55 protein-coding genes and 3 tRNA genes (2 of these 58 cut by a window edge) are annotated in these 56,213 nt (G+C 61.0%); 20 read left to right on the top strand and 38 right to left on the bottom strand.

Going from position 1 to position 56,213, the window contains the following annotated elements; genetic code table 11:
• The 10 genes from BN32_RS04395 to BN32_RS27540 form a co-directional block, all read right to left on the bottom strand.
• Positions 1-639 carry the 5' portion of an NADH-quinone oxidoreductase subunit D gene (locus BN32_RS04395; protein WP_019196897.1) on the bottom strand. 570 nt of this gene lie to the left of the window's left edge, so only the first 639 of its 1,209 coding nucleotides appear in the window; the start codon lies at positions 637-639; its stop codon lies off the left edge, out of view.
• Entirely contained in the window at positions 639-1,259 is a 621-nt protein-coding gene (locus BN32_RS04390) for an NADH-quinone oxidoreductase subunit C (RefSeq protein ID WP_019196896.1), read from the bottom strand. The genes BN32_RS04395 and BN32_RS04390 overlap by 1 nt, the downstream gene beginning before the upstream one ends.
• A 6-nt stretch (positions 1,260-1,265) precedes the next feature.
• A complete protein-coding gene (locus tag BN32_RS04385) occupies positions 1,266-1,856 on the bottom strand; it encodes a NuoB/complex I 20 kDa subunit family protein (protein WP_173405774.1) in 591 nt (196 codons plus the stop codon).
• The gene (locus tag BN32_RS04380) at positions 1,853-2,218 is read right to left on the bottom strand and encodes an NADH-quinone oxidoreductase subunit A (protein WP_019196894.1); all 366 of its coding nucleotides are present in this window, start codon (positions 2,216-2,218) and stop codon (positions 1,853-1,855) included. The genes BN32_RS04385 and BN32_RS04380 overlap by 4 nt, the downstream gene beginning before the upstream one ends.
• 260 nt (positions 2,219-2,478) lie before the next feature.
• Positions 2,479-3,570 (bottom strand): tartrate dehydrogenase, encoded by a 1,092-nt coding sequence (locus BN32_RS04375; protein WP_019196893.1) that lies wholly within the window; start codon positions 3,568-3,570, stop codon positions 2,479-2,481.
• A 293-nt stretch (positions 3,571-3,863) separates the two neighbouring features.
• Entirely contained in the window at positions 3,864-4,469 is a 606-nt protein-coding gene (locus tag BN32_RS04370; protein WP_019196892.1) for a hypothetical protein, read from the bottom strand.
• A gap of 152 nt (positions 4,470-4,621) precedes the next feature.
• Positions 4,622-4,828, bottom strand: coding sequence for a hypothetical protein (locus tag BN32_RS04365; RefSeq protein ID WP_051488435.1), 207 nt, complete (start codon positions 4,826-4,828; stop codon positions 4,622-4,624).
• A gap of 276 nt (positions 4,829-5,104) precedes the next feature.
• Positions 5,105-5,689, bottom strand: a complete 585-nt coding sequence (locus BN32_RS04360; RefSeq protein WP_019196890.1) for a protein-S-isoprenylcysteine O-methyltransferase — start codon at positions 5,687-5,689, stop codon at positions 5,105-5,107.
• Complete coding sequence (locus BN32_RS04355; RefSeq protein ID WP_019196889.1) at positions 5,686-6,924, bottom strand: hypothetical protein; 1,239 nt, start codon at positions 6,922-6,924, stop codon at positions 5,686-5,688. Before BN32_RS04355 ends, BN32_RS04360 begins: the two co-directional genes overlap by 4 nt.
• Positions 6,925-7,036: 112 nt before the next feature.
• Positions 7,037-7,273, bottom strand: coding sequence for a hypothetical protein (locus BN32_RS27540; protein WP_244438089.1), 237 nt, complete (start codon positions 7,271-7,273; stop codon positions 7,037-7,039).
• Between BN32_RS27540 and BN32_RS04350 the strand changes: the two genes are divergently transcribed.
• The gene (locus tag BN32_RS04350; protein ID WP_488225989.1) at positions 7,167-7,832 is read left to right on the top strand and encodes an SGNH/GDSL hydrolase family protein; all 666 of its coding nucleotides are present in this window, start codon (positions 7,167-7,169) and stop codon (positions 7,830-7,832) included. The genes BN32_RS27540 and BN32_RS04350 overlap by 107 nt on opposite strands.
• 265 nt (positions 7,833-8,097) lie before the next feature.
• On the opposite strand, the gene BN32_RS04345 is transcribed toward BN32_RS04350, so the two are convergent.
• Positions 8,098-8,174, bottom strand: a tRNA-Asp gene (locus BN32_RS04345).
• A gap of 219 nt (positions 8,175-8,393) precedes the next feature.
• Here BN32_RS04345 and BN32_RS04340 point away from each other — a divergent pair.
• The 3 genes from BN32_RS04340 (at position 8,394) to BN32_RS04330 (ending at position 10,731) form a co-directional block, all read left to right on the top strand.
• The gene (locus BN32_RS04340) at positions 8,394-8,693 is read left to right on the top strand and encodes an HU family DNA-binding protein (RefSeq protein WP_019196887.1); all 300 of its coding nucleotides are present in this window, start codon (positions 8,394-8,396) and stop codon (positions 8,691-8,693) included.
• Between the two features lie 230 nt (positions 8,694-8,923).
• The gene (gene pepT / locus BN32_RS04335) at positions 8,924-10,153 is read left to right on the top strand and encodes a peptidase T (RefSeq protein WP_173405773.1); all 1,230 of its coding nucleotides are present in this window, start codon (positions 8,924-8,926) and stop codon (positions 10,151-10,153) included.
• Positions 10,150-10,731, top strand: a complete 582-nt coding sequence (locus BN32_RS04330) for a hypothetical protein (protein ID WP_019196884.1) — start codon at positions 10,150-10,152, stop codon at positions 10,729-10,731. Before pepT ends, BN32_RS04330 begins: the two co-directional genes overlap by 4 nt.
• A 54-nt stretch (positions 10,732-10,785) precedes the next feature.
• Here BN32_RS04330 and BN32_RS04325 read toward each other — a convergent pair whose 3' ends face one another.
• Complete coding sequence (locus tag BN32_RS04325) at positions 10,786-11,094, bottom strand: YciI family protein (protein ID WP_019196883.1); 309 nt, start codon at positions 11,092-11,094, stop codon at positions 10,786-10,788.
• Between the two features lie 150 nt (positions 11,095-11,244).
• Between BN32_RS04325 and BN32_RS04320 the strand changes: the two genes are divergently transcribed.
• Positions 11,245-11,321, top strand: a tRNA-Val gene (locus tag BN32_RS04320).
• 169 nt (positions 11,322-11,490) lie between these two features.
• On the opposite strand, the gene lon is transcribed toward BN32_RS04320, so the two are convergent.
• From lon to BN32_RS04295, 5 genes are all read right to left on the bottom strand, one after another.
• Positions 11,491-13,917 carry an endopeptidase La gene (gene lon / locus BN32_RS04315; protein ID WP_019196882.1) on the bottom strand — a complete coding sequence of 809 codons (2,427 nt, stop codon included), beginning with the start codon at positions 13,915-13,917 and terminating at the stop codon, positions 11,491-11,493.
• A 332-nt stretch (positions 13,918-14,249) separates the two neighbouring features.
• Positions 14,250-15,524: an ATP-dependent Clp protease ATP-binding subunit ClpX gene (gene clpX / locus BN32_RS04310; protein ID WP_019196881.1), complete on the bottom strand. Its 1,275-nt coding sequence runs from the start codon at positions 15,522-15,524 to the stop codon at positions 14,250-14,252.
• A 338-nt stretch (positions 15,525-15,862) separates the two neighbouring features.
• Positions 15,863-16,630, bottom strand: a complete 768-nt coding sequence (locus BN32_RS04305) for a hypothetical protein (RefSeq protein WP_019196880.1) — start codon at positions 16,628-16,630, stop codon at positions 15,863-15,865.
• 45 nt (positions 16,631-16,675) lie between these two features.
• Positions 16,676-16,840, bottom strand: coding sequence for a hypothetical protein (locus BN32_RS04300; RefSeq protein ID WP_244438087.1), 165 nt, complete (start codon positions 16,838-16,840; stop codon positions 16,676-16,678).
• Positions 16,841-16,896: 56 nt separating this feature from the next.
• Entirely contained in the window at positions 16,897-17,349 is a 453-nt protein-coding gene (locus tag BN32_RS04295; protein WP_019196878.1) for a hypothetical protein, read from the bottom strand.
• A gap of 173 nt (positions 17,350-17,522) precedes the next feature.
• On the opposite strand from BN32_RS04295, the gene BN32_RS04290 reads away from it, so the two are divergent.
• Positions 17,523-18,044, top strand: coding sequence for a hypothetical protein (locus tag BN32_RS04290; protein ID WP_019196877.1), 522 nt, complete (start codon positions 17,523-17,525; stop codon positions 18,042-18,044).
• Between the two features lie 50 nt (positions 18,045-18,094).
• Here the strand turns inward: BN32_RS04290 and BN32_RS04285 are convergent, their stop codons facing one another.
• On the bottom strand, positions 18,095-21,463 hold the full coding sequence (locus BN32_RS04285) for a CHAT domain-containing protein (RefSeq protein ID WP_019196876.1): 3,369 nt from the start codon (positions 21,461-21,463) through the stop codon (positions 18,095-18,097).
• A 268-nt stretch (positions 21,464-21,731) separates the two neighbouring features.
• A complete protein-coding gene (locus BN32_RS04280; protein ID WP_019196875.1) occupies positions 21,732-22,364 on the bottom strand; it encodes an ATP-dependent Clp protease proteolytic subunit in 633 nt (210 codons plus the stop codon).
• Between the two features lie 316 nt (positions 22,365-22,680).
• Here BN32_RS04280 and BN32_RS04275 point away from each other — a divergent pair, with 316 nt between their 5' ends.
• Positions 22,681-23,127, top strand: coding sequence for a MaoC/PaaZ C-terminal domain-containing protein (locus BN32_RS04275; protein WP_019196874.1), 447 nt, complete (start codon positions 22,681-22,683; stop codon positions 23,125-23,127).
• Positions 23,128-23,162: 35 nt separating this feature from the next.
• On the opposite strand, the gene tig is transcribed toward BN32_RS04275, so the two are convergent.
• Together tig and BN32_RS04265 are read right to left on the bottom strand one after the other, a co-directional pair.
• A complete protein-coding gene (tig, locus tag BN32_RS04270) occupies positions 23,163-24,521 on the bottom strand; it encodes a trigger factor (RefSeq protein WP_019196873.1) in 1,359 nt (452 codons plus the stop codon).
• Positions 24,522-24,687: 166 nt separating this feature from the next.
• Positions 24,688-24,772, bottom strand: a tRNA-Leu gene (locus tag BN32_RS04265).
• A gap of 151 nt (positions 24,773-24,923) precedes the next feature.
• Between BN32_RS04265 and BN32_RS04260 the strand changes: the two genes are divergently transcribed.
• Complete coding sequence (locus BN32_RS04260) at positions 24,924-26,249, top strand: multicopper oxidase family protein (protein WP_019196871.1); 1,326 nt, start codon at positions 24,924-24,926, stop codon at positions 26,247-26,249.
• A gap of 151 nt (positions 26,250-26,400) precedes the next feature.
• Here the strand turns inward: BN32_RS04260 and BN32_RS04255 are convergent, their stop codons facing one another.
• Positions 26,401-27,900, bottom strand: coding sequence for a bifunctional ADP-dependent NAD(P)H-hydrate dehydratase/NAD(P)H-hydrate epimerase (locus BN32_RS04255; protein ID WP_040425438.1), 1,500 nt, complete (start codon positions 27,898-27,900; stop codon positions 26,401-26,403).
• 376 nt (positions 27,901-28,276) lie between these two features.
• On the opposite strand from BN32_RS04255, the gene BN32_RS04250 reads away from it, so the two are divergent.
• Both BN32_RS04250 and glnA read left to right on the top strand, forming a co-directional pair.
• The gene (locus BN32_RS04250) at positions 28,277-28,615 is read left to right on the top strand and encodes a P-II family nitrogen regulator (protein ID WP_019196869.1); all 339 of its coding nucleotides are present in this window, start codon (positions 28,277-28,279) and stop codon (positions 28,613-28,615) included.
• Positions 28,616-28,767: 152 nt separating this feature from the next.
• Positions 28,768-30,177, top strand: coding sequence for a type I glutamate--ammonia ligase (glnA, locus tag BN32_RS04245; protein WP_019196868.1), 1,410 nt, complete (start codon positions 28,768-28,770; stop codon positions 30,175-30,177).
• Between the two features lie 94 nt (positions 30,178-30,271).
• Here glnA and BN32_RS04240 read toward each other — a convergent pair whose 3' ends face one another.
• The 5 genes from BN32_RS04240 to BN32_RS04220 all read right to left on the bottom strand — a co-directional run bounded on the left by BN32_RS04240 (position 30,272) and on the right by BN32_RS04220 (position 34,152).
• Positions 30,272-32,047: a B12-binding domain-containing radical SAM protein gene (locus BN32_RS04240; RefSeq protein WP_019196867.1), complete on the bottom strand. Its 1,776-nt coding sequence runs from the start codon at positions 32,045-32,047 to the stop codon at positions 30,272-30,274.
• 257 nt (positions 32,048-32,304) lie between these two features.
• A complete protein-coding gene (locus BN32_RS04235; RefSeq protein WP_082757641.1) occupies positions 32,305-32,814 on the bottom strand; it encodes a DUF1801 domain-containing protein in 510 nt (169 codons plus the stop codon).
• 8 nt (positions 32,815-32,822) lie between these two features.
• Entirely contained in the window at positions 32,823-33,344 is a 522-nt protein-coding gene (locus BN32_RS04230) for a DUF1801 domain-containing protein (protein ID WP_019196865.1), read from the bottom strand.
• A 56-nt stretch (positions 33,345-33,400) separates the two neighbouring features.
• Entirely contained in the window at positions 33,401-33,832 is a 432-nt protein-coding gene (locus tag BN32_RS04225) for an SRPBCC family protein (RefSeq protein ID WP_019196864.1), read from the bottom strand.
• A complete protein-coding gene (locus tag BN32_RS04220) occupies positions 33,829-34,152 on the bottom strand; it encodes an ArsR/SmtB family transcription factor (protein ID WP_019196863.1) in 324 nt (107 codons plus the stop codon). Before BN32_RS04220 ends, BN32_RS04225 begins: the two co-directional genes overlap by 4 nt.
• 198 nt (positions 34,153-34,350) lie before the next feature.
• On the opposite strand from BN32_RS04220, the gene BN32_RS04215 reads away from it, so the two are divergent.
• Entirely contained in the window at positions 34,351-37,002 is a 2,652-nt protein-coding gene (locus BN32_RS04215; protein WP_152343713.1) for a DUF3772 domain-containing protein, read from the top strand.
• A gap of 865 nt (positions 37,003-37,867) precedes the next feature.
• Here BN32_RS04215 and BN32_RS26690 read toward each other — a convergent pair.
• Positions 37,868-38,173: a hypothetical protein gene (locus tag BN32_RS26690; RefSeq protein ID WP_152343905.1), complete on the bottom strand. Its 306-nt coding sequence runs from the start codon at positions 38,171-38,173 to the stop codon at positions 37,868-37,870.
• A gap of 70 nt (positions 38,174-38,243) precedes the next feature.
• Here BN32_RS26690 and BN32_RS04205 point away from each other — a divergent pair, with 70 nt between their 5' ends.
• Positions 38,244-39,395: an AI-2E family transporter gene (locus BN32_RS04205; RefSeq protein ID WP_019196860.1), complete on the top strand. Its 1,152-nt coding sequence runs from the start codon at positions 38,244-38,246 to the stop codon at positions 39,393-39,395.
• 102 nt (positions 39,396-39,497) lie between these two features.
• Here the strand turns inward: BN32_RS04205 and BN32_RS04200 are convergent, their stop codons facing one another.
• The 6 genes from BN32_RS04200 to BN32_RS04175 form a co-directional block, all read right to left on the bottom strand.
• On the bottom strand, positions 39,498-39,794 hold the full coding sequence (locus BN32_RS04200) for an antibiotic biosynthesis monooxygenase family protein (protein WP_019196859.1): 297 nt from the start codon (positions 39,792-39,794) through the stop codon (positions 39,498-39,500).
• A 111-nt stretch (positions 39,795-39,905) separates the two neighbouring features.
• Positions 39,906-40,139 carry a hypothetical protein gene (locus BN32_RS04195; protein WP_019196858.1) on the bottom strand — a complete coding sequence of 78 codons (234 nt, stop codon included), beginning with the start codon at positions 40,137-40,139 and terminating at the stop codon, positions 39,906-39,908.
• A 43-nt stretch (positions 40,140-40,182) separates the two neighbouring features.
• Positions 40,183-41,442: a GGDEF domain-containing protein gene (locus BN32_RS04190; protein WP_040425436.1), complete on the bottom strand. Its 1,260-nt coding sequence runs from the start codon at positions 41,440-41,442 to the stop codon at positions 40,183-40,185.
• A 204-nt stretch (positions 41,443-41,646) separates the two neighbouring features.
• A complete protein-coding gene (gene rpsI / locus BN32_RS04185) occupies positions 41,647-42,123 on the bottom strand; it encodes a 30S ribosomal protein S9 (protein WP_019196856.1) in 477 nt (158 codons plus the stop codon).
• Positions 42,123-42,587 carry a 50S ribosomal protein L13 gene (rplM, locus tag BN32_RS04180; protein WP_019196855.1) on the bottom strand — a complete coding sequence of 155 codons (465 nt, stop codon included), beginning with the start codon at positions 42,585-42,587 and terminating at the stop codon, positions 42,123-42,125. The genes rpsI and rplM overlap by 1 nt, the downstream gene beginning before the upstream one ends.
• A gap of 148 nt (positions 42,588-42,735) precedes the next feature.
• On the bottom strand, positions 42,736-43,167 hold the full coding sequence (locus tag BN32_RS04175) for a PaaI family thioesterase (RefSeq protein ID WP_019196854.1): 432 nt from the start codon (positions 43,165-43,167) through the stop codon (positions 42,736-42,738).
• A gap of 113 nt (positions 43,168-43,280) precedes the next feature.
• Here BN32_RS04175 and BN32_RS04170 point away from each other — a divergent pair, with 113 nt between their 5' ends.
• From BN32_RS04170 to BN32_RS04160, 3 genes are all read left to right on the top strand, one after another.
• Positions 43,281-44,105: an enoyl-CoA hydratase gene (locus BN32_RS04170; RefSeq protein WP_040425435.1), complete on the top strand. Its 825-nt coding sequence runs from the start codon at positions 43,281-43,283 to the stop codon at positions 44,103-44,105.
• Positions 44,106-44,136: 31 nt separating this feature from the next.
• Positions 44,137-44,721, top strand: coding sequence for a CoA-binding protein (locus BN32_RS04165; protein ID WP_019196852.1), 585 nt, complete (start codon positions 44,137-44,139; stop codon positions 44,719-44,721).
• A 157-nt stretch (positions 44,722-44,878) separates the two neighbouring features.
• Positions 44,879-46,159: an O-acetylhomoserine aminocarboxypropyltransferase gene (locus BN32_RS04160; RefSeq protein ID WP_019196851.1), complete on the top strand. Its 1,281-nt coding sequence runs from the start codon at positions 44,879-44,881 to the stop codon at positions 46,157-46,159.
• Between the two features lie 93 nt (positions 46,160-46,252).
• Here the strand turns inward: BN32_RS04160 and BN32_RS04155 are convergent, their stop codons facing one another.
• Both BN32_RS04155 and BN32_RS04150 read right to left on the bottom strand, forming a co-directional pair.
• A complete protein-coding gene (locus tag BN32_RS04155; protein WP_283805248.1) occupies positions 46,253-47,191 on the bottom strand; it encodes an FTR1 family iron permease in 939 nt (312 codons plus the stop codon).
• Positions 47,192-47,232: 41 nt separating this feature from the next.
• Positions 47,233-48,291, bottom strand: coding sequence for a COX15/CtaA family protein (locus BN32_RS04150; protein ID WP_019196849.1), 1,059 nt, complete (start codon positions 48,289-48,291; stop codon positions 47,233-47,235).
• A gap of 141 nt (positions 48,292-48,432) precedes the next feature.
• On the opposite strand from BN32_RS04150, the gene BN32_RS04145 reads away from it, so the two are divergent.
• On the top strand, positions 48,433-48,645 hold the full coding sequence (locus tag BN32_RS04145) for a DUF2842 domain-containing protein (protein WP_019196848.1): 213 nt from the start codon (positions 48,433-48,435) through the stop codon (positions 48,643-48,645).
• Here the strand turns inward: BN32_RS04145 and BN32_RS04140 are convergent.
• Positions 48,636-49,700: a polysaccharide deacetylase family protein gene (locus BN32_RS04140; protein WP_040425432.1), complete on the bottom strand. Its 1,065-nt coding sequence runs from the start codon at positions 49,698-49,700 to the stop codon at positions 48,636-48,638. The genes BN32_RS04145 and BN32_RS04140 overlap by 10 nt on opposite strands.
• Before the next feature lie 123 nt (positions 49,701-49,823).
• Between BN32_RS04140 and BN32_RS04135 the strand changes: the two genes are divergently transcribed.
• Positions 49,824-51,020 carry a GNAT family N-acetyltransferase gene (locus BN32_RS04135; protein ID WP_019196846.1) on the top strand — a complete coding sequence of 399 codons (1,197 nt, stop codon included), beginning with the start codon at positions 49,824-49,826 and terminating at the stop codon, positions 51,018-51,020.
• Between the two features lie 21 nt (positions 51,021-51,041).
• On the opposite strand, the gene BN32_RS04130 is transcribed toward BN32_RS04135, so the two are convergent.
• Positions 51,042-53,204, bottom strand: coding sequence for a GumC family protein (locus BN32_RS04130; protein ID WP_019196845.1), 2,163 nt, complete (start codon positions 53,202-53,204; stop codon positions 51,042-51,044).
• 196 nt (positions 53,205-53,400) lie between these two features.
• On the opposite strand from BN32_RS04130, the gene BN32_RS04125 reads away from it, so the two are divergent.
• The 3 genes from BN32_RS04125 to BN32_RS04115 all read left to right on the top strand — a co-directional run.
• On the top strand, positions 53,401-54,057 hold the full coding sequence (locus BN32_RS04125; RefSeq protein WP_019196844.1) for a polysaccharide biosynthesis/export family protein: 657 nt from the start codon (positions 53,401-53,403) through the stop codon (positions 54,055-54,057).
• A gap of 2 nt (positions 54,058-54,059) precedes the next feature.
• The gene (locus BN32_RS04120) at positions 54,060-55,193 is read left to right on the top strand and encodes a glycosyltransferase family 4 protein (RefSeq protein ID WP_019196843.1); all 1,134 of its coding nucleotides are present in this window, start codon (positions 54,060-54,062) and stop codon (positions 55,191-55,193) included.
• 113 nt (positions 55,194-55,306) lie between these two features.
• On the top strand, positions 55,307-56,213 hold the 5' portion of the coding sequence (locus BN32_RS04115; protein WP_019196842.1) for an undecaprenyl-phosphate glucose phosphotransferase. It continues 644 nt past the right edge of the window; the window shows 907 of its 1,551 coding nt (coding positions 1-907); its start codon is at positions 55,307-55,309; its stop codon lies beyond the right edge, outside the window.

The raw sequence follows: 56,213 nt of genomic DNA, 5'->3' as shown, positions 1-56,213 counted from the left end.
CACGACGCCGATGTCGACGTTGCGTTGCTTGAAAATGCGGTTGTCGGTCAGCAGCGTTTCGAGGTCGTCGCAGACTTTCAGGAACGGATCGCACCAGGCATCGATATCGTCGATCAGCTTCGGCGGCAGGTCCTGATGCACGCCGCCGACGCGGAAGAACGCCGCGTGCATGCGCGAGCCCGATGCGCGCTCATAGAACACCATGAGCTTTTCGCGCTCTTCGAAACCCCAGAGCGGCGGCGTCAGCGCACCGACGTCCATCGCCTGCGTGGTGACGTTGAGAAGATGCGACAGAATGCGGCCGATTTCGCTGTACAGCACGCGGATCAACTGTCCACGGCGCGGCACGGTAATGCCGAGCAGCTTTTCCGCCGCAAGGCAGAAGGCATGCTCCTGATTCATCGGCGCGACGTAATCGAGCCGGTCGAAGTACGGAATCGCCTGCAGATAGGTCTTCTGTTCGATCAGCTTTTCAGTGCCGCGATGAAGCAGACCAATGTGCGGATCGACGCGCTCGACCACCTCGCCGTCAAGCTCCAGCACGAGGCGCAACACGCCGTGCGCCGCCGGATGCTGCGGTCCGAAGTTGATGGTGAAATTGCGCATGCCAGGCGTTTCGGTGCCAAGTGCTTCGGTCATCAGCCACCTGCCTTCGGCGCGTCGGCCTTCTCATCGCCCGGCAGCGGATAGTCCGCGCCTTCCCACGGCGAGAGGAAGTCGAACTTGCGGAATTCCTGATTGAGCCGCACCGGCTCATAGACGACGCGCTTCTCGGCGTCGTCGTAACGAACCTCGACGAAGCCGGTCAGCGGGAAATCCTTGCGCAGCGGATGACCGTCGAAGCCGTAGTCGGTCAGCAGGCGGCGCATGTCCGGATGCCCGACGAAGATTACGCCGTAGAGGTCGTAGGTTTCGCGCTCGAACCAGTCCGCGCCCGGAAACACGGAGATGATTGACGGCACCTGCGTGGTCTCGTTCGCCTCGCCGCGCAGGCGGATGCGCGCATTCAGCACCGGAGACATGAAGTGATAGATCACGTCGAAGCGGTTTTCGCGGCCCGGATAATCCACCGCCGTGACGTCGGTGAAATTCACGAAGCGAAAGCGAGGATCGGTCTTCAGCACACGGACAACGTCCACGATCTTCGCCAGATCGACAGAGATCGTGAGCTGATTGAATGCAATCGAATGGCCAAGCGCCGCGCCCGGGAGCGCGGCCACGATCGTCTGGCCAAGAGCGTCTAGTTTCGCATCATCCATGTGCGATTACCGTTCAATCGTTCCGGTGCGCCGGATCTTCTTCTGCAACAGCAGCACGCCGTACAGCAGCGCCTCCGCCGTCGGCGGGCAGCCCGGAACATAAATATCGACGGGCACGATGCGGTCGCAGCCGCGCACCACCGAGTACGAGTAGTGATAGTAGCCGCCGCCGTTGGCGCATGATCCCATCGAGATCACGTAGCGCGGCTCCGGCATCTGGTCGTAGACCTTGCGCAGCGCAGGCGCCATCTTGTTGGTCAGCGTGCCGGCGACGATCATGACGTCCGACTGGCGCGGCGACGCGCGCGGCGCGAAGCCGAAACGCTCGACGTCGTAACGCGGCATCGACACCTGCATCATCTCGACCGCGCAGCATGCGAGACCGAAGGTCATCCACATCAGCGAGCCGGTGCGCGCCCAGGTGATCAGGTCGTCGGTCGCAGCAACGAAGAAGCCCTTGTCGGACAGTTCGCTGTTGATTTCAAGGAAATACCTGTCGTCCGCGCCGATCGGCTGACCGGTGCGCGGATCGAGAATACCCGTCGCCGCCTGCGAGACCGCCGGCTGCATGATCGAGGGCGCCGTGTTCGGGCTCAATCCCATTCCAGCGCTCCTTTCTTCCACTCGTAGGCAAAACCGATCGTCAGCACGCCGAGGAACACCATCATCGACCAGAACCCTGCGAGGCCGAGTTTGCCGAACGCCACCGCCCACGGAAACAGGAAGGCGACTTCCAGATCGAAGATGATGAAAAGAATGGCAACGAGATAAAACCGGACGTCGAATTTCATGCGAGCATCATCGAAGGCATTGAAGCCGCATTCGTAGGCCGAAAGCTTTTCCGGATCGGGCTGCTGATAGGCAACGATGAAGGGCGCAACCAGCAGTGCGAGACCGATCACGGTCGCGACTCCGATAAACACCACAAGAGGCAGATAGTTTTGCAGAATTCCGCCCATCGGCGACCCTTATTTTGTCGACTTTGTTCCGGAGATTCGCGGAACATTGGAATGGTTCTGAGGGATAGCGCAGCGCAACACGCAGGGCAAGACAAGCTATTTTTATTGCTCAGGTTCTTCGCCATTTGAGCATGGCGCCATGCAACGGGCGCGCAGGAAGCGCGCCCGTCTTGTTCGCAGTGAGGACTCTGGAACTAAAGGATAAGGCGAGCAGCCCGATCCGATAAATCAGCGGAAAACTGGACCGGACGCGCGCGCGGTCAGGACAGGACCCGCGCGATTTCCTTGCCGCATGCAACCGTATCGGCCTTGCCGCCGAGGTCCCTTGTCCGCAGTTTTTCATCGGCCAGAATGGTTTCGATGGCCGTCACAATGGCCTTGCCGGCTTCCGGCTCACCAAGGTGATCCAGCATCATCGCCGCCGACCAGATCTGGCCGACGGGATTGGCAATGCCCTGCCCGGCGATGTCCGGCGCGGACCCGTGCACCGGCTCGAACAGCGAGGGAAACTTGCGTTCCGGATTGAGGCTGCCCGAGGGAGCGATGCCGATGGTGCCGGTGCAAGCCGGACCGAGGTCGGACAGGATGTCTCCGAACAGGTTCGAGCCGACCACGACATCAAACCAGTCAGGGTGCAGCACGAAGTTCGCGGCCAGAATATCGATGTGATACTTGTCCCACTTCAGGCCGGGGTAATTCTTGGCCATTTCCTCGACCCGCTCGTCCCAATAGGGCATCGTGATCGAGATACCGTTCGACTTGGTCGCGGACGTCAGGTGCTTCTTCGGACGGCTCTGCGCGAGATCAAAGGCGAACTTCAGAATCCGGTCGACGCCGGTGCGTGACATGACGGTTTCCTGAAGCACCACCTCGCGGTCAGTGTTCGGAAACATCCGCCCGCCGATCGACGAATATTCGCCCTCGGTGTTCTCGCGCACGACGAAGAAGTCGATGTCGCCGGGCTTCCGCCCCGCCAGCGGGGACTTCACGCCGGGCATCAGACGCACCGGCCGCAGGTTCACGTACTGGTCGAACTCCCGGCGAAACTGGATCAGCGATCCCCACAGCGAAATGTGGTCCGGAAGAATCGCAGGCATCCCCACTGCGCCGAAGAAAATCGCGTCGTGGCTGCCGATCTGGGTCTTCCAGTCGTCGGGCATCATCTTGCCGTGCTTCTGGTAGTAGTCGCAGGAGGCAAAGTCGAAGCTGTCGAGCGTCAGTTCGAAATTGAACTTCTTTGCCGCGGCTTCCAGCACCCGCAGGCCTTCGGGGACCACTTCCTTGCCGATGCCGTCGCCGGGAATCACGGCCAGTCTGTACCTCCTGTTGGTCCCGGAGCTGGTGGTCGGCATGCTGAGATTCCTCGCCTCGCGCAGGTGTTGACGAACATTCTTGGCGTCCGGAGCGGGCGCGCCATAGCCATACAGGAGAGCGCGGGCCTGCCAAAATACTCAATCGCAGCTGGCCGCAATGCCGGCAGCGCGGCGCAGGCTTGGGCACGAGCCGCTAGTGCCCGGCGAAAGCCGTCGCCGGCGACTCTAAGCGGTTGAGTGTGTTGATGGATCTAAAGGCTGTCACGACGACACGAGCCGGTCGTCGTGCCCGCTCTACGGTAAGCGTCGGAACCGCAATTCGGCGAACTGGATTATTGTTCGCGCTCAGGCGCCAACTGCACCGACTTGCGTTCGCCGTTGATCTTCTTGAGATTGTTGACCCACTCTTCCGGGTACAGCAGATGCGTATATGGCGTCTTCAACCCCATATACTTTGCGATATCACCAATAAAGGCGGTGCAATTGTAGGTCACCGCATTCCACATAGGCGAGTTGCCTTGCAGCTTCTTGATGTATGCGAAGACGCGCCTGCCATCTGCCTCGTTGAGATAAACACGGTAGTTGGCGGTCAGGTACTGAACGTCAAGGTCGCCATAGCTGGCACCCGTCTCCGAAGGCACCGGCAGGACGTGCCCGAGAATGTAGGGCACGGTGCTCTCACCCGCCGGGTGAAGGCCGGCGACTTCAACCTTCCGGTCCACTGTGCGGCCAAACCAGACAAACGCATGGCCATAGCTTGCGGCGGTCCGTGCCCGGAAGTCGACGTAATATGGATAGTGTGCCTGCGGCTTGCGAACCGGCTTGACAGCTGGCTCGGCCGCGGCCTTTTCGGGCTCGCTGCGCACCGCGAGTTGCTGTGCCGAAGCACCACCGGTGCCCGCCCAGAACGAGACCGCGAGCGCAAAAACGCCCGTCATGAAGAAGCCCCAGCAGATCCCTTTGCGTGGAGTGTCCTGCACTGTCAGCTCCCTATCAAGATTACCGCCCCGGTAAAGGAAACAGCCACGAGGTCTCGGACTCCCCGAGAGGAGTCAGAGGTCTCGTCGCACCGATATATGTCAGGCGCCTGTTAGCCCTTGGTCACAAGGGGAGCGGCAGTTGGATACTTTCCAACCGGTGTCTTTCCAGGAAGCTTGCCGATAATTGGCAGCTTGCCGATTGGCATCTTGCCGACGGCGGCCTGCTGGTAGACGGGCTGAGGGCGCGGAAGGTCTGCTGCGGCAGCGGCCCCCACCATTGCAAACGATATGGATGTCGCGATCAGAACTTTCAGCACGGGCAATCTCCTCAGGATCAGCGTCGACACGCTGGTTAGCGGTTGGTACAGCTCGTTCGAAAACCCCATTTGCGGCGATTTACGTCGATTGAAATATTGCCACATCATGGTTACCAGACAACAAAAAGCGCCTGGTTCCACCGAGACCCAAGCGGTTTTTTTCGGGAATGTGGCCCAAATGACGCACCGAGGGCGAGCGTCCTGCCGTTGTCTGATCAGCGACCCCTCGGCGACGCGGCTCGCTCAGAAAACGGCGGCTCGTCACCGCCCTTTTGCTCAATAGATCCAGGGAATGATTCGGGAGGTCCGCGATACGTATTCGCGGTATTCGCCGCCGAAGCTTTCCAGCATCAGCTCCTCCTCCTTCGCGATTCGTCCGAAAAAGAGAACTCCGAATCCCACGAGGCCGGCGCATCCGGCAACCCAGTTGGGAAGAAGCAATGCTTGCGCAACCGCCCACAGCCAGAACGCGGTATACATTGGATGCCGCAAGTGCCGGTAAACACCATCCGAAATGAGCTTGTGATTTTCCCGGACGTCGAGGCTGACGGACCAGTTCCTGCCAAGCGCCTTGTGGGTCAAGCGAAACATCACCAGCGCCGCGATCGCCGCCAGAAGGCCCAGCCACGCCTGAGCCGGACGAAAGGCGTAATCGGCAAAGCGCGGAAACCCTGTGGCGATGTAAAGGAAGGGCAGAATACCGAGGCCCGTGAGGGATATGGACAGCAGGATGATTTCCCGCAATCCGCGGGCCGTTCGCGCGACAGGCGTACGGGCCGACCGTCGCGCATACGGAAAGCGGATAACGTACCAGCCTGCCGCAAGAAGAGCGAAGACCGCTTTCGCAACCGACGGGGTCATCGGCGGGCCGCCAAGGCCGACCCGGCAGCGTCACTGCTGTCGTGCGCGGCGCTGATCAATGTGCCGTCCGGCTCAAATGCCGAAGCCGGGCCGTTCGGCAATTTGGCCTGCAGCCTTGCCGACAACGGCCCGCACACCAGCATGAAATAATCATAGGCCGTGCGCCGTTCGTTGCCGCTGACGAATTGATTGTGCACCCGGTAGAAATTGCGGCGAATTCGCTCGTACGAGACGGGATCGAGCATGCTGCTGATTTTCACGATGCGCAGCACCGGACGGTCGGGTGTGGTTTTCAGTCCGATCTCGGACACCGGGTTCGTCTTGTAGAAGTTCATCACGTCGATCAAAGCCTGATACTCGGTCCAGAATATGCCGGAAGCCCCGGCCACGCGCTGAAGCGCGGCGTGAAAACGTTTGGCCCCCCGATGCAATCCGATTTTAAGGATGGATGATCCGACCGACAAGAACGCCACCTTGGGCGTGTTTTCGCCCACGAGGGGGTTGAGCGCCAGCACGCGGGCCAGAAGGTCAACCGCGATCACCGCACCAAGGCTGTGGCCTATGACAAGGATCTCATCCGCCTCCGTGTTGCGGGCGGCGGCATCAATCACCTTCGCAATGACGTCAAGCTTGTGGTCGAGGACCGGATAGCCTCCATGGACGTACGCGCTGGAGAAGGTCCAATCGTCGAACAGCGTGGCAAGACCGAGCCAACGGCACGGTCCTCGCAAAAATCCAACGAACACCACCAATGCGGCGGCTGCCCCGATCCAGACAGAATCGCTCACGCTTGCAACAAAACCGCCTAGCAGCCACGCGGCGATGACGAACGCATCAAAGATCAAGAAGGGATAGATGAAGAACAGCGCGTAGCGCCAGCTGGTGCGCATGTAACCGACCAGGGCGCCGCCCACGGCGAAATCAATCCATCCAAGCTGGCTGAAAACAATTCGCCGCCACCAGGGCTGACGGGCAACGGTGCCGATGACGTCGTCCCACCGCACCAGACAATAGCGCGTCTCGACACGCCAGTTCGGGCCCGTGGTCGTAATATCCCACGTCGCCTGATCCGCTTCGACCGTTGGCGGGGAAACCGAAGCTTCTGCTTTCCACGTGTTTTCGAAGCGCCGCAGTTCGCGGACGAACCGGCGATAAGCCGCTTCCGGCACCATACTGGGATCGTAGCCGCCAATATGGAACACCAGTTTTTTCCGGATTGCAGGGTGGTCCGTCATCTCGCTCCTAGAGGTCGACCTAAAGCCCACCCTGGCCGGTTGGCGTCAATCCATATGCGCGACTGTATCACGGGCTTGGCAAATGCGTCTCTCGGGCAGAGTGTGGAAACGCTCACCCCTGACGGAACTCGCCCATGATCACCCATGGATGGCGTTCAATCCAGAGCTGCATTTGCGTCGTGGCCGGGCTCTTGATTCCGGCGGCGACGGCAGGTTTCGCAGAAACAGCGTCCGTCCGCTCGGTGGCGGAAGCATGCCTTGCGGCAAACCAGAATCTGACCCTGGGAGCACCACTGCCGCACACCTCGGCGCGGCTCAAAGCCGGTGGTTTAATCAAGGTGGTTGCCATGGGCTCATCGTCGACAGTGGGATTGTGGGTCATGAGCGCGGCAGCTACCTACCCCGAAGTGATGCGGCGAGAGCTCATCAGGCTGCGTCCGAATTCGGATATCCAGATCATCAACAGTGGCCGCGTCGGCGATACGATTCCCGGCAACATCGCCCGCTTCGATCGCGACGTTCTTTCCGCCAAACCTGATCTTGTCATCTGGCAGCTCGGCACGAATGACATCGCATGGGGCGGACGTGCCGATGGCCTGAAGTCGATCATCTCGGGCGGCGTGCAGACGCTCAAGGCCAGCGGCGCGGACGTGATCCTGATGGATTTGCAATACGCGCCTGTCGTGCTCGCCTCGTCCGATCATTCAATCATGCAAAGAATCATAGCTGACGGTGCGCGACAGCAACAGGTTGGCCTGTTTCCCCGCTTCGCGCTGATGCGACGTTCGATCGACGCCGGCCTGCCGTCGGGAGCGTTGGTTTCGTGGGACGGGCTGCACAACTCCGCCGAAGGTTACGACTGCATCGGCCGGGCTCTTGCCAGAGCGATCGTCATGAGCGCGCGCTAGGCGCTCTGGGCGTTCGCCCTCTTTCTCCATGCTCTGGACCTTTCAGACCCGTCAGCAGCCTTCGCTAGGCCACGGAGGGCATCCCCGAACGTCGTCGGGCCCACCGCCCAGTCCCGCGCCTGGAGTTGAATCACAAATGCAGCGAGCGGAAACGTTCCGCCGTAGCTGCATTCCTGAAATCGGCGATGAAGCGCGGCAGGGGGCCATATGTCGGGCGCCCGACACGTTCAAAAGCCCCCCAAAACAGCTAAGTGTTTGATTTTGTTGGCGCGAGAGACGGGGCTCGAACCCGCGACCTCCGGCGTGACAGGCCGGCGCTCTAACCAACTGAGCTACTCCCGCGTAGACCGAAACGATCTGCGCACTGGAGGGGGACTTAAAGGGCGTAACTTCCCAAGTCAAGGTTGTTGCGAATCCCCTTGTGTGTAAGGCTTTCCGAGGCTGTCTGTTTAAATAAGGCGCTATTTACAGGCAAAACTCGTAGTCAGCATACGTCCGAATCAACTAAGCCCTGATCTACCGTAAGTTCTCGAAGCCTAGTATCCACGAGGAGGGCCAAACATGGCGAAGAAAGCAGCGACCCCAGCGACGATTACCCTGAAGCACCTTGCCGCAGCACTGGCCGAAGAGCACGAATTGTCCAAGAAGGCTGCCGAAACGATTCTCGGCGACCTCGTCACCAAGATCACCAAGCACCTCAAGAAGGGCGAGCGTATCCGCATCGTCGGCCTCGGCATCCTTCAGGTGCGCAAGCGCGCTGCCCGCATGGGCCGCAACCCGGCAACGGGCGAAGCGATCCAGATCAAGGCCAGCAAGAAGGTCGCGTTCCGCGCTGCCAAGGAATTGAAGGAAGCCGTCTAACACCGGCGCTTCTGACTTAACGGCCCAACGCCATTCCGGTCCGCCGGGATGGCGTTTTTCTTTTTGACTAACGGCATCGGCCTCAGCCGCGCTCACACCTTCGATGTCATTGCCGGGCTTGACCCGGCAATCCATCTCTCAGGAAATGCATTTTGCGAAGCCTGATGGATACGCGGATCGAGTCCGCGTATGACAATCGAAACTGGAGCAGCATCTTGCCCGTCAACTTTATGCACACCGTCCTCGACCGATTCCTGCGCTACGTACGAATCGACACCCAGTCGGACGCGTCGTCTCCAACCTGCCCCTCCACCGAAAAGCAGAAAGATCTCGGCCGCCTGCTCGCTCAGGAACTACGCGACCTCGGACTCGCCGACGCGCATCTCGACGAGCACGGCTACGTCTATGCAACCATCCCGGCGAATACCGACAAAACCGTTCCGGTGATCTGCTTCTGCTCGCACATGGACACCTCACCCGACTGCACCGGCAAGGACGTCAAACCGCAGATCGTGAAAAACTATCGCGGCGGCGACATCGTGCTGCCCGCCGATCCCAGCCAGGTCATCCGCGTCACCGATAACCCGGCGCTTGCAGAGCAGATCGGCAGCGACATCGTCACCACCGACGGCACCACCCTGCTCGGCGCAGACAACAAGGCCGGCGTCGCCGAGATCATGGATGCGGCGCAGATTCTGATCGCCAATCCGCAAATCAGGCACGGCGCCATCAAGATCCTGTTCACGCCGGACGAAGAAATCGGCCGCGGAGCCGACAAGGTCGACTTGAAGAAGCTCGGCGCGGCCTTCGGCTACACCATCGACGGCGAAAGCGCGGGCCACCTCGAAGACGAGACGTTCTCGGCGGACGGCGTGACCATCACCATTCAGGGCGTCAGCATTCATCCGGGCTTCGCCAAGGGCAGGATGGAACACGCCCTCAAGATCGCGTCCCGCATCGTTGACCGGCTGCCGAAGGATCTTGCGCCGGAAACCACCGAAGGCCGCGAAGGCTTTCTGCATCCGATCGGACTCGAAGGCGGGCTCGACAGCGCCACGCTGTCGCTGATCGTGCGTGATTTCACCGAGCAGGGCCTGAAGGACAAAGAATCCCTGCTCGAGGACATCGTGCGCGGCGTCATGAAGGATTTTCCGCGCTCGTCCTACACGTTCGAGGTCAAGCAGCAGTACCGCAACATGAAGGAGGTGCTCGACCGCCATCCGCAGGTGGTTGAATACGCTCTGGAAGCGATCAATCGCGCAGGGCTTCAGCCCGTCCTCAGCAGCATCCGCGGCGGGACCGACGGATCGCGCCTGTCATTCATGGGACTGCCCTGCCCGAACATCTTCGCGGGCGAGCATGCGTTTCACTCGCGCCTCGAATGGGTGAGCGTTCAGGACATGGAGAGCGCCGTGCGTACCATCGTGCATCTCGCCGCGATCTGGGAGGAAAAGGCATGATCCGGATTTTGAACCGTCTCAGCACGTTGCTGGCGCTTGCTCTGCTCGTGCCACTGGGCGCACACGCACAGGAGCAACGCTTCGACATCACGGTGACGGCGGATGCCACCATAATCAACGGCAGCCCGTGGGACGGCGTGCCGCGGCTCGGCAATTCAAAGCTCAACCTCAACGCGGCGCCCGACATCGCGGTGTGCCTTGTGCGCCCGAATGCGAAGCCGGAATGTTTGTGGCGGCCACAGGGACGCCGCCTGCTCTCGATGTGCCAGAACGCATTGACCTGCACGTTCAGCAATGTCGCGCTGCAGCCGCTGCCGATCGGACTGGTGTTCGTCGATATCGACGCGCGCAACCACGACATCATCGACGTTGCGATTCTCAGCGACAGGAATGACGCGAAGGCGAACGAGGATATAGCGGAGTCGCTGCGCACTGCGATGACAGTGCTGACGCCGCACCGGTCTGAGGACACCAAGGAGCATCTCGTTCGCGGCGCAAAGCTGATCGCCCTCGCCGATTGTGCTGGCGGAAAGCCCTGCCGCCTGACGCAATCGCAGTTCACCCTGACGAAAAAGTAGCGGGGCGGCGCGCTCCGCCGGTCAGAGCCACCGAGAGGATCGGGAATTGACGGTTTACGGTCGCATCCGAAGCTGAAGCATCGGCAGCACATCGTAGCGCGCGCCGACATTGGCCTTGATCATCGGGTCTTCCGCGACGATGGCGCGGACATCGTCGGCGCTCTCATCATCCGCCATTTCGAACAGCGACATGCCCCAGCCACCCGACGGATCAGCCACCGGCCCGTGCGCGACAACGCCGCCCTTCTCCAACAGCGCTTGCAGGAATTCGCCGTGCGACTTCATCAGCAGCCTGTCATCCGGCGTCATGGTCTTCAGGAAATCCGGGCCCGGCGGAACAAAGCGGCACATGAAATATTGCATCTAACCACTCACGCAGAGAAACAATCAGGATTAGCCGATCAAGGCCCGCCTGATGGAAGTATCTAAAATGTCAAAATGGCGATGACGTGACGAAATGCGCGCCCGAATGGCTTGCGTCAGCTCGTGCGACAGGGCAAATACAGCACTGACGGGCGGTTAGCTCAGCTGGTTAGAGCATCTCGTTTACACCGAGAGGGTCGGCGGTTCGAATCCGTCACCGCCTACCATTCCCCTGAATATCAATTGCATCCCTTCGCCAGACCAGCGACCGCAAGGGCGCGCGCCGTCCAGGCTGAACGGCAGCACACGCGCTAAACGACGCTCACTGCGGCTCGGTCGTCCAAAAAGAAAACGGCGCCCCGAAGGACGCCGTTTCCATTCATTTTGCTGTATCGCTCAGTGTGCGGTCAGGCCGCCCGCAGCCTCATCGGCGTCAGGCTTTGCCAGCGCCTTGACATCCTCTTCCCAGACGATCGGGGTCGGAACCCGCACCAGCGCCTTGGCCAGCACTTCGTCCATCCGCGCGACCGGGATGATCTCCATGCCGCCCTTGATGGCGTCGGAAATCTCCGTGAGGTCCTTGGCGTTGTCCTCAGGAATGAAGACCGTCTTGATGCCGCCACGCGCGGCCGCAAGCAGCTTCTCCTTCAGACCGCCGATCGGCAGCACCCGTCCCCGCAGCGTGATCTCGCCGGTCATGGCGACATCATGCCGGATCGGAATGCCGGTCAGCACCGAGACGATGGACGTCGTCATCGCAACACCGGCCGACGGGCCATCCTTCGGCGTCGCGCCTTCCGGCACGTGCACGTGGATGTCACGACGCTCGAACAACGGCGGCTCGATGCCGTAGTTGATCGCTCGCGAGCGGACGTAGGACGCAGCAGCCGAGATCGACTCCTTCATCACGTCGCGCAGGTTGCCCGTCACCGTCATGCGGCCCTTGCCGGGCATCATGACGCTTTCGATGGTGAGCAGCTCGCCGCCGACGTCCGTCCACGCCAGACCGGTCACGACGCCAACCTGGTCGTCGCTCTCGATCTCGCCGTAACGATACTTCGGCACGCCGAGGAACTCCTCGACCACGGCCGCAGTGACCTTCACCGACTTCTTCTTCGAGATCATCAACTCCTTCACCGCCTTGCGGGCGAGTGTCGAAATCTCACGCTCGAGGTTACGCACGCCCGCTTCGCGGGTGTAGCGGCGGATCAGGAACGACAGCGCCTCGTCGTCGATCGAGAACTCCTTCGAGTTCAGACCGTGCTTCGAGATGGCGTTCGGGAGGAGATGCTTGCGGGCAATCTCGACCTTCTCGTTCTCGGTGTAGCCGGCGATGCGGATGATCTCCATGCGGTCCATCAGCGGTCCGGGAATATTGAGCGTATTCGCGGTCGTGATGAACATCACGTTGGAGAGGTCGTAATCCACTTCGAGGTAGTGATCGTTGAACGTCCCGTTCTGCTCGGGGTCCAGGACCTCAAGCAAAGCCGACGACGGATCGCCGCGGAAGTCCGCGCCCATCTTGTCGATCTCGTCCAGCAGGAACAGCGGGTTCGAGGTCTTCGCCTTGCGCATCGACTGGATGATCTTGCCGGGCATCGAGCCGATGTAGGTGCGGCGGTGTCCGCGGATTTCCGCTTCGTCCCGCACGCCGCCCAGCGACACGCGCACGAACTCACGTCCGGTCGCCTTCGCGATCGACTTGCCAAGCGAGGTCTTGCCGACGCCCGGAGGGCCGACGAGGCACAGGATCGGTCCGGTCAGCTTGTTGGCGCGGGACTGCACGGCGAGATACTCGACGATGCGGTCCTTGACCTTCTCAAGCCCGTAGTGATCCGAGTCGAGCACTTCCTGCGCGGCAACGAGGTCCTTCTTGACCTTGGACTTCTTGCCCCATGGAATCGACAGCAGCCAGTCGAGATAGTTGCGCACGACCGTTGCCTCGGCGGACATCGGAGACATCTGCCGCAGCTTCTTCAGCTCGTGCTGAGCCTTCTCGCGAGCTTCCTTCGAGAGCTTGGTCTTGTTGATCTTCTCTTCCAGATCGGCCAGCTCGTCGCGACCTTCGTCGTCGCCGAGTTCCTTCTGGATCGCCTTCATCTGCTCGTTGAGGTAGTACTCGCGCTGGGTCTTCTCCATCTGGCGCTTGACGCGCGAGCGGATCTTCTTCTCGACCTGCAGCACCGAGATTTCGCTCTCCATCAGGCCCATCACCTTCTCAAGGCGCTGGGAGACGGACAACGTTTCCAGGATGGTCTGGCGGTCGGAAATCTTGACGGCGAGGTGCGACGCCACGGTGTCCGCGAGCTTCGCGAAATCCGTGATCTGCTGAACGACGCCCACCACTTCGGCGGAAATCTTCTTGTTCAGCTTCACATAGCTCTCGAAGTCGGAGACGACCGAACGCGACAACGCTTCCGCCTCGACGCTCTTGGCGTCGACGTCGGCAAGCGCCACGGCTTCAGCTTCATAGAAGTCGCTGCGATCGGAATACTTGCCAGCCTTGGCGCGCTCGAGACCCTCCACCAGCACCTTCACGGTGCCGTCAGGAAGTTTCAGGAGCTGCAGCACGCTGGCGAGCGTACCGATCTCGTAAATTGAATCGGGAGCCGGATCGTCATCGGACGCGTTCTTCTGCGTCGCGAGGAAAATCAGCGCATCGTTCTTCATCACCTCTTCGAGCGCCTTGATCGATTTCTCGCGGCCGACGAACAGCGGCACGATCATGTGCGGGAAGACGACGATGTCGCGAAGCGGCAGCACCGGATAGGAGTGGCTTTCACCGTGAACGATGGTTGGCCGAGGCTTTGAGGCAGTTGTCATGCCTATATTCCCTTTGTTGCGCCCCCTTGCACGCAATCCGCCGTTCCTGACGCGACTGCCACAAGGTGCCTTGTGTACCGGATAAAGAAAGAGCTCTTTTGAGCCAGCGGCCGCATCGCGGCCTCTCCCTGCCCGGGTCGATTTACTGCGAATCTTGCGAGGTTTTGTCCGCAGCACATCATTAGGTGGCTATGGCGCATGGGGGTGTCAAGAGAGCGAAAACCCCCGCCAATCTTGGTTTATTCTAACGTCGCACAAGACGCAGAAACGGCTGCCGAAGGGTATCGGCAGCCGTTTCCTGTTGACAACCTCAACGGTTCCTATGAACCCGCTCAGGCGCTGGCGCTGGTCTCTGCGGCGCGGTCCGAACGGTCCGCGTAGATGTAGAGCGGACGCGCCGTCGCCTCGACCACTTCGCGCGAGATCACAACTTCTTCGACGCCTTCCAGGCCCGGAAGGTCGAACATGGTCTCGAGCAGGATGCTTTCGAGGATCGACCGCAACCCGCGCGCGCCGGTCTTGCGCTCGATGGCCTTGCGGGCCACCGCGCCAAGCGCCTCGTCGGCGAAGGTCAGCTCGATATTCTCCATTTCGAACAGGCGCTGGTACTGTTTCACCAGCGCGTTCTTCGGATCGGTCAGGATCTTCTTCAGCGAAGCCTCATCCAGATCCTCGAGCGTCGCCACAACCGGCAGACGGCCGACGAATTCCGGGATCAGACCGTACTTCAGCAAATCCTCAGGCTCGACCTCGCGGAAGATTTCGCCGGTGCGACGGTCTTCCGGAGCCAGAACCTGCGCTGCGAAACCGATCGACGTGGTCCGGCCGCGCGACGAGATGATCTTCTCGAGGCCCGAGAACGCACCACCGCAGATGAAGAGGATGTTGGTCGTGTCCACCTGCAGGAACTCCTGCTGCGGATGCTTGCGGCCACCCTGCGGCGGCACGGAAGCCACGGTGCCTTCCATGATCTTCAGCAAGGCCTGCTGCACGCCCTCGCCCGACACGTCGCGGGTGATCGATGGGTTGTCGGACTTGCGCGAGATCTTGTCGATTTCGTCGATGTAGACGATGCCGCGCTGCGCGCGCTCGACGTTGTAGTCGGCGGCCTGCAGCAGCTTCAGGATGATGTTCTCGACGTCCTCACCGACGTAACCGGCTTCGGTCAGCGTCGTCGCGTCGGCCATCGTGAACGGCACGTCGAGGATACGGGCGAGCGTCTGCGCAAGCAGGGTCTTGCCCGAACCGGTGGGACCGATCAGCAGGATGTTCGACTTCGCAAGCTCAACGTCGTTGTGCTTGGTCTGGTGATTGAGGCGCTTGTAGTGGTTGTGGACTGCAACCGAGAGCACTTTCTTGGCGTGCTGCTGACCGATCACGTAGTCGTCCAGAACCTTGCAAATTTCCTTCGGCGTGGGAATGCCATCGCGCGACTTCACCAGCGACGACTTGTTCTCCTCGCGGATGATGTCCATGCACAATTCGACGCATTCATCGCAGATGAATACGGTCGGGCCCGCAATGAGTTTGCGGACTTCGTGCTGGCTCTTCCCGCAGAACGAGCAATAGAGAGTGTTCTTTGAATCGCTCGTACCGACCTTGCTCATTCCTATCTCCGTCCGCCGCTCGATCTTGTCTCAGAGGTTTGCCCCATCCCGGTACACACCGGAATAATGTTTAGATAGAGCAAAAACCGTACCAAAAAAGACCCACCACTCCATTTGCCGCACGAATCACGGTTCAATCGAATCCCGATCATCAGGCCCTAGCCAACCATGGTGCCACCCGACTATCAAGAATTCGCTAATCACCGAAGTACCCAACACCGTGATCTTGGCGCAATTTTGCGCGTTTTCAGGAGCTTGGCTCGTCGAATTCATTGCAGCGTTGCGGGAATGACACGGGCCTTGGGCCGTGGAACTCCGCTGGCGGCCCTGACTGGCTGCTATGAGCCAAGGATCCCCTTGAGGCCCGCATATATCGAACCTGCAGCTGTGGACAAGATGCCAAGAAGCGGGCCGGCGGTCTTCATCAGTTCCTGAATGATCCGGGCGCGGCGCCGAAGCTGATCTTCTCCAACATAAGGCCCGAGCAGCCGCGCCGCGCGATAGGCCGCAGCGTTTGGCCGGTCGCCTTGAGACAGCGAACTCGCCAGAAGCTGCAGCATCAGGATGCCGAGAATGTTTCCGGTCAGGAAGGCCAGAGCGATGCTCGCCGAATATTCAAGCACCTCGCGCCATTCAATCCAGGATGCAGGCAAAATCGGAACGTGGTCGTTCAGGCCGGTCACGGTCAGCATGCAAAACACGGCGAGCAACGCCGTGACGACTCCAGCGAGGGCGGCGCCGCGATATCCGACTTTCTGGACCGCGAAGATCGCGAAGCCGAACGGCAGCGGAATGAGCACCGAGGCGATGCGCAGATACAGTGGCGACACATTCAGCACGATGGTGACGATAACATGCGCCGCCACCAGCAAGACCGCCGGAATCAGAATGTAGCCGATGCTGTGAGTGGCGAAGGATCTGACCGGATGGCGGCGGCGGTAAAGCCGCGCGCTGACGTTGTCGAACTCACGCCGGATCTTTTCGATGTCCGCGACGACGCCCTCGATTTCAAGAAGTACCGGGCGCACCACCCGAAGGTCGCGCGAGCAGTGCTTGCAGACAAGCGCCTCGTCTTTCACCTTCTCGGCGCAGAACGGACATTCCATCAGATGGCCGACGCGTGGGAGTTGAAAATAAACGACTTGGACATATCAACTCCGCCGCAATGAGATGCGCTGGCGGCGCCGGAGCGCCTCAAGCTCCGCTTTCGCCTGCGCCAGTTCTTCGCTGGCGAGAGCACGCTTGCGGATCAGGTCGTCCCGCTCGGCAAGCAGCGTTTCCGGAATCGTGATGTCGCGCGAACAGGAACTGCACACCAGCGCTTGCGGGACAGTGGGCTGCGCACAAAAGGGGCAAGCGGCAATCATACGGCTCAGGGCGCGACTTTGAGGGTGAAACTCGTCGTCGCCGCGCGGCCCTCTGAATCTTTCACATCCACACGAATGACGTGATCACCGGCCGGCAGTTCCGCATCGGGCATATCGATCCCGTCCGGTTTCACGAAAGGCTTGAGCCGCGGCGTCAGGTCGACAGACGGGCTCTTCATGTAGGTCACCTTCAATGAATCCGTATCGATCTTGGCTCCGCCGAACGACTCGAACTTCAATTGCAGACGCATCGGCGATTGTGTCGCATCCGCTGTGCCGACAAACGCAACCTTCGGTCCGCGGGTAATTCCGCGGGTCGCCACGCCGACTGCGCCTTTCGGCGGCGGCAGCTTGGCCTCGTCGGCGGAAATGAGAACCGTGCCGGCCTTCGACTCTCCGGCTGCCAGAAAAGCCGCAACGACAATCGTGCACCCCAGAAATATCCAAAAACGCCGCATGAGAAAATCTCCTTAGCAATACCGCAACTCTACAGCACGCCGCAGCTTTGCGGAAGGCGGGTGCCGTTCTCCCGGAAGGTTGATGCGCGCCCGTTAAAACGAGTTCGCCGCTCCTGTTTTTCTATGGCATGATTTTTCTGCGGAACGGGAACGTCGTAGCAGGAGAACGAACGATGTCCATATCATGCAAGTTCGAGCGCAGCGTGCTAAGCCACGAGGAATATGGCGTGATCAAAGGGTCGCATCACCCTGATCTGTATGCCCTCGACCTTGATGGCCTCGTGTCGCTGCAAAGCCAGCTTCGGCGGATGCGCGACAAGGAGCGGACGCTGGCGCGCCAGAAGCAGCGGGAGCGCCGGGGGAAAGCGGAGCCGCGTGGCGGCAGCTTTCCGGGCACCAGCGAACAGCCGCAACAGCGCAAACAGGTTTTCGCCAATGCGTTGAAACGCGTGAACAAGGAAACCACGCGCATCCGCAACCTTGAAGCGCGCGCCACCAATGTCGACGCTGCCCGGCGTGCCCTTGCAATGCGGCGAGCGGCGAACTTCACCAGCCCGGCCCCAGGCCAGACAGCGAAAGACGGCATGGCTCCAAATCCCACCCGTCGCCGCAGAACCATCATCTCGGGCAAGCGGATTGGCAGCACCTCTCAAGCGACCAAATCCGCGCAAGCCCGGCGCGACAGCAAGAGCTAGATCGACACCGCAGCGGCGCGGTCTTGACCGCGATTTGCCCGTGACGACTTTCAGCGCCCGCCGCCGTCGCCAATGATCGAGTATGGCGCCCAGAACAACGGATGCGCGTAGGCGAATTCCGTCTTGCCGTCCGCGCCGAGATAGCCCGGTCCGTCTGCGAGCGCCATCATCGCCTGCCGCAACGCCTCGCCGCGCGTCAGTTTCGGATCGTTCGCCTGCCGTTTGAACAGGTCGGTCACCAGTTCACGCGCCGATTGCGAGTGCACGGACCAGTTCGTCACGAGCAGCGCGCGCGTACCTGCATAGAAGAACGCACGGCCGAGACCCGATGCGGCTTCAGCGCCCGCCCCGGCCCCGGCAGCCGTGTTGCACGCGGACAGCACGACCCAATCGGCGTCGAGTTTCAGCGACAGGATTTCTTCCATCGTCAGCAGCCCGTCACCGTCGGAATCCGACAGCGCGGGCGCGGACAGCGCCAGCGCCGGTTGCGTCAGGCCATCGAGTTCGCCCGGCACCAATCCGTGGGTTGCGAAGGCGACGATCTTGAACCCCGAAAGGTCCATCGACTTCACCTTCTTCTCGTTCGCGTCCTTGCCGAGGTTGAGAACCTTGGTCGGGTCCGCCTGCAGCACCAGCGCGATGGACGTCAGTTCATCGGACGTGTCCGGCAGGCGCGGCAACTGGCCGAGCTGTGCGCTGTCGACACCCTCAAGCTGCGGACTGTTGCGGCGCTTCAGCGGCACACCGCGCGTCGCGAGCGATGCGTCGGCGACCTGGATCGGCTTGCCGGTCCTTTCCGCATCGTCAGCCTGCTCCTTGCTGAAGTAAGGATCGCCGAATGCGATCAGATCCTGCCGCGTGGCCTTGCCCGCCGGCAGCTTGCGCAGGGTCTGCAGCGCGGATGCCGAGGGCACCAAAGTCACCGCGTGGGTTCGCGCCAGCCACGGCACGTTGCGGTAACTTGCAAACAGCGGATCGTCGTCCGTCTTGACCTCTGCGGCCGCGGTCGGCAGCAGCGACAGCGGCAGCAGGCCGAGCGCGCCGTTGGTCACGACGATCAGACTTTTCGCCGGCTTCCAGTCGCTCTCCAGCGGCTTCAGCAACTGATCATAGAGCTGCGCCGCCAGCTTCACGTCGAATGTGGGGATGTCCGAGATCATCGCCGCCTTCGGCTCCAGCGCCTCGCGCAGCTTGGTCACGGTCGTATTCAGGTCACCGAGCGTCATCTTGATCCGGGCGAACTGCACCGGCGCGCCCTTGCGCAGCACCCAGACGAAACTGTCGAAGCGGCCGAAGTAGAACGACAGCAGCGCCTCGTCGTCCGTGAGTTGCTTTTGCAGATCGCTCGCGTTCGGCGGCGGCGGGTTCACCAGATTGCCGTAGTCGGGAAACTTCTTGGCAATGTCGTTCAGCGTTTGCGTGCGCGCTGCCTGCAACGCCGCGATTTCCACCTGCGTTGCCTTGACTGCCTTCTCCTCGCGTTCGGCAGGCGGAAGCGTCAGCAGGTTGTTCAACGTGGCAACCGCCGCACCGATCCGCTTTTCGTTGTCCTGCGAGTTACGCATCAGCTTGGCGAGTTCCGGATTGCTGGTGGACGCACGGGCGGACGATGCCTGCAACGCGCGCTGCACCGATTGTCCGCGCAGCACGTCGGCATAGGCAAAGGTTTCCTCTGCGACATTGGGGGGCGCTATCGCCGGATTGAGCGCCAGTGTGCGGAGATAACCTTCGACCACGAAACGAAGGCGGCCTTCGCGTGCTGCCGCCGTCGATCCGGCATCGTCATCACTGCCGCCGGATGCCGTCTGCAGGATCGGGATCGAATCCTTGAACGCCTGCAGCGCTTCGGGGACCCGCCCCTTGCGCGCCAGCGTCACGGCGTAATAGCCGCGGTTAACCGCGGTGTTGAGACTCTTCTCGCCCGAACGGGCCTTTTCGCGCTCGTACGATCGCTGCGCAATTTCAAGCGCGTTGTCGTAGTTGCCCTGCGTCAGCATGATGGAGACGCGCGCGGGGCCGCCACTGATGTTTTCCCTGCGCGAGGGCTCCCACTTCGCGGTCCAGACATCGACCTGATCGTAGAGCTTCGTCGCCTCGTCGTACTTGCGCTCAAGATTCAAAATCTGCGCAAGGAAGACATTGGCGTTGACCATCGGACCGGCGTCCTCGGCGTAACCGAGTCCCTTGTAGATACTGATAACTTCACGCTGAAGCTGCTCTGCTTCCGCGTAACGGCCCTGCTCCTGAACCACATACACGAACACCGAGAGAATTCCCGCGGTGTCCGCATGGAATTTTCCCGATTTGCTGAGGCGGCTGAGCAGCGCGCGCCGCACGTCCGCTTCTCCCTCGCCGACACGCCCCTGCTTGACCTTGGTACGGCCTTCAAACGCCGTGGCCCAATCGGCGAACCGTTCCATCTCGCCTTCGGCGGGCTTGGTTTCCCACTGCGACATGGTGGCGAGCGCGTTCGTGTAAAACACCGCGGACTTGCGATACGCGGCCTCCGCATCGGTAAACCGGCCCCGCGCTTCGGCGACGCGCGCATTGCCGTCTTCGATGATCGCCTGCCAGCTCATTCCATAGATCGGGAACACCGGCCAGCGCTGCGCCTCAGCCAGCAACGAACGATTGCGGGCGGCATAGGATTCGGCAGCATTGATGTCGCCTGACCGGATCAGCCCGACCACCTGCCCCAGATACAGACCGAAGAGCCGTCCCTTTCCTTTGGGCTGACTGTTTGCGGCGGCGATCTGTCTCGCAGCTATACCGTCAGCACGCTTGTTCTCGCCGGCTTCGCGGAGGCGCCGCATCAGGAACTGTTCGTAGCGGGCAAAGACCTTGACGTCCTCGCCCTTACCAAGGCACACAGTCAGTTCAGCATCCGCAAGCGCTTCAGCGTTGCGTCCGACCAGCGTTCGCGCCTGCCCGCGCTTGTAGTGAAACGCCGCAAGCTCGTTTCCCTTCAAGCCGGCAGGCACCGGCGCATCGGCGGTCGCCGTCAGTTCGGAAATCTTCGCCGGATCGGGTTTCTGCTGGTCAAGAATGGCCGTGATGTCCGAAACCGTTCGCGGTGGCGCCACCAGCGTTGCGGTGGTCTTCGCCAAAGCCGCGGCGCCTGCTGCGATATCCTCCTTCTTCGGCGCCGACACCTTGGCGGCGTCGAACAGCGCAGCCTTCGGGCGCGCGGCCATCATTGCGTTCCTCACGCAGGGAGTAGCAGCGGCCTTTGCCCTTGCCTTGCAAGCGTCGTGCTGACCGCCCCCCTGCTTGCAGGCTTGATATGTCGGCATGCCGATGGAAGCGCGGCAGCGCTCGCGCGCCTGCTCGAGTTCCAGTGCGGAGGCAGGAACAATGGCTGTGAGTGAGCAGAGCGAGAAGAGGATCGCGGCCGCGCCGCTTCGTGCGCCTGTCATCATGGCATGCTCCCGGACATCATCGTTCTCACCGAAATACGGTGTGTCCGGAGCGCAATTGGATGCCGTCAAAAAAGCAGAAAAAATAAGACGGGCCCAAAAGTCCCGGATCAATTGGAAATAGCGGCCAAGAACCTGATGCGGTCAAGTACAGCGCGGCTGCGGCACCCAAAAAGCCTGCGCCATACCCCAAATGGGTGAAGCGTTCATGCAAAAACGGACGCCCGAGGGGCGTCCGTTTTTCATTTCACAACCAGGCCGCGAATTCGCCTTACGGCAGCTTCGGCGTGACTTCCTCGGCGCGCTTGTCGATCACCTGGTCGACCAGACCGAAGTCCTTCGCCATCTCGGCGGTCAGAAATCTGTCGCGCTCCAGCGCGTCCTCGATCGCCTTGTAGGTCTGGCCGGTGTGCTTGACGTAGATTTCGTTCAGCCGCTTCTTCAGGTTCAGGATTTCCTGCGCGTGCAGCATGATGTCGGTCGCCTGGCCCTGAAAACCGCCCGACGGCTGATGAACCATGATCCGCGAATTCGGCAGCGAGAAGCGCATGTCCTTGTGGCCAGCCGCGAGCAGCAGCGAACCCATCGACGCCGCCTGGCCGGTGCACAGGGTCGAGACCGGCGGACGGATGAACTGCATGGTGTCATAGATCGCCAGACCCGATGTCACCACGCCACCCGGCGAGTTGATGTACATCGAGATTTCCTTCTTCGGATTCTCGGCTTCCAGGAACAGGAGCTGCGCGACGACCAGCACCGACATGCCGTCCTCGACCGGACCGGTCACGAAGATGATGCGCTCTTTCAGGAGGCGCGAGAAAATGTCGTACGCCCTCTCGCCGCGGTTGGTCTGCTCAACCACCATCGGCACGAGGTTCATGTAGGTTTCAACGGGATCGCGCATTTATCACCTGATGGTTAGTGGAGGCGGGGCCGGACGGCTGGATGTTCCGGCAGACGAAATGCCTCGTGATGCAGAAGGGTCGGACTCTACAGATATAGCAGGAGCGGCCGACCACAAGGGTGGGAAAAGCCGGAGCCAGGCCAGTTGAAGCCGATTCGGCGTACAGCGGAAAGCGACGCTGGCGTGCCTTCGGGCGTATTCGGCTCATATCGTTAATATAGCCTCATCCCTCCCGCGCGCCTGACGCGGGAGGTAATGGCTGCGCGTACCCGACCTGCTATCGTCCGGCCGCACTCTCGGCAAGGAACAGACCCTCATGCTTTACGCTGAAGATCTCACGGTTGGGCAACGTTTTCCTTTTCGCGGTTACCCGATCGAACAAGCCGAAATCATCGATTTCGCGGAACGTTTCGATCCCCTCTTCATCCATGTCGATCCGGTCGCCGCGGCGAAGGGTCCCTTCGGCGGTCTCATCGCCAGCGGATTGCACACCACGGCGATCTACCAGCGGCTGATTGTTGAAGCGATGTGGTGGCAGGTGGCCGGCGTCGCGGGCACCCGCATCGAATCCAAATTTCAGAGGCCGGTGCGCCCCGGCATGACGCTCACGGGGCATGCCGAGATTGCTGCGATCGCACATCGGCCTGAACGGAAAAATGCCGTCATCACGATCCGGAGCCAGATCACCGACGGAACCGATACCGTTCTGTCGGTTGTTCTGGATGCCGTGATCCGTTCGCGACCCGATCATCCCCAGCCGTAACCGGCGATGATCGGTGCTGTCGTAGCGGCCAGCGCTTAAGCGGCGGTCTTGTCTTCTTCTTCCTTGAGCAGATCGTCGCGCGTGACCTTCTTCTCGGTCACGTTGGCAAGCTCAAGAATGAAATCGACGACCTTGTCCTCGTAGATCGGCGCGCGAAGCTGGGCCAGCGCGTTCGGATTGCTGCGATAGAAATCCCAGACTTCCTTCTCGCGGCCCGGCGACTGGCGCGCACGGTCGATCAGCGCGCGGCTGACTTCGTCGTCCGTAACGGTGATCTTGTTCTTCTCGCCGATCTCGGAGAGCACAAGGCCGAGGCGAACGCGGCGATCCGCGATCTTCTCATATTCTTCCTTGGCCTTTTCCTCAGTAGTGTCTTCGTCGGCGAAGGTCTTGCCGGTCGATTCCATCTCGGCCTTGATCGAGTTCCACATCAGCTTGAACTCTTCCTCGACCAGCGACGGCGGCGGACCGAACTTGTGCGTCTCGTCGAGCTTGTCGAGCAGGATGCGCTTCACGCGCTGGCGCGACGCACCGGCGAATTCAGCCACCAGCCGCTCGCGCATGGCTTCCTTGAGCTTGTCGAGCGATTCCATGCCGAGGTTCTTGGCGAACTCGTCGTCGACCTTCGACTCCTGCGGCGCCTCGATCAGGCTCGCGGTGGTCTCGAACTCGGCGTCCTTGCCGGCGAGGTTCGGCGCGGCATAGTTCTTCGGGAACGAGGCCTTGACGTTGCGGGTCTCGCCCGAGGCGATGCCGATCAGCTGGTCCTCGAAGCCCGGAATGAACGTGCCCGAACCGATCACGACCTGAATGTTTTCGCCGGTGCCGCCGTCGAACAGTTCGCCGTCGATGGAGCCCTTGAACGCAACGGTGACGCGGTCGCCCTTCTCGGCCTTCGCGCCTTCGCCCTTCGCTTCATAAGGACGGCTCTGATCGGCAATGCGCTTCAGCGCTTCGTCGACGTCGGCGTCGGTCACTTCCGCCACCGGCTTTTCGACATTGAAGCTCTTGAAGTCAGCCAGTTCAATCGCCGGCACGACTTCGATGGCGACCGAATAATTCAGGTCGGACTTACCCGCGAGAACGTCTTCGATTTCCTTTTCCTCGGTCGGCATGGTGACCTTGGGCTCGGTCGCGAGACGGAAACCGCGCTCGGTGAAGATTCCGGCGTTGGTGTCGCGAATCAACTGCTCGACGGTCTCGGCGGCGACGGAGCGGCCGTAGACCTTCTTGAGATGAGCGACTGGCACCTTGCCGGGACGGAAACCGTTCAGCCGAACCTTGTCCTTCATGTCGACAAGACGGGCATCCACCTTGGCATCGATATCCGACGCGGGAACGCTGACCTTGAACTCGTGCTTCAATCCCTCGGCGAGGGTTTCGGTAACCTGCATGGCGTCAATCTTCTTCCGGCTTGACCCGGCGCAGCCGGGTCGTTGTCAATCTGTTGGACACAAACCATTCGGCCGCGAGCCGTTCGGAATGCATCGGTGGTGCGGCGGACACGTTCCCGCGAGGGACGTCTCCTCCAGAATGTCTTGCGCAAACAAAAATCGCGCTTGGTGCGGGCGGAGGGACTCGAACCCCCACAACTTTCGTCACTGGAACCTAAACCCAGCGCGTCTACCAGTTCCGCCACGCCCGCGCAGCGCATATCGTCAGGCGGCACAGCCGCGAGCGGCGGGCTTATAACACGGTGTAACCGGTTCGCGAGCCAAAAAAATGGCTGCGGCGACGCGGCGTTAGCGACAAGGGGCCGACTGGACATCGGGTGCGGAAAATGGTCCGCATCAGCGATGACAAATCAGGTCTTTTTGCCCTCCAGACGCACCCTGCTGGCAGGCCTCGGCGGTGCCGCCCTCGCATCCGGGCTGCGGCTGCCTGTCTCAGCCCAGACCGGTCCGGCCCTGCAGTTGCAGGCGCGGCCCGCGACCGCCGCGCTGGGACAGGGTCTGCCCCGGAGCCAGATCTGGGCGCTTGAGGCCCCGAACGGGGGGCCTGTCACCAGTTCCCTGCGGTTCGGCAAGGGCGACCTCGCAGTTACGCTTTCAAATGAACTCTCGTCTCCTATCGTCCTGAACTGGCTGGGAATTGATGGCGCGCAGGCTGCGGCTCCATTGACCGGACTGGCGCCCGTCCCTCCGGGTGGCCGCGCCTCCTTCACCCTGCCCCTGCGTCAGGCCGGCACGGCCCTGGTCAGCGCGCAACTCCTTGGCGATTCCGCAGAGCGCCCGATGTCCAGCCGCGCACTCATCGTCGAGGACAGTCCGCCGATTCCGGCCGACCGCGACGAGGTGCTGCTGATCGAGGAATGGCGCGTGAAAGCCGACGGCAGCGCCATCGCGCCGGGGAGTAACCCCGAAGGCACCACCGCGGTCTACACCGTCAACGGACAGCCGCGGTTCGATCTGACCGCAAAGGTCAACGAACGCGTGCGCCTGCGTTTCATCAACGGCTGCGCGCGCTCGCCCCTCGGCCTGCGGATCGAGAACCATGACGTGCGCGTCATGGCGATCGACAGTCAGCCCTCCGAACCCTTCCCCGCCCGCGATGGCCAGCTTGTGCTTGCGCCCGGATCGCGGATCGACGTTTTCATCGACGCCACGCGCGCGCCGGGCACCGTCTCGCCGATCATCCTGCACGACGGCACCGGTCCAAGGACCATCGCGCAACTCACGATGTCGAACGATGCTCCGGTTCGCGCTGCGCCGCTGCCGCCCGCAGCCGCGTTTCCGTCCGGGAATCTTCCCGAACGTCTCGACCTGAAGGGCGCGCTCCGCACCGACCTGTCGCTCGATCCGGACGCGCAGTGGCTCGCGCCGGTCAAGTTTGATGCCGCGACAACGCCGGCGTATCGCGTCAAGCGCGGGCGGACCGTCGTGATGGCGATCAACAATCCTACCGCTACGCCCGTCGCTTTCCGCCTGCACGGTCACCATTTCCGGCTGCTCGACCGGCTCGACGACGGCTGGAAGCCGTTCTGGCTGGACACGCTGATGGTGGACAAAGGCCAGACCCAGCGCATCGCGTTCATGGCCGAATATGCCGGACGCTGGCTGATGGAGGCGGCTGCGATCAACTGGGCCGCGCCCAAGCTCGTGCGCAGCTACACAGTGGAATAATTCTCGATTAAGTCGCGTTGGCTCGCCCTACGTCATTGCGAGCGAAGCGAAGCAATCCAGTCTTGTTCATGCGTTTAGGAAGAACTGGATTGCTTCGTCGCAAGCGCTCCTCGCAATGACGTTCAGCAGTTCCCCCCGATCGCGGTTCAAACTAATACGCAATCCCGATTTCATCGTAGAGATTGCGCAGCACTGCAGGCAACACATCCGGAAGGTCTTCCGCGATCAGGCCCGGACCGAATTCCTGTCCGGCCTCGCCATGCATCCACGCGCCGATGCAGGCCGCCTCGAAAGCCGGAACGCCCTGCGCCTGCAGGCCGCCGATGATCCCGGCCAGCACGTCGCCCGATCCCGCCGTTGCCAGCCACGGCGGCGCATTGGCGGTGATGGCCGCACGGCCATCGGGCGCGGCGACCACCGTGTCGGCCCCCTTCAGCAGCACCACAGCCCCCGACTGGACCGCCGCTAGGCGTGCACGTTCAAGCTTCGACGCATGTGGATAATCGGATGGCAACCCGCTGAACAGGCGTCCGAATTCACCCGCGTGCGGGGTGAGGACAACCTGTGGATTGTCCTGCTTTTTGATTTCGGCAAAGAGCGCTTCGGGATCGTCCACAAAGCTCGTCAGCGCATCGGCATCGAGCACAAGGCTGCGCCGTGCCGACAACGCGGCCCGGACCATGTCGCGCGTGCGCTCGCCGACCCCGGTTGCGGGCCCGATCACGCAGGCGTTGAGCCGTTTGTCGGAAAGCAATTCCGCGAATTGCCGGGGCGTTTCCGCCTCGCGAACCATCACCGCCGTCAGCGCGGCGGCATTGACCGCCAGCGCATCGCGCGGCGAGGCCACCGTGACCAGGCCCGCACCGGCGCGCAGCGCAGCGCGTGCTGACAGGCGCGCGGCTCCCGTCGAGATGAGATCGCCCGAGACAACCACCGCATGACCGCGCGCATATTTGTGGCCGTCGGCCTGCGGCGACGGAAAGATATCGGCCCACAGGTCCGGCACATTCTCGAACGTCTTCGGCGCGTTGACGTCAAGCACATCTGCTTCAATGCCGATGTCGGCCACATCGATCTCGCCGCAATGTGCGCGGCCCGGCAGCAGCAGGTGGCCCGGCTTGCGCCGGAAGAACGTGACCGTGGCCGCTGCCTCCACGGCAATTCCCATCACCTCTCCGGTGTCGCCGCTGACACCGCTCGGCAGATCGACGCTGAGGATCGGAACGCCGCTCGCATTCATCGCCTCGATCATCGCGTAAGGATCGCCCTTCACCGGCCGGTCGAGGCCGGCGCCGAACAGCGCATCGACGATCAGGTTGGGCTGACCAAGTGCCGCCGGATCGCAAGGCAGCACGGGACCTTTCCACTCAGCGGCTGCGAGCGCGGCATCGCCCTTCAGCGTCGCGGGATCACACAGCAGGATGACAGAGACGTCCCGCCCCTTTGCCGCGAGTTCGGCCGCTGCGATGAAACCATCGCCGCCATTATTGCCGCGACCGGCCACCACCAGGATTCGTCCGCGCTCCGCCATGGCTTCTGCAACCAGCGCCACCGCCTGCCCGGCCCGGCGCATCAGCGAGAAGCCGCTGATGCCGCCTGCGATCGCGGCCTGATCAGCCGCCGCCATTTCCGAGACTGTGAGAACTTCCATTCGCTGTTTGACTCGCCTTATCCTGAGGCACTCTGGTGGGAAGAACCGGAAAGTGTCAGGCTAATTTTTGTGCAATTGCCTAATTCATAGCCTTCCACTCTTGCGGCATTCGCCGCACAAAGAGGCAAAGTTACCGCTAACGAAATGATATCGTTGTCCAATTCGATATCTTAATAAATTGGCACAGACCCTGCTTTTAGGGGATGACTTTCGGATTGTCCCGCTCACCGGCGAATGTCAGGTGGGCGCGACGGCCGTTTCCCGGGCGCTCACCCGCCCGTGCGACGACCGTGACGACGAACCGAGGTGACGAGCGCGTGCATCGCGCGATATGGAACTACAGACAGGCCAGTTGGAAGTGCCGGGGAGACGCTAAGTGAAAAAGATCGAGGCCATCATCAAGCCATTCAAGCTCGACGAGGTGAAGGAGGCCCTTCAGGAAGTCGGAATCCAGGGCATCACCGTCACCGAGGCCAAGGGCTTCGGACGGCAGAAGGGTCACGCCGAACTTTATCGCGGCGCGGAATACATCGTGGACTTCCTGCCGAAGGTCAAAATTGAGATTGTGGTCGGCGACGATCTTGTCGAGAAAGCCATAGACGCGATAAGGCGTGCCGCGCAAACTGGCCGCATCGGCGACGGAAAGATATTCGTATCCAGCATCGAAGAAGCCATCCGCATCAGAACGGGAGAGTCCGGGCTCGACGCCATCTGACCTGATTTCAGGCTACCACTAGCTCACCTCGCCTCGCCGGCGGCAGCTCCTGCCGCCCGAGGCTTTTACTGCATCTCACTCCCAGTGCATCCAGTTCTCGGTGCATCCAATCCACGACACGACAAACGACCAAGCAGACATAAGGGGTATTCATGAAGACCGCCAAAGACGTCCTCAAGTCGATCAAGGACAACGACGTCAAGTACGTCGACCTGCGTTTCACCGACCCGCGCGGCAAGTGGCAGCACGTCACGTTCGATATCTCGATGATCGACGAGGAGATCTTCGCCGAAGGCACGATGTTCGACGGATCATCGATTGCCGGCTGGAAGGCGATCAATGAATCCGACATGACGCTGATGCCTGATCCGACCACGGCGACGATCGATCCGTTCTTCGCCGAAACCACCATGGTCATCGTCTGCGACATTCTAGAGCCGTCGACCGGCGAACCCTACAACCGGGACCCGCGCGGCATCGCCAAGAAGGCCGAAGCCCAGGTCAAGGCGATGGGCGTCGGCGACACCGTGTTCGTTGGCCCGGAAGCCGAGTTCTTCGTGTTCGACGACGTGCGCTTCCAGACCACGCCGTACAACACCGGCTTCAAGCTGGATTCGTCCGAACTGCCCACCAACTCGGACACCGAGTATGAAGGCGGCAACCTCGGCCACCGCATCCGCACCAAGGGCGGCTACTTCCCCGTTCCGCCGCAGGACTCGGTGCAGGACATGCGCTCGGAAATGCTCGGCTCGATGGCCAAGATGGGCGTCAAGGTCGAGAAGCATCACCACGAGGTCGCTTCCGCCCAGCACGAGCTCGGCATGAAGTTCGACACCCTGACCCACATGGCCGACCAGATGCAGGTCTACAAGTACTGCATCCATCAGGTCGCGCACATCTACGGCAAGACCGCCACCTTCATGCCGAAGCCGGTCTACGGCGACAACGGCTCGGGCATGCATGTGCACCAGTCGATCTGGAAGGACGGCAAGCCGACCTTCGCCGGCAACAGGTACGCCGACCTCTCCGAGACCTGCCTCCACTATATCGGCGGCATCATCAAGCACGCCAAGGCCATCAACGCCTTCACCAACCCGTCGACCAACTCCTACAAGCGTCTGGTCCCGGGCTATGAAGCGCCGGTGCTGCTCGCCTACTCGGCGCGCAACCGTTCGGCCTCCTGCCGCATCCCCTACACCACCAACCCGAAGGCCAAGCGCGTCGAAGTGCGCTTCCCCGATCCGATGGCGAACCCCTACCTCGCTTTCGCGGCGATGCTGATGGCCGGCCTCGACGGCATCAAGAACAAGATCGATCCGGGTCCGGCGATGGACAAGGATCTGTACGACCTGCCGAAGGAAGAACTGAAGACCATTCCGACGGTGTGCGGTTCGCTCCGCGAGGCGCTTGAAAACCTCGACAAGGATCGCGCGTTCCTGAAGGCCGGCGGCGTGTTCGACGACGACTTCATCGACAGCTTCATCGAACTGAAGATGACCGAGGTCGAGCGCTTTGAGATGACCCCGCACCCGGTCGAATTCGAAATGTACTACTCGCTGTAAGCGCTCGCCTCGCGGCGACTGCTTCTCGCAAACACCAAAGGCGTCCCGAAAGGGACGCCTTTTTTGTGGAGTCACTGATCTTCGAGGACGCCAATCACTCCGCCGCATGCGTAAGATTGAACACCTTCTTCTGGTGAGCGACGGCCTGCTTTGCGCTCGACGTCTGCGTCAGCAGCTCGAGTGAAGCGTCGTCGTCATCCTCCACGCGAGACAGGGCGAGATCGCTGTATGCGAAACGCTTGGGATCGCGCGTGATCCTGATGCTCAGTACGGACAGACGTAACAGCCTCGCGAGCGTGGTTGCAGTCTTGCTTACCGTCTCGAGCACCAGCTTCGGCCAAAACCAGAAGGTACTTTCGGCAGCAAGACCGGGCCGTCGTTCCGAGGGATGACGCAGGCGCAAGATCCCGCTTTGCAGTGGATGCACCTGCTCAAGCGTCTGAGTCAGCGAGAAGGTCAGGAGCAGCTTCACAAGGCTGCTCATGTTGACTCCGGTCGCAGCACCGCGGCGCAGAAGCGTCTCCATATGCGCGGGCGTATAATAGTATGCCCAGGCATCCCGATAGATGCCTTTCCATTGGTCTTGCGACATCAGCGCGTGCGACGTGCAGACATGCTCGAGATCGTAATTGTTCAGATCGGGGTCCATCGGGACATTGGCTTTCCAGAGGATCTTGTGATCCTCGGAGCCCGGTAATGGCGTCAGGCAAAAGAATTCGAGAATGTCGATCGGCAGCTCGCGCTTGATGATCTCGATGTCGTTGCGGATCGACTCCGGCGTATCGGCAGGGAATCCAAGGATGTAACCCGCGAGCGTGAGGATGCCCTTATCCTTCCACGCCAGAAGCATCTTGCGGTACTCGGTGATCTTGTTCTGCCGCTTCTTTGCTGCAAGCAAATTGGCCGGGTTGATATTCTCAAGCCCGATAAACACGCGCGTCACGCCCGCGCGCTTCGCCTTCTCGACGAAATTCGGAATCTTGTGACACAGCGTGTCCACCTGGAGCAGCAACCCCAAGGGAATGCCTTGAGTCTCCCGAAGCCAGATCAGGCGATCCAAAATCTCTTCCCAGTGCTTGTTACGCGCAAAATTGTCGTCGGTGATAAAATACTTGTAGATCCCCTGCTTCCAGTTGCTCCGCACCAGCGCTTCGACATCGTCCGGCGAGCGGAAGCGCGACTTGCGTCCTTGCACATTGATGATAGTGCAAAACGAGCACTGGTATGGACAGCCACGTCCGGCATCGAAGCTGGTACTCAGCCCCAGTGTCCGCCGTACGTTCTCGATTGGCAGAAACGGCGCCGGCGTGCCTTCTATGCCCGGCAGATCGTTCAGGAAATTGTAGACCGGCTGCAGCCGACCAGCAGCAGCGTCTTGCAGGACGGTATCGAAGCGGCCTTCCGCCTCGCCGGCAAATATCGAAATGCCCGCCGTGCGGCAGGCATCCAGATCGATCGCGTGGCCGTCGAGCATCGACAGGCAGCCCGAGACGTGAAAACCGCCGATCGAGACCTGAATACCGGCGTCACGCAACGGACGGGCAATGTCGAGCGCGCGTGGATACTGGTTCGATTGCACGCCGGCGAGCACGATCAGGCCGAAATTGCCATGGCGCGAAAATTGCGCGATCAGTTCGGGAATATCGACGCGGCAACTGAATTCATCGATCGCCTCAATGTCGATTTCAATATCAGCCCCGAGGACACCGCGGGCCTTGCTGTCCTGCGCAATTCCATAAACGCTGGCGAGGGAATTCGAGGGAATTGCAGCGCGCCACCAACGGATCACATAGCCGTCTTCGCCGTAATGCGACGGCTTTATGAACACCAATTGGAAACGACGCTTTGAAGGAACGACCGCGGTCGGCATTGGTCGTTCCTTTCGATACATCCAGAACATTCCCATGGACGCCGATATTCAACTCTATTCGGTCGCGATGGATTGTCTACCTGGTTTTTGATCAAAACATGAGCAAGCGTAGCCCGGATGGAGCGAAGCGCAATCCGGGAAGTGTCTTTCTCGCATCCTCGCGTTTCGCTCGCTTCATGAGGGCTGCAGTTGCCTGCGACGCCATTCCTCGCAGGAGCGGTTTGCCAATACCTCACCATTGCACGAAAGCTGTCGCATTACGCCTTCATGCTTTTCCACACTTTCGCCTTTTTCGCTGCGGGGACGGCCTTCTTCGTCGCCCTGGCTGACACCCTCTTCCTTGCATTCTTAGCCCGATTAAACTCAATCGCGGCACGCACCAGATTCTTCAGCGCCCGCCCATCGATCTTGTCGCCTTCGAAAACATCGATCGCGCGCCACACCTTGCCATCAAGGCCCGCGTTGAAAAGCTTGTCGGGGTCCGGAAGGCTCGCGCCGTGGGCGAAGGTCAGCTTCACCTTGTCCTTGTGGGCGTTGCCGACCGCAATGATGCCGTCGCGCTCCCACACCGGGCTGCCCATCCACTTCCATTCCTCGATGATCTCCTTGTCGGCATCAAGAATGCTCTTGCGAACTGCAGCGAGCGTCTCGCCTCGCCAGTCGTCCAGCTTCCTGATTTTGGCATCGATCAGCCGGGACGGAGAGTCCCCTCCGCTTCCGTCCTTCGTGGTCTTCGCCGTCTTCGAGGTTGTCGTTGCTTTCTTCATGGTGGCTTTCACATGCGCTCGCCGGGCAATTGGCTGGCTTGCTTCACCCAGTCGGCGAATTGAGCTTCGTCGAGTTGGTCTTCGTGGATGTTGAGATAGCGCACTTCCTTTTGTCTGGACTCGCCGGGCGGGACAGGACGCAGCGACGCGCCGCGGAAGAAAGCCACCTTGATATACTTCGCAAAGACATGGATGCCGAGAAACCAGTGCTGGTCATCACGTCCGTACAGCGGCGAGTTCCATTTGACCGCCTTGCGCACGCCGGGAACGGCACGTTCGATCAGCACGTCGAGACGCCGCCCGACGTCGCTTTTCCAGCCCGGCATGGCCGCGATGTAGGCCTGCACCGGCGCGTCGCCGTAGCCCTTCGCGATCTGAGGATTGCCGCCTGAAAGAAGGGCCGGCTTCGCTGCCTTGCCGGGCTGCGGCTTCGCTGCCGTCTTGCGCGGCTTGGCTGCCTTCGCAGCAACCCGCTTGGCAGCGGCCTTCCTTGCAACCTTCGTTGGCTTCTTCGACGTCGTCCTGGCCATTGCGTCACCCGCAGATGCAACGCTGTAAACAGCTCGCATTGAATGTATCGGCGGACTCAATCGATCCGCGCGACGACCTGCTCGAGATTTCCAAAGAACTGCTGCCACCCGTGCCGCGCGCCGCCGAAGGCCTGCTTCTGATCCGGCCGGAAACCCGACTGCTCCATGTGGAGGTGGGTTCCCGAACTTGTTGGCGTGAGCGTAAAGGTCACCACGCTCGTCAGATTGAAGGCCGCATCGTCGTTCGCGAAATTCCAGGTGTAGGACAGCGTCCTGTTCGGCTCGACGGCGAGCACTTCGCAGTCCAGCACGCCGCCCCAGTCTCCGCGAAGATTGAAGCTGTGGCCGACGGCAGGCTTGAAGTCGTTCTTCATCAGCCACTCCTCGATCAGGTGTGGCTGCGTGAGCGCGCGCCAGAGCTTTTCCGGCGGATAGGAAAACTCACGCTCGACAACGACAGAGAGCGTTTCGGTCGCAACGGTGCTCATTGGTCCATCCTCTTGAGGAGATTTTCGAGGTCATCGAACCGGCTCTCCCAGAAGCCGGCCATCTGGCTTGTCCAGTCGATCAGCGGCGCGAGCGCGCCGAGTTGCGCGCTGTAATGTGTCTGGCGACCTTCATGGCGGTCGAGGACCAGCCCGGCCTGCTTCAGAACACCGAGATGCTTTGAGACCGCCGGTTGCGAAACCCCCGCCCGGGCGGTCAGGGCCCCGACCGTCTGTTCTCCGTCGCGGCACAGGCGCTCGAAGATCGCCCGCCGGGTAGGATCTGCGAGCGTTCTGAACAGTATATCATGAGGGTTTAGCATTCTTGATTAATAACTCTCTGGCTATGGATTAATCCATAACCAACGAGCTATGAGTCAGTCAAGCGGAAACGGACGCAACACTCAAGAAGACATCACCTTCACCGTGGAACTCAGTGATTTCTTTGGCCACTCGCGAACAGAACATCGCCGTGTTTGTGCGGCATGAGCGTCGACGAATTCGATGAAACAAGGACGATAATGAATATCCGGACTATTGCCGTTTTCCTTGCCCTCGCATTGACGCCGTGCACTGCGCTTCAGGCTGCGACGACTGCGCCGACGCCCGCTCCCCCGGCGGCGAAAGAAGCCGAAGGCCCAGCAGCAGCCCCCGCGCCCGCGCCCGCGAAGGAAGTGCTTCCCAGCGTTCCGGCGCCGACCTATCCCAGCGCCGTCGCTGGTCTCAACGGCTGGAAGCAGATGCTCGACAGTGCCGAATGGCAATTGTCTTTGGGCATGACCGATGAAGCCAGACTGAGCCAAATCCGCAACCAGATCACCGAGGCGCAAACCGGAGCACGTGACCTCATCGCCGCCACTACGCCGCGGATCAGCGAGGCCACAGAACGGGCTGCCGAATTGGAGCCGGGTGAAAAGGATACAACGCCGCAGTCCGACGAGGTCAAGCTGGAGCGCGCCAAGCTACTGGCGGAGATTGCCGCGCGCCAGAGCATCGTTCAGCAGGCCAGCCTGATCAACGTGCGCGCCCAGCAATCGCTCGATCTTATCTCGGAACGCCGCCGTGCCAGGTTCACGGACACGGTCTTCAAACGCTCCGCCAGTCTGATCAATCCATCGTTCTGGGTCCGTGTTGCCGAGGAGATTCCTCCCGCAACAACCCGGCTGGTTGAGGTCGCATCCCGATGGGCTGGCGTCATGGCGGAGCAGCCGCTTCGCGCCGCTTCGGGCTTCGCAATTGCCGTCGTTGTCTTGCTCGGTTTTTTCCTGTCGCCGTGGCGACGCTGGCAAGCGCGCTGGACGACCCGCGATGCAGCAATTACCGAGCCTACCGCGCTGCGTAAAACGAGTTCCGCAGCGGTCATCGTTCTCGCCAACACCCTGATCCCCGGCACCAGCTTGTTCGTGCTTTATCAGGCGCTGATTGCGCTCGGCGTTTTGCCGGACGAAGTGAGTGCCATCGCACGGCCTCTGTCTATCGTGATCACCTTTGCGTTCTTTTTCTATAGCCTCGCGACCGCCACGCTGGCGCCGGATCGGCCCGCGTGGCGCCTGATCGATCTCGACGACGAGGTCGCCGGCAAGCTCGTTCCGGTGGCGACCCTGCTTGGCATCGCTGCCTGCTTCGGCGTCCTGCTTCAGGGCCTGAATCGCGCCATCGGCGCTCCGGACGAACTATCGGCAGCCAGCGAAGGCGTGATGGCGCTGACCGAGGCCTTTCTGTTTATGGCCGCATTGCGCATCGCGGCCCACACCGGAAACGAAGACAACGAGGAGGAAGAGTCCGCCGCAGCGGCGGTCAAGCGTTCAGCGTGGCGTCTTTTAATTCCGCTCGGCTGGCTGCTCGCGGCGATCACGGTACTCGGGCCGCTGGCCGGCTTTGTCTCTTTCGGCGGCTTCGTCGCGAGGGAGATGATCCTTATCGTCGTCGTCCTGATGGCTGCTGTTCTGCTCAGCCGGTTTGCCGACGCTTTGATCTCCACGACGTTTTCCTTTTATGGAGCCGTTGGCCGCTTCCTGCGGCAGACGGCGGGACTGGGCGGCCCTGCGGTGCGCCAGATTGCCGCCTTGCTGAATGGCTTCGTCCAGTTGGCTCTGATGGCATTCGCCGTGTTCATCGTCCTCGTCACGTGGGGAATCAATTTCGACGATGTGTTCGCATCGTTGTCGTCAGCGTTCTTCGGATTTTCGATCGGCAAGTTCACGATCTCTCCGTCGGCAATTCTCGGCGCGATCCTTGTGCTGATCGTCGGCGTCGCGGCCACCCGGGCGATCCAGGGCTGGCTCGAATCCCGCTTCTTGCCAGAGACCAATCTCGACTTCGGTGTCCGCAGCTCCATTCGCACCGGGGTCGGCTACATCGGCATCATTCTGGCCACCATCATTGCGCTATCGTATGTCGGCCTCAATCTGCAGAACATCGCGATTGTGGCCGGCGCACTGTCGGTTGGTATCGGCTTCGGCCTGCAGTCGATTATCAATAACTTCGTATCGGGTCTGATCTTGCTGGTTGAGCGGCCGATCAAGGTCGGCGATCGCATCGAGGTCGGCGCCCGCATGGGCGTCGTCAAGCGCATCAACGTGCGCGCGACCGAGATTGCCACCTACGATAACGTCTCGGTCATCGTGCCGAACGCCGACCTGATCAGCGGTCAGGTCGTCAACTGGATGCACGGCAGCTATACGGCGCGCCTGTCGGTGAAGGTCGGGACATCCTACAATGCCGATCCGGACCACGTCATCGCGGTCCTGCTCGATATTGCGAGCAGCCATCCACGAACGCTGAAATCACCCGCGCCGTTTGCCAACCTCGGCAACTTCGGCGCAGACGCGCTGGAATTTGCGGTGTTCTTTCATGTCGCCAATATCGGCTCCGACGCCGGTGTCGCTGACGAGATACGGCTCGAAATCCTCAGGCGATTTCGCAAGGAAGGCATCGAAATGCCCCTCGCCCAGCGCGATCTTAACCTGCGCGATCTCGACCGGATCGAAGCTCTGGTGCGTGTGGCCGGCAGAGGCAGGCGCACTAGTTCCGGGCGTGAAAGAACTGAGGCCGCCGGGATCGATCAGGCAGGGATCGACAACGGCAAGACTGATCGCGCCAGGAGCGACCGTTCCAAGACGGATAGCGTCAAGGCGGAAGGGACAAGGACACGTAAGGAAAGCTGGCAGTAAGCTCGAACGGATCGCGCAAGCGTAGCGCAGCGATATTCCACCCGTCATTCCGGGATGCGCCGCTTGGCGCAGGCCCGGAATCCATCCTGCCGGAATCTGGTTGATGGCCGTGGATTCCGGGCTCGCGCGAAAACGCGCGCCCTGGAATGACGGCAGACAATGGAAGCGCGCGCAGCCCGGATGGGGCGCAGCGCAATCGGGGCTACAGACTCTCGATGTCGTCCCGGCGAATGCCGGGACCCATAACCACCAAACGTCATGGTGACAGCGGGACGATCGCTCCGGCATCTCCCTCAAATCGATATCTCAGGGAGTATGGGTCCCCGCCTGTGCGGGGACGTGTCGAGATTTCCGATCTCTCCTTGACATGTCTCGATCTAGGAATATATTCTTCATCGTCATGTTCGTGAGGGGCGCTTCTCGAGGGCGCTTTTGAAGCGGAGCAGGATGCGGCGCCCGCGCGCGTGTCTCGCACACACGTCGTCCGGGAGGCTGGGGTCAGCGTCCGGGCCAACTACGTGGCTCTGCTCATCGAGAGCTGGACGCGGACAGGATGAAGGCCGGCGAAAGCCAGCCGGATCGGGGCGCGTGTCGCGCCTGTCCTGTCCCGGAAGCACGCTCCCCTCGCCCAAAATCGCCGCTAAATAGCAGTCAAGCTTGCGCAGACTGCGTGAACTTGTCTGCGGAGCGCCGCAAGGCGATGCGCTTCCCTTCGCACGGGAAGCGAAACAACATATTTGCGCCTCGCGGCGCTCCATGCCCCTCACCTGTTGGGGGGCAAGACCAAAGCTCACCTCGCGCGATGCGCGAGAGCGCAGGCGCGTGGCTGTTTGAAATTTAAACCGGAAATTCGGAGTGACGCACTCTATCGCATCACGCTCAAATCGTCGTCTCGGGGAAGGCCGGGACCCATAACCACAGAACTCAAGAGCGGATCGCCGTCATCCTGAGGTGCGAGCACTTGCGAGCCTCGAAGGACGACGGCGATGTCCGGCTGCGCATCCTTCGAGACTCGCCGCAAATGCGGCTCGCGCCTCAGGATGACGCAACACCCGCATCCGGCGGTGGCACGGAGACGATCCGCACTCAGCGCCGCAGCCCGCTTTTCACGCAACCACGGCAGTTCGATCTGAATCTGCCGCATCACCGGCGCTGGCCGCGTGGCTGTCACGCCATCTTCTCTTGATCCGGCGCAGCCTTTCAGGAAAGACTGGCGCTGAAATAACGGAAGAGGATCGCACGTGTCAGCCCCCATCGAGACCCGAGTTCAGACCCGTGGCGACCTTGCGTGGTCGATCGCCGTGGGGGGCATCGGCGTCATCGCCTTCGCGGCCTTCCTGCTGTTCACCTGGTACTATGCCGCAACGCTGTTTCTGGTGTTCGCTGGCGTCCTGCTCGGCGTCGCCCTCACCGCCATGACACATCTGCTGCAAAAGGTCATGGGCGGGCCTCACGCACTGCGCCTTGCGCTTGTGTGCGTCGTGCTGGCGGGGCTGCTGTGTGGCGTGGTGTTTCTCGGCGGCTCGACCATCGCGCGGCAAGCCGCCGTGCTGAGCAACACCCTCAAGTCGCAGCTCGTGACCGTCAAAACGTTCCTCGAACAGCATGGCGTCGACACCAGCTATCTCGAACTCGGCTCTGTCACGGCGACGCCGGCAGCCTCCTCCGATACACCGTCGACGGCGGCCCCCACGCCCCCGCCCGGCCTGCCGAAAAACCTGCCAAGCGCCGGCGCCCTTGCCTCCGGCGGCGGTGCCATCGTTAGCCAGACGCTGAAGCTGCTGCTTGGCACGGTCAGCGCCGTCGGCAACTTCTTTATCGTGCTGTTCCTGGGGCTGTCGTTCGCGGCACAGCCCAGCGTTTATCGCCGGGGCCTGCTGGCGCTGTCGCCAAAGAAACACCGCGCGAGCGTGACCGTTGTGGTCGACCGGATCAGCGATACGCTGGAGCGCTGGCTGATCGCACAGATGATCACGATGGCTGCCGTGTTCCTCGTGACGTGGATTGGTCTGTCGATCATCGGGATCGACAGCGCATTCATTCTCGGCATTCAGGCCGGGCTGCTCGCGTTCATTCCGACGGTCGGTGCGTTGGTCGGCGGATTGATTATCGTGCTCGCGAGCCTCGCGTCCGGTTGGGTCGCAGCGTTCAGCGCCTTCGTGCTGTTTCTCGGGGTGCACGCACTGGAAAGCTACATCCTGACGCCGATCATTCAGCGCCAGGCGCTCGACATCCCGCCCGCGACGCTGTTCGCGTTCCAGATCCTGCTCGGCGTCGTGTTCGGGCTGTGGGGGCTGGCGCTGGCACTGCCACTGATGGCCATCGTGAAAGTGACCATCACATATCTGCGCGAAGAGGATGAGGAGCGGCCGCCGGAATTCAAGGTGGCGTGACGAGAATGCTTTCGTCACTGCGAGCGAAGCGAAGCAATCTAGAGCAACAAGAAGACTGGATTGCTTCGTCTCGCAATGACGGTTTGAGGCTACAAACTTGAACTAGAAACTCGTCACCGTGTTGGTGTGCTCGACTTCCGGCGGCGAGGCAAAGTGCGGCCCAACCAGCGCGCGCCATTCCGTGAAGTTGGCGGATTCGCGGAAATCCACCGTGTGGTTCTCAAGGGTTTCCCACTTGATGTGCAGCCGATAGCGCGACGGCTTCTCGATCGACCGATGCAGTTCAAAGCTCTTCCAGCCCTTGCAGCGCTGGAAAATCGGTTGCGCCTTGGCGATGGCCGCCTCGAAATCCATCTCGCTGCCCGGCTTGATTTCGATCTGTGCGATTTCGGTGATCATGGTCTTCCGCCCTTTCTGGTTACCAAGGGGCTCTAGCGCAAAAACACCGGCCGGAAAAGACAAAGGGCACCAAAGGTGCCCTTTCGGATCAATGCCGTGAGCCGTCAGCCCTCAGATGAACGTCACCAGCACACCCAGCAGCGCGAGTGCACAGCCCCCAAGCATCACCGGCTGCCAGTCGAACGCCGACCCGTAGCGGCCCTCAGCCCGACGCGCCGTGATCAGGGCGTTCTCGTATTCGTCGGACGTCGAGAACATGCAGGCGAAGCCCGCGCGCGCAGAGGCAGCGCTCGCCTCAAGTGCGATGAGATCGGATTGTGAATCGTGGCTGCTTACAGTGCTCATGCCCTATCGTAAGGCCCGCATGGTAAACAGATGGTTAGCAATGTCAGGCGAGAGCTTCCGCCGGCGCGCGGTTCGAGATTGCGTTGTCCGGCTGCGGCGAGCCGCTCTGGATCTGATTGCGGCGGGCATTCTCGAGCGAAAGCGGCTGCTCCATCGCGGCTTCCACGCGATTACGTCCGCCGCGCTTGGCCTGATAGAGAGCGGTATCGGCCGACGCCATCAGCACTTCGAGTTCGGTGTTCGCCGGACCGCCCGCGACACCGATGCTGACTGTGGTTTCCAGCGGGGCATCATCGATCGCCACGCCGGACGTCTCAAAAGCTTCGCGCACCCGCTCCGCTGCAAGCAACGCTTCCTCGATCGAACACGGCAGCAGCGCCGCGAATTCCTCACCGCCGACCCGGCCCACGAGATCGGTCATCCGGAGGGAGGCCTCAACGACATTGGCGAACACCTGTAGCACGTCATCGCCTGCGGCATGGCCGAAGCGGTCGTTGACTGACTTGAAGTGATCGATATCGAAGATCATCACAGTGACGGGACGACCCGCCTTGGCCTCGCGCTCGATCATGCGCGATGTCGCTTCGCTGAAGCCGCGCCGGTTCAGCAGACCTGTAAGCGGATCGACCGATGCCGCGGTCTTGTGAACGCTGACCGCGCGCTCTGACACCAGCATGAAGATGATGAACACCGTGCCGACGGCATAGAGCACCAGTTCGGCGGCAAACGCCGCGACCCAGACCTGGCCCATGCTTGTTGCGCCGCCGGACCGGAACATATCGCCCAGAACGATCGGCAACATCAGAACGACGCCGTGCATCATCGGGACGACGATCGCGGGCCAGCGTGCGCGCAGGCTCTTGCGCCGCTCGCGCCACAACTCGCCCGCCGTCAGCGCGGCATAAACGGCGACAATCCCCGCGCCGAGCATCATCCGGATTTCCGGATCGATCGGATCAAGCAACACGACGGCCGCAATCCAGAGTGCCGGCCCGGCGATCACGCCGATCCAGCTGGCAGGACGGCCGTGGAAGGCCCGCGCCGCGTCCCATACGAGGCCACAGGCGACAAAGCCCACGGCGTTAACCGCAAGCGAGAGTTCCCAGCCAAGTTCAGCGCCGCCCACCGTCCACAGCGCGACCGATGCCGCGCCAAGGATATAGGCAGCGCCCCACCAGCCGAGCGCCGCGATCTTCTCCTGACGCCAGAAGAACAGCAGCATCACGCCAAGCGATGCCGCCGCCAGCGTTGCCACGAGATAGAGCGTCGAAATGTCCAAAGACAAATGTGTGCCAGCTGGCATTTTCTATGCAGCGCTAAAATAAGACGGAGCCGGAATAGCCCCCTCAGCCATCGTGGAAGCTAGCAACGGTGTCTTGGCACTCCGTTTGCGGCGGTCACAAAATTTTCAGGAAAAATCGCTGCAATTCGGTTGTATCTGGAACAGCAAAAAGGGCGCCCGAAGGCGCCCTTTTTCCCGCGATTGCGGAAAATTTGAACGAAACGATTAGCGCTTCGAGAACTGGAAGGACCGACGGGCCTTTGCCTTGCCGTACTTCTTACGTTCGACGACGCGCGAGTCGCGGGTCAGGAAGCCGCCCTTCTTGAGGACGCCGCGCAGATCCGGCTCGAAGTTGGTCAGAGCCTTCGAGATGCCGTGACGCACGGCACCAGCCTGACCAGACAGACCGCCACCAGCGACGGTGCAGATCACGTCGTACTGGCCCTGACGGGCAGCAGCGACAATCGGCTGCTGAATCATCATGCGCAGCACTGGGCGAGCGAAATAAACCTCGACCTCGCGGGTGTTGACGACGATCTTGCCGTTGCCTGGCTTGATCCAGACGCGAGCAACGGCATCCTTGCGCTTGCCGGTGGCATAGGCGCGGCCCTGCTTGTCGACCTTCTTTTCGTACTTCGGAGCATCTGGCGCCGCGGTCTTCAGCGCCGAGAGCTGATCAAGGGACTGCATGGTATCGGACATTATGCGGCCCTCATGTTCTTGCGATTCATCGATGCGATGTCCAACGTCTCCGGCTGCTGCGCCTCATGCGGATGTTCAGCACCGCCGTAAACGCGCAGGTTGCCCATCTGCACCCGACCGAGCGGGCCGCGCGGGATCATGCGCTCAATGGCCTTCTCGACGACGCGCTCAGGGAAGCGACCTTCGAGGATCGACTTCGCAGTGCGTTCCTTGATGCCGCCGATGAAACCGGTGTGGTTGTAGTACACCTTGTTGTCACGCTTGCGTCCGGTGAGGACGACGTGAGCCGCGTTGATGATGATGACGTTGTCACCGCAATCGACGTGGGGGGTGTAGGTCGGGAGGTGCTTGCCGCGCAAACGCATGGCAACCAACGTCGCGAGGCGACCGACGACCAAACCCTTGGCGTCGATCAGCACCCACTTCTTGGTGACCTCGGCTGGCTTTGCCGAAAACGTCTTCATGTGAGTTGTCCGTGAAATGGAACGTCCGGCGCAATCGCCAGACTGGCGCGTTTCTAGATAACCCGCCTGCGCCCGTCAATGCCATTGGATCAAAAATAACACAGCAAAATCAGCACATTATAAATATGGTGCTATATTACCTGTAAAATCATTGAACATTCGGAATGGAGTATGTCGAGGTGACATGGGCGATCGGATCGGGCGAAGTCCCTGATAACAGGCTTACTTCTCCGACGGCGAGGCGCTTGCCCAGCTTCATCAGCTTCGCGGCCGCCAGCACATCCTGACCAGGCTGCCCCTTGCGCAGAAAGTTGATGTTGAGACTGGTCGTCACAGCCAGCCCGACGGGACCAATGGCGGAAAGCAGCACCACGTACATTGCGAAGTCCGCCAGCGCCATCAGCGTGGGGCCGGACACCGTGCCGCCCGGACGAAGCATCCGCTCGCTATAGGGCTGCCGCAACAGGCAAGTCGCGCCATCGGCGCTCTCGATCAGGATTTCACCGCTGGCAAAAGCCTGCGGAAACTCCCTGTGGAGAAACGCTTCGAGTTCTGCCACGGTCATCTTCGGCTTATTCATGAAACCTATGTCCTGCCCTGCTCTCGTATGTGACGGTTTTGTATCTTAGGGTGAGCACGATGGCGAGCCTGCCGGAACCGAAAAGCGAATCTGACATCTGAGCCGAAAAAACCATGACGCCACGGACATCACGCTCCATTTTACAAGCGCCCTCGCCGCTTTTGCGCGAGACTGTCGGCAGCATCGCCGTGTTCACGCTCGATTCTCCTGCAACCCGCAATGCGCTATCGGAAGCGATGATTTCTGCACTCCATGAAGCTCTCGATTCCATTCGCGACGACAAAGGCGTCCGCGCTGTTGTCATCGCCGCGAATGGTCCTGCCTATTCGTCCGGACACAACCTCAAGGAACTCACCGCACGCCGCTCCGATGCCGACAGAGGCCGCGCCTATTTCAAACACATGATGAAATCGTGCAGCGACATGATGCAGGCCATCGTTCATCTGCCAAAGCCCGTGGTCGCGGCGGTGCAAGGCGTCGCGACCGCTGCCGGATGCCAACTCGTGGCGACGTGCGATCTCGCGGTCGCATCCGACAAGGCAACATTCGCGACCCCCGGCATCGACATCGGGTTGTTCTGCTCGACACCGATGGTTGCGCTTTCACGCAATGTTCCCCGCAAGCACGCCATGCATATGCTGCTCACCGGCGAGCCCGTTTCGGCGCAGCGCGCAATCGAACTCGGCCTGGTCAACAGCGTGGTTCCGGCCGGTTCAGAGCGCGATGCCGCGATTGCTCTCGCCAACAAGATCGCTGTGAAATCCGCATATACGCTGAAGGTCGGCAAGGAAGCGTTCTATCGGCAGGCTGACATGAACCTTGCGGACGCCTATACCTACGCCGCGCAGGTGATGGCCGAAAACATGATGGCGCGTGATGCAGAGGAAGGCATCGGCGCCTTCATCGAAAAACGCGATCCGAAGTGGCACGATCGCTGACGCAGTCAGCCAGGGTAGTGAATTTACCAGAATGAACCACAACGTTTACGACGACAACTATATTCGTTCGATCCTGACCAGCGTGAAGTCGATCGCCATGGTCGGCGCTTCGCCGGTCAACGTGCGGCCGAGCTATTTCGCTTTCAAGTATCTGGTCGAACGCGGTTACGACATGATCCCGATCAATCCGGGTCAGGTCGGCAAGAGCCTTGTCGGGAAACCGTTCGTCGGATCGCTGAAAGACATCGGCCGCCCCGTCGACATGATCGACATCTTTCGCAATTCGGATGCCGCCGCGGCAATTGTCGATGATGCGTTGGCGCTGCCGGTATTGCCAAAAGTGATATGGATGCAGCTCGGCGTGCGCAACGACGCCGCCGCCGCGAAGGCGGAAGCCGCCGGCATCAAGGTGGTGATGAACCGCTGTCCGAAAATCGAGTACGCCCGCCTCACATCGGAGATCCAGTGGCTGGGCGTCAACTCGCGCACCATCAGCTCCAAGCGCGCCCCGATTCCCACCAGCAACATGCGGCTGTCACTCAACCGCAGCAGTGTGAGCGGCGGAGCGACAACAGCGGCCGACCGCGCCGCCAAGGACAAGAACGACCTGCCCTAGATCCGGCGTGCCACAGCACGTTCATTTCGGGCTAACTGCGAAAGCTTCAGGTTCATTGTCAGTTGAGGCCGATCGCCGCTGACGGCTTGACGGCGGACGCGTCCACCCGCAGCATATTTATCTCAACGCCCGTTCGCGGCGCTCAGAAGGACACCTCATGACGGAAAGATTGCCGGGCTTCTCCACGCTCTCCATTCACGCTGGCGCGCAGCCGGACCCCACCACAGGCGCGCGCGCGACGCCCATCTACCAGACCACTTCTTTTGTGTTCAACGATGCCGACCATGCGGCCTCGCTGTTCGGATTGCAGTCGTTCGGCAACATCTACACCCGCATCGGCAATCCGACCAATGCCGTCCTCGAAGAGCGCGTCGCCGCGCTCGAAGGCGGCACGGCTGCTGTTGCCGTTGCATCGGGACATGCCGCGCAGGTGGTCGTGTTTCAGACCTTGCTTCAGCCGGGTGACGAATTCATTGCGGGCCGCAGGCTTTACGGCGGCTCGATCAACCAGTTCAACCACGCATTCAAGAGCTTCGGCTGGAACGTGGTCTGGGCCGATACCGACGACGTTTCAACTTTCGAGAAAGCGCTGACGCCCAAGACAAAGGCGATCTTCATCGAGTCGATCGCCAATCCCGGTGGGACGATCACCGATATCGAAGCCATTGCCGCCATCGCGCGCAAGGCCGGCGTGCCGCTGATCGTCGACAACACGCTGGCGTCCCCCTACCTCATCAAGCCGATCGATCACGGGGCGGATATCGTGGTTCACTCGCTCACAAAATTCCTCGGCGGCCATGGCAACTCCATCGGCGGCATCATTGTAGATGCCGGCACGTTCGACTGGTCACGTGACGGCCGGTATCCGGTCCTAAGCGAACCGCGCCCCGAGTATCACGGCATCAAGCTGCAGGAGACGTTCGGTAACTTCGCCTTCGCCATCGCCGCTCGCGTTCTCGGCCTGCGCGATCTCGGCCCGGCGCTGTCGCCCTTCAACGCGTTCCTGATCCTCACCGGCATCGAAACGCTGGGCCTTCGCGTGCAAAGACACTCCGACAATGCCAAGGCAGTGGCTGAGTGGCTCTCCACGCATCCTGCCGTGGCATGGGTGAATTACGCGGGATTGCCCGGCGACCGCTATCACAACCTCGCGCGAAAATATTCACCGAAGGGCGCAGGCGCAGTTTTCACGTTCGGTCTTAAGGGCGGCTACGACGCAGGCATCAGCCTGGTTTCGAACGTCAAGCTATTCTCGCATCTGGCTAATGTCGGCGATACACGTTCGCTGATCATCCACCCTGCGTCGACCACGCACAGCCAGCTCAGCGATGCGCAAAAGGCGCAGGCTGGCGCAGGCGTCGATGTGGTGCGTTTGTCGGTCGGCCTCGAAGACAAGGAAGATCTGATTGCTGATCTTGACCAGGCTCTGAAGGCCTAACAGACCTCAAGCAGCCCTTAGAATGCAGAACGCGGCGCCGGGCATGGCGCCGCGTCTTTCAATGAAAGAGAGCAAAAGGGATTTCAGAAAAAATCAGGTCCTCGCCGTCTCCGCAGCGGCTTTTGCCTTGTCCTCGCGAGTCAGCCGGGCGTTACGCTGAACGACCGAGAAAGTCGCCAGCGCGAAAAGAATAACAAGAAGCTGTGCCGATACAGCTTCGAGAGTCGCGTTGAATCCAAAGGACTGGAGCCAGCCGAAACTCTTCAATTCAGTGACAGGTAAGAGACTTTGCTCCTGGAATTCCTGAATGGCTTCGCCGATGAACTTGATGCCCATCGCGAACAGAAACGCCGACGTAACGATGAACAACGGCCGAAGCGGAATTTTCTGGGCAACAAGGTTGATAAAGTAGAACAGCACCGCCAGGCCTGCGGTTGCTGCCGCAAGGCCTGCAAATAGACCAATGCTCCAGCCGCCCTCGGTCACCGCGAGCGCGTTGATGAAAAGCACCGTTTCGGCACCCTCACGAAACACTGCGAAGAAAGCGAGCGCACCGACGGCCCACGCGGTATCCTGCGCCAGCGCATTGTCGACCTTGGTGGCAAGGAACTCCTGCCAGCCGCGCGGATCCTGCTTCACCATCAGCCAGCCGCTGACGTAGAGCATCAATGCCGCTGCGAAAAGGATCACGACGCCTTCAAGGAAGTCATTGTGCTGGCCAGCGTTGAGGACTGCGAACAACCATGCCGTAATGATACTGGCGCCGACCGCCGCAAGCGCGCCGGCATAAAGCGCGGTTACGCGATGACCGCCACCGACCTTCCTGAGGTAACCCGCGAGCGCTGCGATCACGAGCATGGCCTCGAGTCCCTCACGCAGCAGAATGACGGCAGCCTGAACGAATGCGTTGGACATGAAAGACCTTCGACCCTTGTGGTGGCTCGTTCTATCGCGGTGAAAATTGAAGTTAAAGACCGCTTGAGCCGCACCAAATCGTGACCGGAGGTAGGAATCGAGGAAATGCCTCGTAATCCGAGGTTTCTGGCATTTCCACCATTTTAGAATAGTTCGATTCAGCCGCCATCGCCGGTGACAAGGCGAAGCTTGGCTGGCGTCCTGTCCGGCAGCGCCCCGCCCAGCCGCTCGACGTGAACCAGCGCCAGCGTGAGAACCACGATCGCGACGGCCTGGTGGGCCAACCCAAGATCGATCGGAACCTGATTAAGCAGCGTCAGGATGCCAACGACGGCTTGAAAGATCATGGTCGCCATGATCCAGAGCGCGCTCGAGATAATAGCGGGACCTGTGCGGGACCGAACCGCGTCGATCGCGTGGACGATTGCCAGAGCAACGAGTGCATAGGCGATCATGCGATGAGTGAATTGAACCGTCAGCGTGTTGTCGAAGAAGTTCCGCCACCATGGCTGCTCGAAGAACAATCGCGCGGCCGACGGGATAAACGCACCGTCAATCAGCGGCCATGTATTGAACACACGGCCTGCGCGCAGCCCGGCAACAAGCGCGCCGAAATAGAACTGCAGGAACAGCAGCGCCAGCAAAATCCTGCCGGTGACTTTCACCCGCATGGGAGCAACTGACGGCGGACGAACTTGCAACCGGCGCAACGTCCAGATGATTGCCGACAGGATCAGCACCGCCAGCATGAAATGTATGGCCAGCCGATACTGCGACACGGAGACACGTCCGGAGAGACCCGACGCCACCATCCACCAGCCCACCGCGCCCTGCGCGCCGCCAAGCACGAAGATGGTCCACAATCTGCGCTTGAGTTCAGACGACAGGAATCCGCGCCACAGGAACCAGAGAAATGGCAGCAGGAACACCGCGCCGATCAGCCGCCCCAACAGCCGGTGAGCCCACTCCCACCAGAAGATGGTCTTGAATTCGGCAAGACTCATTCCGTGGTTCATCTCCCGATACTGCGGAATAGTCTTGTAGGCCTCGAACTGTTTGCTCCATTCAGCATCCGTCAGCGGCGGAATGGTACCAGTGACCGGCTTCCACTCGACAATCGAGAGGCCGGATTCCGTCAGCCGCGTCGCACCACCGACCATGAGTGTGCAGACAACAAGAGCTGCGACAATGATCAGCCACGCGCGGACGCTCCGCATGCCGGCGGCCCTGCTCTCTGTGTCAGTTGCGATAGACGTCATGATCCGAAAATGCAGCCTTGAATGAATTCGCGCGGTCCTTATAGTCGCCGCACTCTTTCACGCAAGCCGCGCGTTTACAGCCACCAGCACAATCCTGTTATGACAATCCGCACACGAAAATTTATCGGAACCATCGGCCTTCTGGTGCTGGTCATTGTCTGGTCGCTGGCGGGCATGGCGATCGCCCAAACGCCCTGGCTGGCAGCATCGAAGCTGGCTCAGGCGATCTTCTATGTGGTCGCCGGTCTGGGCTGGGTCCTGCCCGCAATGCCGCTGATCGCATGGATGTCGCGGCCGGATCCTCAGCCATAGTTCGCGGCGAGTTCCGGCGTTTGCGTTTTGGGGGGCCTGCTGGTGAGGCCCGAAAGAACCACACGCAGCGCCCGGAGTGAGGTCCGCCGTCCATCCCACACGATCCGCGGCAGCGCCATCATGTCCGACTGGCCATCGGAGCGGACGACACCCGGTGCTCTGGATACCGCGCTGGTAAACCCCGCCTCCCGCGCCAGCATCATTTCGCGGGGACCGAAGCAATCCTGTCCGCCAAACGGATAGGCAAAATGCCGACAGGGCCCGTCAAGCGCGGTTTCCAGCACCGTCCGGCCCATGGTCATTTCCCGGAGCGCGATTGTGCCCTTTGTCCGTGCGAGGTTTGGATAGTTGACGGTCGCGCTTCCGATAGTCGCTTGCGGATCGCGCGCCAGCTTGGCGAGGTCCTGCCAGTTTATCGCCGCGTCGCGCGAGGCGGCATTGATGTCCACCCCGTAACGGCCGCACAGATCACCGATTGCAATCGCGACATCGTCCGGGGACAGGGTCATCATCCAGGCGTGCAGCACCTCGTAAAGCTGATACTTCTCCGCGAGGGTGGCGGCGAAGAAATGCCGTTCGATGCGATTCATCACCAGCCCGATCCGGGCGTTGCGCGCGATCACCTGTTCGAGCGCGAGCCACCACGCCTTGCCGATACCGTCGATGAAGCCGGTAGGAACATACAGTGCGAACGGTACGCGGTGACGCGATAGCACCGGATAGGCGAAGGTCATAAAATCGCGATGACCGCCATCGAATGTCAGGCACACGAAGCGACGCGCAACGGCAGCGTGCCGGGATCGTTCAGCGGCTTCGTCGATGGACAGGAAATCAAGATTCCAACGCCTGAGTACTGAGATCGCGCGATCGAGAAATTCGGGGGTAACGTCGCGCGACCGCAACGGCTGAAAAGGATCGGCGCGCTTCGGGCGGACGTGTTCGAATTTGAGGATGGCTCCGGCACCGCCAGTTCTTCGTTCGAGGATATGTGACAAACCGCTGAAATAGGCCAACTCCAGCCCCATATCTGCCAGTACACTCCTCCGAAACAACACTTGTTCATCCTTCTCACTGGCCGGTGCGGGCCACGTCCCTATTCTCATTACTCTTTGTTGACATTTCTTTGAATAAGGTCGGCCAGCCAAAATCTCAAAATACCCAAGAACTCAGGTCCCCTGATGGCCATGGCTGCAGAACTTCACGGCTCCGACACAAGCTCACCGTCGTATTCAGTGACAAGCCGCATCGCGCGCGTCGACATCATTCGCGACATGGCTGCGGCCAAAGTGAACTGGCGAGCTCTTGACGGGGATGATTTTCTCCATACCCCCTATCAGCGCTTCGAGCTTCTCGATGCCTGGCAGCAGAGCATTGGCAAACACGAAGGCGCCGTGCCCCTCATCGTCGTCGCATACGATGTGAATAGCCGGCCCCTCGTGTTGCTTCCGCTTGTCAGCAGCCGTGAGAACGGCGCAAAGGTGGCCCGCTTCATGGGCGGCAAGCATCCCACATTCAACATGGCGTTGTGGCGCCGCGACTTCGCGGAAACAATCTCTTCAACCGAACTCGACGCGCTGATCACCGCCATTCGGATGCAGCCGGATGGCGTCGACGTGCTGGCCTTCGCGCAGCAGCCAAAACAATGGCGAAACGTCGCGAACCCGCTGGCATCGCTAGCCGCGCAACCGTCGACCAATCCCTGCCCCATGATGACCATGGTTCCGGGGTGCAAGCCGGAAGAGCGCGTCAGCACATCGACGCGGCGGCGACTGCGCAACAAGGAGCGCAAACTCCAGGCCCTTCCGGGCTATCGCTACTTCGTCGCAACGACCGACGATGACATCAATCGTCTGCTGGACAGCTTCTTTGTCATCAAGCCGCAGCGGATGGCGCTTTCGAAATTGCCGGACATCTTTTCCGATCCGGCCACCAAGGCGTTCGTGCGTGACGCATGTTTGGCGAAACTTCCGAGCAGCGGACGCGCTATCGAACTTCACGCACTGGAATGCGACGCAGAACTGATTTCGATCTTCGCCTGCGTGGCGGACGGCGAGCGGTTTTCGACCATGTTCAACACGTATACGATCTCGGAAAATGCGCGCTACAGCCCCGGCCTGATCCTGCTGCGCTACATGATCGATCACTTCGGCGATCTCGGCTACAGTTCGCTCGATTTCGGCGTCGGGTCGGACGAGTACAAGATGACGTTCTGCAAGGACGACGAACCGCTAACGGACGCCTTTATTCCGTTGACCGCGCGAGGCAAGTTCGCGGCGCTTGGCATGTCGTCCCTCACCCACGCCAAACGACTCGTGAAACACAATCCCGCGCTGATGCAAATGGCGCAGCTGCTGCGCAACGCCCTCTCGCGCTAATCGAAATCTGGATATGGAAGCTCAGGCCGCAGCGACCCGTTCGCCCGGCGCACCGAGATCCATCGCCCTCAAGGGCGTATCGAGGATGGTCACACCGGTAAAGCCTGACGCGAGCAGTTGGCTTTTCATCACCTCACGCGCGGACGCTGTGATTTCCGGATCGGGGATGATGACAGCATGAGCCTGTGCAGCGATGACGCTTGCAGGCAAGTCTGTCGCAGTGCCAGCATCCAGCACGACATAATCATATGCCCGCGAGAGCGCATCGACCGCTAGGTTGATCCTCGGCAGCTGCAGCAATTGACGCTGGCTTGGTTCCTGCCCTGCTCCCACCAGATGAACACCGGACAGACGATCCTTGGTGATGATCTCGCTGAACGAGGCTGACCCCTGCATCAATTCAGTCAATCCGGGCGACGCCGGATCGGTTGACACCGCGGCTAGCGTCGGAGACGCCATCGCAAGATCGACCAGCACGACTTTCGACCCACGCGACAGCAGCCGTGCAAGCGTCAGCGCTATCAGCGTTACGCTTTCATCCTGGTGGGCGCCGATAACAGTGATCTTTCGAGTTGTCCCGCCACCCTGACGCAACATCGCGGCCAGACGTTCGATTTCGATAATGCCCGCCGGCATTTGCGGATGCGTGTCGCGTAAGGGCGCCATCGGGATCTGTACAGTTGCAGCCGGACGCGGCACCGTCATGCGCAGCAACTCACCCGTGGTGATATAACCGGCGCTCAACATCAGCATCGCCATGGTGGCGATCAGCACGGTCGGAAGCTTTTTCGGGAAAGCGGGTGTATTCGACACGATAGCCCGAGAAATGATCCTGCCGTCGGCCGGAGCTGCGTCAATGTTCTCGCGGGTTGTCGCCTCGCGATACTTCGCAAGATAAGATTCCAGCAGATCGCGCTGCGCCTTCGCTTCACGCTCATAGGCCCGCAACTGGACATCCTGGCCATTGGTGGACGTCGCCTGGCGCTTCAACTGGTCGAGGCTTCCATTAAGTCCATCCGCCCGCGCGCTCGCGATCCGGGCATCGTTCTCCAACGATCGGGAAATCTTGTTCGCCTCCTCCCGGATCTGGCGGTCGATATCCAGAATCTGCGCTTTCAGCTCCTTGATGCGCGGATGCCCACCGAGCAGCGTCGACGATTGCTCGGCCAGTTGCGCGCGAAGCGTCACGCGCTGTTCCGACAGACGGCGAACCAGCTCGGAATTGAGAACTTCGGATGCTTCGATCGGCTTGCCGCTCTGGAGCATTTCCCGGATCAGACGGGACTTCGATTCAGCGTCGGACTTCAGCGCGCGCGCATTGTTGAGCTGGGTGTTCAACTCGCCGAGTTGCTGGTTCGACAGCGTGGTGTTGTTGGTGCCGACGAAGAGATTGGATTTGGAGCGGAATTCCTCGACCCGCGCCTCGGCATCCGCGACCTTCTTGCGCAGGCTCTCGATCTCGACGAGCAGCCATTGCGAGGCAGCCTTCGCCTGATTCTGCCGCGCCGCCTGCTGAAGCACAAGATAGCCGTCGGCAATGGAGTTCGTGACACGCGCCGCGAGTTCCGGATCGCGCGACTGGAATTCGATCACCATCACGCGCGACTTGTCGATAGCGAAGGCCGCCAGCCGGTCGTAATACGCTTCGAGCACACGCTCTTCGGGCGTCATCCTGAAAGGATCGCGGCCGAGGCCGAACAGACCAAGAAGCGTCTTGAGCGGCGAAATGCCGCGCAGCACCGGATCAAATTCTGGCAGTTCGGCGAGTTTGTTCACCTTGATCACTTCGCGAGCAAGATCGCGCGACAGCAACAGCTGAACCTGACTGGTCACGGCTTCGGCATCGAGGCTGCCGCGCTCTTCGGAGCGCTCGCCATTCGGCCGCAGAAAGACGTTCTCCCGTCCATCGATCAGGATGCGCGCCTCCGACTTGTAGCGTGGCGTAATCATGTTGACGGCAAGCAGTGACAGCGCGAGCGCGAGCGCGGTGGGCACAATGATCCACATCCGCTTGCGGACCAGCGTTTCCCAGATCGCACGGAGATCGATGTCGCCAAGTTCGGGGCTGGCGGCGAGCGTCACAGGCGCAGGCGCAGCAATGACTGGCTCAGGAGTCGGCGCGACATCAGCCGTGGCCCGGAACGGCATCTTGCTCATCCAGTCACGCCAGAACGAAAAACGCATCGAACACTCTCCACCGAACGCTACTGCACTGAATCGAATGCTGGTCTTCTCCGACGCGATTACAGTCTATTAAGGTTGCTGCCGGGTTAATCGCAGCGATCGCGATCTTCGCTTTGGCTGCAACGCAGCACGCGCGTTACGCTTTATTAACCATAAAAGTCCTTAATCAGAATCGATACTTACTTGGATTTCCCCCATGCAGCGCAGCCGCGCGCGCCTCACTTGGCTCCTCCTCGCGCTCGTGGTGTCGGGCTGTATGCGGACGACTGCGCCGGTGGCGGTTATTGATAACGGCAGTCTCGATGCGATTGCCTATGGACCGGTCCAGCCAGTGCGCGCCGTAAGCGTGGCGACAACGCCGGCACCGCCTGTCTACAGCTACGCCGCCCATGACGAACCTTATCGCCTCGACGCCGGCGATCGGCTGCGCATCGTCGTGTATGGTCAGGAAGGCCTTACCAACACTTATGCCGTCGATGCAGGCGGCTCGATCACGATGCCGCTGATCGGCGCTGTGCGGGCGCGGGGTCTGACACCAAACGGACTGGCGGCCACGATCACGTCCCGCCTGAAGAACGGCTATCTCCGCGAACCTCACGTCGCAGCGGAGGTCGAAACCTACCGGCCATTCTTCATTTTGGGCGAAGTTGCCGCACCCGGCCAGTATCCGTATGTACCGAACATGACGGTTGAGAGCGCAGTCGCCATTGCGGGCGGCTTCACGCCGCGCGCTTTGCGAAGCAGCATCAAATTAACCCGGATAGGCGAAGCTGGTACCGCTCAGGCTGTTGTACCGCCTGGTACGCTCCTGAAACCCGGGGACACGGTCGTTGTCGCCGAACGCTGGTTCTGACGATGCCCGAAACACCCGACTCCCCGCTGCGCATTCTGCACGCTGTCCGCGCGCCCGTGGGTGGAATTTTCCGTCACATTCTGGATCTTGCCGTCGGACAAGCCGAGCGCGGGCATTCGGTCGGAATACTGGCTGACAGCCTCACGGGTGGCGGGCGAGCGGATGCCGCGCTGAAAGAGATCAGCCCCAAGCTCAAGCTCGGCGTGTATCGTCTCGCGATCCGCCGCGAGCCACACCCCATCGACAGCGTGACGTCCCTGCATTTCCTTCGCCTGGCCCGGTCACTCAAGCTGGATGTCCTGCACGGACATGGCGCGAAAGCCGGTGCCTTCGTGCGCATGAAAGGTAAATCGAAGAAGGCGATCCGGGTTTACACCCCGCACGGCGGGTCCCTCCACTACCCACCGGGAACACTCAAAGGCGCCGTCTATACGCGGATGGAACGCGCGCTGATGAACCGGACCGAGCTGTTTCTGTTTGAAAGCGCCTTCGCGCGCGACACCTATCAGCGCATTATCGGCAAACCTGCCGGCATGATCCGCTGCGTCTTCAACGGCGTGACCGCGTTCGAATTCGATCCGGTTCCGGTTTCGGAGGACGCGACAGATCTCATCTATGTTGGCGAATTCCGCGAGATCAAGGGCGCAGACCTGCTGATTCAGGCCGTTGCCCGGCTTCGGGCGGACGGGAAACCCATCACGCTGACACTCGCCGGCGATGGCGAGGAGACCGAAACCCTCAAGGCGCTCGTCAGCAGCCTCAACATCGGTGACGCCGTGCGGTTCATCGGCCACGTGAGGGCCCGCTTTGGCTTCTCCAAGGGCAAGCTGCTGGTCGTCCCCTCGCGGGGCGACTCGATGCCATACGTTGTCATCGAGGCGGCCGCCGCCGGTATCCCGATGATCGCCGCCAGTGTCGGCGGCATTCCGGAAATCCTTGGACCGCACACCAGCGGACTCTTCGTGGCTAACAGCATCGGTGCGATGGCGGACGCGATCGAGAGCGCGCTGGCAGACATGGACGCGACCCGCGAACGCGCCCGGAACCTGCGCGAACGCATCTTCGTCCACTTCTCGCAGAAGGCGATGGTCGATGGCGTGCTCAACGGGTATCGCGAGGCGTTCAACGCGCGTTAACCTATCCTTATTGAGATAACCAATTCTTCCGATTTGTTGGCTACGCAAGAGGCTGGGAACCTTGGTTCCTCCTGGCCTGTCGCTACATGACGGCATAGCAACGGAAATTTGCCGTGGAACCGATCGACGTCCGAACGATGATGAACGCTGCCCCGGGAGCAGCCACAATGAGCGCAGCCGATGGCGCGCCTCGGCAGGAACGCCGCAAAAGACTATCGCCAGCCGCGCTCGCGGTAACCAACGAAAAGGTCAGCAAGGCCTACTCGACCGTCGTCATCAGCGGTGTCGTCAGAATCCTGGATTTCGTGCTGTTGAGTGCAGTCGGGCTCGGATTGTATCTGTGGTACGTGATGCCCGGCGACAGTTTTTCCTGGCAGTACACAGCAGCTGTGTTCGGCGTCGCCGCGTGTGCGGTGATCAGCTTCCAGGCCGCTGAAATCTACGACGTACAAGTTTTCCGCGGCCAGCTTCGCCAGATGACGCGCATGGCATCGTCATGGGCATTCGTTTTCCTGCTGTTCATCGGCGCATCTTTTTTCGCGAAACTGGGCGGCACGATCTCCCGTGTCTGGCTCTCGGCGTTTTTCTTTGCCGGCTTGTCCGCGCTGTTTGCTGAACGGCTGGTGCTGCGTTCGCTGGTTCGCCGCTGGGCACGCGAGGGCCGGCTCGACCGGCGGACGATCATTGTCGGCTCCGACCAGAATGGTGAAAATCTGATCCGTGCGCTCAATGCGCAGGACGATTCCGATATTCAGATCCTCGGCGTGTTCGATGACCGTAACGATTCCCGCGCGCTGGAAACCTGCGCCGGTCAGCCGAAGCTCGGAAAAATCGACGACATTGTTGAATTCGCACGCCGCACGCGGATCGACCTGGTGCTGTTCGCCCTGCCCATTTCGGCTGAAACCCGCATTCTGGAAATGCTGAAGAAGCTGTGGGTGTTGCCCGTCGATATCCGGCTGTCAGCACACACAAACAAGCTGCGCTTTCGTCCGCGTTCCTATTCGTATCTCGGCGAGG

Source organism: Afipia birgiae 34632, assembly GCF_000308295.2.
Taxonomy (GTDB): domain Bacteria; phylum Pseudomonadota; class Alphaproteobacteria; order Rhizobiales; family Xanthobacteraceae; genus Afipia; species Afipia birgiae.
Note: the sequence above shows the minus strand (reverse complement) of the source record. Positions and strands in the feature narration are given on the sequence as shown.

Excerpts from the sequence above, each read along its gene's own strand:
- BN32_RS04165 (WP_019196852.1), top strand. The coding sequence starts at position 44,137 with ATGAACCACAACGTTTACGACGACAACTATATTCGTTCGATCCTGACC.
- rplM (WP_019196855.1), bottom strand. The coding sequence starts at position 42,587 with ATGAAGACGTTTTCGGCAAAGCCAGCCGAGGTCACCAAGAAGTGGGTG.
- BN32_RS04135 (WP_019196846.1), top strand. The coding sequence starts at position 49,824 with ATGGCCATGGCTGCAGAACTTCACGGCTCCGACACAAGCTCACCGTCG.
- BN32_RS04225 (WP_019196864.1), bottom strand. The coding sequence starts at position 33,832 with ATGAGCACCGTTGCGACCGAAACGCTCTCTGTCGTTGTCGAGCGTGAG.
- BN32_RS04190 (WP_040425436.1), bottom strand. The coding sequence starts at position 41,442 with ATGCCAGCTGGCACACATTTGTCTTTGGACATTTCGACGCTCTATCTC.
- BN32_RS04260 (WP_019196871.1), top strand. The coding sequence starts at position 24,924 with ATGACAAATCAGGTCTTTTTGCCCTCCAGACGCACCCTGCTGGCAGGC.
- BN32_RS04195 (WP_019196858.1), bottom strand. The coding sequence starts at position 40,139 with ATGAGCACTGTAAGCAGCCACGATTCACAATCCGATCTCATCGCACTT.
- BN32_RS04285 (WP_019196876.1), bottom strand. The coding sequence starts at position 21,463 with ATGATGACAGGCGCACGAAGCGGCGCGGCCGCGATCCTCTTCTCGCTC.
- lon (WP_019196882.1), bottom strand. The coding sequence starts at position 13,917 with ATGACAACTGCCTCAAAGCCTCGGCCAACCATCGTTCACGGTGAAAGC.
- BN32_RS04240 (WP_019196867.1), bottom strand. The coding sequence starts at position 32,047 with ATGCCGACCGCGGTCGTTCCTTCAAAGCGTCGTTTCCAATTGGTGTTC.
- BN32_RS04370 (WP_019196892.1), bottom strand. The coding sequence starts at position 4,469 with ATGACGGGCGTTTTTGCGCTCGCGGTCTCGTTCTGGGCGGGCACCGGT.
- BN32_RS04280 (WP_019196875.1), bottom strand. The coding sequence starts at position 22,364 with ATGCGCGATCCCGTTGAAACCTACATGAACCTCGTGCCGATGGTGGTT.
- BN32_RS04275 (WP_019196874.1), top strand. The coding sequence starts at position 22,681 with ATGCTTTACGCTGAAGATCTCACGGTTGGGCAACGTTTTCCTTTTCGC.
- BN32_RS04360 (WP_019196890.1), bottom strand. The coding sequence starts at position 5,689 with ATGACCCCGTCGGTTGCGAAAGCGGTCTTCGCTCTTCTTGCGGCAGGC.
- glnA (WP_019196868.1), top strand. The coding sequence starts at position 28,768 with ATGAAGACCGCCAAAGACGTCCTCAAGTCGATCAAGGACAACGACGTC.
- BN32_RS04340 (WP_019196887.1), top strand. The coding sequence starts at position 8,394 with ATGGCGAAGAAAGCAGCGACCCCAGCGACGATTACCCTGAAGCACCTT.
- clpX (WP_019196881.1), bottom strand. The coding sequence starts at position 15,524 with ATGAGCAAGGTCGGTACGAGCGATTCAAAGAACACTCTCTATTGCTCG.
- BN32_RS04220 (WP_019196863.1), bottom strand. The coding sequence starts at position 34,152 with ATGCTAAACCCTCATGATATACTGTTCAGAACGCTCGCAGATCCTACC.
- BN32_RS04200 (WP_019196859.1), bottom strand. The coding sequence starts at position 39,794 with ATGATCACCGAAATCGCACAGATCGAAATCAAGCCGGGCAGCGAGATG.
- BN32_RS04305 (WP_019196880.1), bottom strand. The coding sequence starts at position 16,630 with ATGGAATGTCCGTTCTGCGCCGAGAAGGTGAAAGACGAGGCGCTTGTC.
- BN32_RS04130 (WP_019196845.1), bottom strand. The coding sequence starts at position 53,204 with ATGCGTTTTTCGTTCTGGCGTGACTGGATGAGCAAGATGCCGTTCCGG.
- pepT (WP_173405773.1), top strand. The coding sequence starts at position 8,924 with ATGCACACCGTCCTCGACCGATTCCTGCGCTACGTACGAATCGACACC.
- BN32_RS04150 (WP_019196849.1), bottom strand. The coding sequence starts at position 48,291 with ATGCGGAGCGTCCGCGCGTGGCTGATCATTGTCGCAGCTCTTGTTGTC.
- BN32_RS04355 (WP_019196889.1), bottom strand. The coding sequence starts at position 6,924 with ATGACGGACCACCCTGCAATCCGGAAAAAACTGGTGTTCCATATTGGC.
- rpsI (WP_019196856.1), bottom strand. The coding sequence starts at position 42,123 with ATGTCCGATACCATGCAGTCCCTTGATCAGCTCTCGGCGCTGAAGACC.
- BN32_RS04380 (WP_019196894.1), bottom strand. The coding sequence starts at position 2,218 with ATGGGCGGAATTCTGCAAAACTATCTGCCTCTTGTGGTGTTTATCGGA.
- BN32_RS04145 (WP_019196848.1), top strand. The coding sequence starts at position 48,433 with ATGACAATCCGCACACGAAAATTTATCGGAACCATCGGCCTTCTGGTG.
- BN32_RS04160 (WP_019196851.1), top strand. The coding sequence starts at position 44,879 with ATGACGGAAAGATTGCCGGGCTTCTCCACGCTCTCCATTCACGCTGGC.
- BN32_RS04325 (WP_019196883.1), bottom strand. The coding sequence starts at position 11,094 with ATGCAATATTTCATGTGCCGCTTTGTTCCGCCGGGCCCGGATTTCCTG.
- BN32_RS27540 (WP_244438089.1), bottom strand. The coding sequence starts at position 7,273 with ATGGCAACCACCTTGATTAAACCACCGGCTTTGAGCCGCGCCGAGGTG.
- BN32_RS04170 (WP_040425435.1), top strand. The coding sequence starts at position 43,281 with ATGACGCCACGGACATCACGCTCCATTTTACAAGCGCCCTCGCCGCTT.
- BN32_RS04215 (WP_152343713.1), top strand. The coding sequence starts at position 34,351 with ATGAATATCCGGACTATTGCCGTTTTCCTTGCCCTCGCATTGACGCCG.
- BN32_RS04295 (WP_019196878.1), bottom strand. The coding sequence starts at position 17,349 with ATGCGGCGTTTTTGGATATTTCTGGGGTGCACGATTGTCGTTGCGGCT.
- BN32_RS04175 (WP_019196854.1), bottom strand. The coding sequence starts at position 43,167 with ATGAATAAGCCGAAGATGACCGTGGCAGAACTCGAAGCGTTTCTCCAC.
- BN32_RS04230 (WP_019196865.1), bottom strand. The coding sequence starts at position 33,344 with ATGGCCAGGACGACGTCGAAGAAGCCAACGAAGGTTGCAAGGAAGGCC.
- BN32_RS04390 (WP_019196896.1), bottom strand. The coding sequence starts at position 1,259 with ATGGATGATGCGAAACTAGACGCTCTTGGCCAGACGATCGTGGCCGCG.
- BN32_RS04125 (WP_019196844.1), top strand. The coding sequence starts at position 53,401 with ATGCAGCGCAGCCGCGCGCGCCTCACTTGGCTCCTCCTCGCGCTCGTG.
- BN32_RS04290 (WP_019196877.1), top strand. The coding sequence starts at position 17,523 with ATGTCCATATCATGCAAGTTCGAGCGCAGCGTGCTAAGCCACGAGGAA.
- BN32_RS04235 (WP_082757641.1), bottom strand. The coding sequence starts at position 32,814 with ATGAAGAAAGCAACGACAACCTCGAAGACGGCGAAGACCACGAAGGAC.
- BN32_RS04330 (WP_019196884.1), top strand. The coding sequence starts at position 10,150 with ATGATCCGGATTTTGAACCGTCTCAGCACGTTGCTGGCGCTTGCTCTG.
- tig (WP_019196873.1), bottom strand. The coding sequence starts at position 24,521 with ATGCAGGTTACCGAAACCCTCGCCGAGGGATTGAAGCACGAGTTCAAG.
- BN32_RS04375 (WP_019196893.1), bottom strand. The coding sequence starts at position 3,570 with ATGCCGACCACCAGCTCCGGGACCAACAGGAGGTACAGACTGGCCGTG.
- BN32_RS04120 (WP_019196843.1), top strand. The coding sequence starts at position 54,060 with ATGCCCGAAACACCCGACTCCCCGCTGCGCATTCTGCACGCTGTCCGC.
- BN32_RS04255 (WP_040425438.1), bottom strand. The coding sequence starts at position 27,900 with ATGGAAGTTCTCACAGTCTCGGAAATGGCGGCGGCTGATCAGGCCGCG.